The 57,671-nt window shown below is 58.4% G+C and carries 42 protein-coding genes and 2 tRNA genes (1 of these 44 running past the window's edge); 30 read left to right on the top strand and 14 right to left on the bottom strand.

All coding sequences use genetic code 11. From position 1 onward, the window contains the following. The 8 genes from miaA to K5E40_RS24900 form a co-directional block, all read left to right on the top strand. On the top strand, positions 1-336 hold the final stretch of the coding sequence (gene miaA / locus K5E40_RS24935) for a tRNA (adenosine(37)-N6)-dimethylallyltransferase MiaA (RefSeq protein WP_221733094.1). The gene continues 636 nt to the left of window position 1, outside the view; the window shows 336 of its 972 coding nt (coding positions 637-972); its start codon lies beyond the left edge, outside the window; it ends in the stop codon at positions 334-336. 95 nt (positions 337-431) lie between these two features. Continuing rightward, positions 432-692, top strand: a complete 261-nt coding sequence (hfq, locus tag K5E40_RS24930) for an RNA chaperone Hfq (protein ID WP_007902656.1) — start codon at positions 432-434, stop codon at positions 690-692. Positions 693-704: 12 nt separating this feature from the next. Then, positions 705-2,006 carry a ribosome rescue GTPase HflX gene (hflX, locus tag K5E40_RS24925; protein ID WP_095187332.1) on the top strand — a complete coding sequence of 434 codons (1,302 nt, stop codon included), beginning with the start codon at positions 705-707 and terminating at the stop codon, positions 2,004-2,006. Positions 2,007-2,102: 96 nt separating this feature from the next. Next, positions 2,103-3,275 (top strand): FtsH protease activity modulator HflK, encoded by a 1,173-nt coding sequence (gene hflK, locus K5E40_RS24920; protein WP_221733093.1) that lies wholly within the window; start codon positions 2,103-2,105, stop codon positions 3,273-3,275. Then, positions 3,275-4,144: a protease modulator HflC gene (gene hflC, locus K5E40_RS24915; RefSeq protein WP_221733092.1), complete on the top strand. Its 870-nt coding sequence runs from the start codon at positions 3,275-3,277 to the stop codon at positions 4,142-4,144. The genes hflK and hflC overlap by 1 nt, the downstream gene beginning before the upstream one ends. A gap of 312 nt (positions 4,145-4,456) precedes the next feature. Further along, on the top strand, positions 4,457-5,644 hold the full coding sequence (locus tag K5E40_RS24910; protein WP_221733091.1) for an ATP phosphoribosyltransferase regulatory subunit: 1,188 nt from the start codon (positions 4,457-4,459) through the stop codon (positions 5,642-5,644). Between the two features lie 54 nt (positions 5,645-5,698). Further along, the gene (locus tag K5E40_RS24905; RefSeq protein ID WP_221733090.1) at positions 5,699-6,991 is read left to right on the top strand and encodes an adenylosuccinate synthase; all 1,293 of its coding nucleotides are present in this window, start codon (positions 5,699-5,701) and stop codon (positions 6,989-6,991) included. Between the two features lie 139 nt (positions 6,992-7,130). Further along, positions 7,131-9,065 (top strand): methyl-accepting chemotaxis protein, encoded by a 1,935-nt coding sequence (locus K5E40_RS24900; protein WP_221733089.1) that lies wholly within the window; start codon positions 7,131-7,133, stop codon positions 9,063-9,065. A gap of 81 nt (positions 9,066-9,146) precedes the next feature. Here K5E40_RS24900 and K5E40_RS24895 read toward each other — a convergent pair whose 3' ends face one another. From K5E40_RS24895 to K5E40_RS24880, 4 genes are all read right to left on the bottom strand, one after another. Further along, positions 9,147-10,712: an iron ABC transporter permease gene (locus K5E40_RS24895; RefSeq protein ID WP_221733088.1), complete on the bottom strand. Its 1,566-nt coding sequence runs from the start codon at positions 10,710-10,712 to the stop codon at positions 9,147-9,149. Next, complete coding sequence (locus K5E40_RS24890; protein ID WP_221733087.1) at positions 10,712-11,722, bottom strand: extracellular solute-binding protein; 1,011 nt, start codon at positions 11,720-11,722, stop codon at positions 10,712-10,714. The genes K5E40_RS24895 and K5E40_RS24890 overlap by 1 nt, the downstream gene beginning before the upstream one ends. A gap of 190 nt (positions 11,723-11,912) precedes the next feature. Further along, positions 11,913-11,999 (bottom strand) — tRNA-Leu (locus K5E40_RS24885). A gap of 180 nt (positions 12,000-12,179) precedes the next feature. Continuing rightward, positions 12,180-12,266: transfer RNA gene (locus tag K5E40_RS24880), tRNA-Leu, on the bottom strand. 225 nt (positions 12,267-12,491) lie between these two features. Between K5E40_RS24880 and rnr the strand changes: the two genes are divergently transcribed. The 7 genes from rnr (at position 12,492) to dnaB (ending at position 19,787) form a co-directional block, all read left to right on the top strand. Next, the gene (gene rnr / locus K5E40_RS24875; protein ID WP_221733086.1) at positions 12,492-15,122 is read left to right on the top strand and encodes a ribonuclease R; all 2,631 of its coding nucleotides are present in this window, start codon (positions 12,492-12,494) and stop codon (positions 15,120-15,122) included. Beyond that, on the top strand, positions 15,119-15,883 hold the full coding sequence (rlmB, locus tag K5E40_RS24870) for a 23S rRNA (guanosine(2251)-2'-O)-methyltransferase RlmB (RefSeq protein WP_221733085.1): 765 nt from the start codon (positions 15,119-15,121) through the stop codon (positions 15,881-15,883). Before rnr ends, rlmB begins: the two co-directional genes overlap by 4 nt. Before the next feature lie 307 nt (positions 15,884-16,190). After that, positions 16,191-16,613: a 30S ribosomal protein S6 gene (gene rpsF / locus K5E40_RS24865; protein ID WP_003236224.1), complete on the top strand. Its 423-nt coding sequence runs from the start codon at positions 16,191-16,193 to the stop codon at positions 16,611-16,613. 28 nt (positions 16,614-16,641) lie between these two features. After that, complete coding sequence (gene rpsR / locus K5E40_RS24860) at positions 16,642-16,872, top strand: 30S ribosomal protein S18 (RefSeq protein WP_221733084.1); 231 nt, start codon at positions 16,642-16,644, stop codon at positions 16,870-16,872. A gap of 36 nt (positions 16,873-16,908) precedes the next feature. Beyond that, positions 16,909-17,802 carry a hypothetical protein gene (locus K5E40_RS24855; protein WP_221733083.1) on the top strand — a complete coding sequence of 298 codons (894 nt, stop codon included), beginning with the start codon at positions 16,909-16,911 and terminating at the stop codon, positions 17,800-17,802. A gap of 19 nt (positions 17,803-17,821) precedes the next feature. Beyond that, positions 17,822-18,268 (top strand): 50S ribosomal protein L9, encoded by a 447-nt coding sequence (gene rplI / locus K5E40_RS24850; protein ID WP_003186385.1) that lies wholly within the window; start codon positions 17,822-17,824, stop codon positions 18,266-18,268. A 121-nt stretch (positions 18,269-18,389) separates the two neighbouring features. After that, positions 18,390-19,787, top strand: a complete 1,398-nt coding sequence (dnaB, locus tag K5E40_RS24845) for a replicative DNA helicase (RefSeq protein ID WP_034149637.1) — start codon at positions 18,390-18,392, stop codon at positions 19,785-19,787. A 43-nt stretch (positions 19,788-19,830) separates the two neighbouring features. On the opposite strand, the gene K5E40_RS24840 is transcribed toward dnaB, so the two are convergent. Next, the gene (locus K5E40_RS24840) at positions 19,831-24,552 is read right to left on the bottom strand and encodes an NEL-type E3 ubiquitin ligase domain-containing protein (RefSeq protein ID WP_260456014.1); all 4,722 of its coding nucleotides are present in this window, start codon (positions 24,550-24,552) and stop codon (positions 19,831-19,833) included. 52 nt (positions 24,553-24,604) lie between these two features. Further along, entirely contained in the window at positions 24,605-27,214 is a 2,610-nt protein-coding gene (locus K5E40_RS24835) for a hypothetical protein (protein WP_221733082.1), read from the bottom strand. A 303-nt stretch (positions 27,215-27,517) separates the two neighbouring features. On the opposite strand from K5E40_RS24835, the gene K5E40_RS24830 reads away from it, so the two are divergent. The 4 genes from K5E40_RS24830 to K5E40_RS24815 all read left to right on the top strand — a co-directional run bounded on the left by K5E40_RS24830 (position 27,518) and on the right by K5E40_RS24815 (position 36,939). Then, on the top strand, positions 27,518-29,830 hold the full coding sequence (locus K5E40_RS24830) for a YgiQ family radical SAM protein (protein ID WP_221733081.1): 2,313 nt from the start codon (positions 27,518-27,520) through the stop codon (positions 29,828-29,830). A 365-nt stretch (positions 29,831-30,195) separates the two neighbouring features. Then, complete coding sequence (locus K5E40_RS24825) at positions 30,196-33,471, top strand: DUF2126 domain-containing protein (RefSeq protein WP_221733080.1); 3,276 nt, start codon at positions 30,196-30,198, stop codon at positions 33,469-33,471. Between the two features lie 88 nt (positions 33,472-33,559). Beyond that, complete coding sequence (locus K5E40_RS24820) at positions 33,560-36,046, top strand: circularly permuted type 2 ATP-grasp protein (protein ID WP_221733079.1); 2,487 nt, start codon at positions 33,560-33,562, stop codon at positions 36,044-36,046. Beyond that, entirely contained in the window at positions 36,046-36,939 is an 894-nt protein-coding gene (locus K5E40_RS24815; protein WP_221733078.1) for a transglutaminase family protein, read from the top strand. The genes K5E40_RS24820 and K5E40_RS24815 overlap by 1 nt, the downstream gene beginning before the upstream one ends. Positions 36,940-37,067: 128 nt before the next feature. Here the strand turns inward: K5E40_RS24815 and K5E40_RS24810 are convergent, their stop codons facing one another. Further along, entirely contained in the window at positions 37,068-37,247 is a 180-nt protein-coding gene (locus tag K5E40_RS24810) for a hypothetical protein (protein WP_221733077.1), read from the bottom strand. Positions 37,248-37,315: 68 nt separating this feature from the next. Further along, positions 37,316-37,903, bottom strand: coding sequence for a TIGR00730 family Rossman fold protein (locus K5E40_RS24805; RefSeq protein ID WP_221733076.1), 588 nt, complete (start codon positions 37,901-37,903; stop codon positions 37,316-37,318). Between the two features lie 343 nt (positions 37,904-38,246). Between K5E40_RS24805 and azu the strand changes: the two genes are divergently transcribed. Further along, positions 38,247-38,693, top strand: coding sequence for an azurin (gene azu, locus K5E40_RS24800; protein WP_221733075.1), 447 nt, complete (start codon positions 38,247-38,249; stop codon positions 38,691-38,693). Positions 38,694-38,892: 199 nt separating this feature from the next. Here azu and nadE read toward each other — a convergent pair whose 3' ends face one another. The 4 genes from nadE to K5E40_RS24780 all read right to left on the bottom strand — a co-directional run bounded on the left by nadE (position 38,893) and on the right by K5E40_RS24780 (position 43,115). Continuing rightward, positions 38,893-39,720 (bottom strand): ammonia-dependent NAD(+) synthetase, encoded by an 828-nt coding sequence (gene nadE / locus K5E40_RS24795; RefSeq protein ID WP_221733074.1) that lies wholly within the window; start codon positions 39,718-39,720, stop codon positions 38,893-38,895. Positions 39,721-39,724: 4 nt separating this feature from the next. Next, on the bottom strand, positions 39,725-40,948 hold the full coding sequence (gene pncB / locus K5E40_RS24790; RefSeq protein ID WP_221733073.1) for a nicotinate phosphoribosyltransferase: 1,224 nt from the start codon (positions 40,946-40,948) through the stop codon (positions 39,725-39,727). 49 nt (positions 40,949-40,997) lie between these two features. Next, a complete protein-coding gene (locus K5E40_RS24785) occupies positions 40,998-41,252 on the bottom strand; it encodes a hypothetical protein (protein ID WP_221733072.1) in 255 nt (84 codons plus the stop codon). A 396-nt stretch (positions 41,253-41,648) separates the two neighbouring features. Continuing rightward, positions 41,649-43,115, bottom strand: a complete 1,467-nt coding sequence (locus K5E40_RS24780) for a sodium:alanine symporter family protein (protein ID WP_221733071.1) — start codon at positions 43,113-43,115, stop codon at positions 41,649-41,651. Positions 43,116-43,289: 174 nt separating this feature from the next. Here K5E40_RS24780 and K5E40_RS24775 point away from each other — a divergent pair, with 174 nt between their 5' ends. After that, positions 43,290-44,099: a helix-turn-helix transcriptional regulator gene (locus K5E40_RS24775; RefSeq protein ID WP_221733070.1), complete on the top strand. Its 810-nt coding sequence runs from the start codon at positions 43,290-43,292 to the stop codon at positions 44,097-44,099. A gap of 14 nt (positions 44,100-44,113) precedes the next feature. Here K5E40_RS24775 and K5E40_RS24770 read toward each other — a convergent pair whose 3' ends face one another. After that, positions 44,114-45,019: a LysR family transcriptional regulator gene (locus K5E40_RS24770; RefSeq protein ID WP_221733069.1), complete on the bottom strand. Its 906-nt coding sequence runs from the start codon at positions 45,017-45,019 to the stop codon at positions 44,114-44,116. A 165-nt stretch (positions 45,020-45,184) separates the two neighbouring features. Between K5E40_RS24770 and K5E40_RS24765 the strand changes: the two genes are divergently transcribed. The 9 genes from K5E40_RS24765 to K5E40_RS24725 all read left to right on the top strand — a co-directional run bounded on the left by K5E40_RS24765 (position 45,185) and on the right by K5E40_RS24725 (position 56,284). After that, the gene (locus K5E40_RS24765; RefSeq protein ID WP_221733068.1) at positions 45,185-46,675 is read left to right on the top strand and encodes an aldehyde dehydrogenase family protein; all 1,491 of its coding nucleotides are present in this window, start codon (positions 45,185-45,187) and stop codon (positions 46,673-46,675) included. Between the two features lie 159 nt (positions 46,676-46,834). Further along, a complete protein-coding gene (locus K5E40_RS24760) occupies positions 46,835-48,118 on the top strand; it encodes an FAD-binding oxidoreductase (protein ID WP_221733067.1) in 1,284 nt (427 codons plus the stop codon). A gap of 368 nt (positions 48,119-48,486) precedes the next feature. Continuing rightward, positions 48,487-49,620 carry an ABC transporter substrate-binding protein gene (locus K5E40_RS24755; RefSeq protein ID WP_221733066.1) on the top strand — a complete coding sequence of 378 codons (1,134 nt, stop codon included), beginning with the start codon at positions 48,487-48,489 and terminating at the stop codon, positions 49,618-49,620. 179 nt (positions 49,621-49,799) lie between these two features. Beyond that, positions 49,800-50,714, top strand: coding sequence for an ABC transporter permease subunit (locus tag K5E40_RS24750; protein ID WP_221733065.1), 915 nt, complete (start codon positions 49,800-49,802; stop codon positions 50,712-50,714). A 3-nt stretch (positions 50,715-50,717) separates the two neighbouring features. Then, positions 50,718-52,019: a high-affinity branched-chain amino acid ABC transporter permease LivM gene (gene livM, locus K5E40_RS24745; protein WP_221733064.1), complete on the top strand. Its 1,302-nt coding sequence runs from the start codon at positions 50,718-50,720 to the stop codon at positions 52,017-52,019. After that, the gene (locus K5E40_RS24740; protein ID WP_221733063.1) at positions 52,016-52,888 is read left to right on the top strand and encodes an ABC transporter ATP-binding protein; all 873 of its coding nucleotides are present in this window, start codon (positions 52,016-52,018) and stop codon (positions 52,886-52,888) included. The genes livM and K5E40_RS24740 overlap by 4 nt, the downstream gene beginning before the upstream one ends. Next, positions 52,885-53,601, top strand: a complete 717-nt coding sequence (locus K5E40_RS24735; protein WP_221733062.1) for an ABC transporter ATP-binding protein — start codon at positions 52,885-52,887, stop codon at positions 53,599-53,601. The genes K5E40_RS24740 and K5E40_RS24735 overlap by 4 nt, the downstream gene beginning before the upstream one ends. Positions 53,602-54,439: 838 nt before the next feature. After that, a complete protein-coding gene (locus K5E40_RS24730) occupies positions 54,440-55,204 on the top strand; it encodes an SDR family oxidoreductase (RefSeq protein ID WP_007915905.1) in 765 nt (254 codons plus the stop codon). A gap of 174 nt (positions 55,205-55,378) precedes the next feature. Then, entirely contained in the window at positions 55,379-56,284 is a 906-nt protein-coding gene (locus tag K5E40_RS24725; RefSeq protein WP_221733061.1) for a cation diffusion facilitator family transporter, read from the top strand. A gap of 95 nt (positions 56,285-56,379) precedes the next feature. On the opposite strand, the gene K5E40_RS24720 is transcribed toward K5E40_RS24725, so the two are convergent. Beyond that, positions 56,380-57,513 (bottom strand): AGE family epimerase/isomerase, encoded by a 1,134-nt coding sequence (locus tag K5E40_RS24720; RefSeq protein ID WP_221733060.1) that lies wholly within the window; start codon positions 57,511-57,513, stop codon positions 56,380-56,382. Positions 57,514-57,671: the final 158 nt, after the last annotated feature.

Here is a 57,671-nt window from a genome sequence, read left to right as displayed (position 1 = left end):
CGCCAGGTATTGCATGAGCGTATTAAACAAAGATTCACAAATATGTTGGAACAGGGGTTCATTGACGAGGTCGTAGCCCTGCGTAAAAGAAGTGACCTGCATTCAGGGTTGCCGTCTATACGTGCGGTAGGCTACCGCCAAGTCTGGGATTATCTGGATGGCAAGCTGACGTTGGCCGAAATGCAGGAGCGCGGTGTCATCGCCACGCGCCAGTTGGCCAAGCGCCAGTTCACCTGGCTGCGCAGCTGGGAAGATTTACACTGGCTGGACAGTCTTGATTGCGACAATCTGCCACGCGCCTTGAAATACCTTGGGACCATCTCCATATTGAGCTGAGTCCTTGCAATTGCCGTCTATCCTTGGGGGTGTGACGGCCAAAGCCATCTGAATTACCTATTTTTTATTATTGAATCCTTAAAGGAGTGCGGCACATGTCAAAAGGGCATTCGCTACAAGACCCTTACTTGAATACTTTACGTAAAGAGAAAGTTGGGGTTTCCATCTACCTGGTCAACGGTATCAAACTGCAAGGCACGATCGAGTCGTTCGACCAGTTCGTGATCCTGCTGAAAAACACCGTCAGCCAGATGGTTTACAAACACGCTATCTCGACAGTAGTGCCGGTTCGTCCAATTCGTCTGCCTAGCGCAACCGAATCCGAAGCAGGTGATGCTGAGCCAGGTAACGCCTGATAGGAGTCTCCTTTGTTCTTTGAGCGCCACGGTGGTGGTGAGCGAGTGATCCTCGTTCACTTGGATGGACAGGACCCTGAGGCGCGCGAAGATCCGCAGGAGTTTCAGGAACTGGCTAATTCGGCGGGCGCCGAGACCGTTGCGTTTTTTAACGTGCCGCGTCATCGGCCAACCGCCAAATTCCTGATTGGCAGCGGCAAGGTTGAGGAACTACGCGACCTGGTTCATGCCGAAAAGGCCGATCTGGTGATTTTCAATCACATCCTCACGCCCAGTCAGGAACGTAACCTCGAACGTGTTTTCGAGTGTCGCGTGATCGACCGTACCGGTCTGATTCTCGATATTTTCGCCCAGCGCGCCCGTACCCATGAAGGCAAGCTCCAGGTCGAACTGGCCCAGCTTGACCACATGAGCACCCGCCTGGTCCGTGGCTGGACTCACCTTGAACGTCAAGGTGGTGGTATCGGCATGCGTGGTCCGGGTGAAACCCAATTGGAAACCGACCGCCGTCTGCTGCGGGTTCGCCTGCGACAGATCAAGGGCCGGCTGGAAAAAGTACGCAGCCAGCGCGAGCAATCGCGACGCGGCCGATCGCGTGCGGATATTCCTACCGTCTCATTGGTGGGGTATACCAACGCCGGTAAATCGACGCTCTTCAATAACGTGACGAAATCCGACGTGTACGCGGCTGACCAGTTGTTTGCCACGCTGGATCCGACCTTGCGCCGTCTGGAACTGGACGACCTGGGGCCGATCGTTCTGGCCGACACTGTGGGTTTCATACGTCACTTGCCCCACAAGCTGGTCGAAGCATTTCGGTCTACGCTCGAAGAGTCGAGCAACTCTGATTTGCTGTTGCATGTGATCGATGCGGCCGAGCCGGATCGCATGTTGCAGATAGAGCAGGTGATGGTGGTGCTGGGTGAGATCGGGGCGCAAGACTTGCCGATCCTTGAGGTATACAACAAACTCGATTTGCTTGAGGGTGTTGAGCCGCAGATCCAGCGCGATGCCGATGGCAAACCGCAACGGGTCTGGTTGTCGGCACGGGACGGTAGTGGTCTGGAGTTGCTTGAGCAAGCCATTGCCGAGTTGCTCGGCAGTGATTTGTTTGTGGGGACCTTGCGCTTGCCGCAGCGATTCGCTCGACTGCGTGCGCAGTTCTTTGAGCTCGGTGCGGTGCAGAAAGAAGAACACGACGAAGAAGGCATCAGTCTGCTGGCCGTTCGTTTGCCCCGGGTCGAGTTGAATCGACTGGTAAGCCGCGAAGGATTGCAGCCGATGGAGTTCATCGAGCAACACACTTTGCAATAAAAGCCTGAAAAAGCGGTTGTGCCGTGAAGGCAGGCATTCTGTAGCATTGGTCGGCGCGCCGTGGGTGCGTCTTTGCTTTATCAGATGGAGAGCGCTATGGCTTGGAATGAGCCGGGTGGCAACTCGAACAATCAGGATCCTTGGGGTGGCAAGCGCCGCAATAATGGCGACCGCAAGGGGCCACCGGATCTCGACGAGGCCTTCCGAAAGCTGCAGGAAAGCCTGAACGGGTTGTTCGGTGGTGGTAAGAAACGTGGTGATGACGGCGGTGGTTCGGGCAAGAGTGGAGGCGGCTTCGGCGGTCTGCTCGGCATCGGCCTGGTCGTACTGGCGGCTGTCTGGCTGTACAGCGCGGTCTACGTGGTGGACGAGCAGGAGCAAGCCGTCGTGCTGCGCTTCGGCAAATACTACGAAACCGTTGGCCCGGGTCTGAACATCTACTTCCCGCCGATCGATAAAAAGTACATGGAAAACGTCACGCGTGAGCGTGCCTACACCAAGCAGGGCCAGATGCTCACCGAAGACGAGAACATCGTCGAAGTGCCGCTGACCGTGCAGTACAAGATCAGCAACCTTCAGGACTTCGTGCTGAACGTCGATCAACCTGAAATCAGCTTGCAGCATGCGACCGACAGCGCCCTGCGCCATGTGGTGGGTTCGACCGCCATGGACCAGGTGCTGACCGAAGGTCGTGAGTTGATGGCCAGCGAAATCAAGGAGCGTCTGCAGCGCTTCCTCGATACCTATCGCACCGGTATCACCGTTACTCAGGTGAACGTGCAGAACGCGGCAGCCCCGCGTGAAGTGCAGGAAGCCTTCGATGACGTGATCCGCGCGCGTGAAGACGAGCAGCGTTCGCGTAACCAGGCAGAAACCTACGCCAACGGCGTCGTGCCGGAAGCGCGTGGTCAGGCCCAGCGTATCCTTGAGGATGCCAACGGTTACCGCGACGAAACGGTCTCTCGCGCCAAGGGTGAGGCAGATCGCTTCACTAAACTGGTCGCCGAATACCGCAAGGCACCTGAAGTTACCCGTGAGCGTCTGTACCTGGACACCATGCAGGAAATCTTCAGCAATACCAGCAAAGTGCTCGTGACTGGTAACAAGAACGGCCAGAGCAACCTGCTGTATTTGCCGCTGGACAAGATGATTCAGAGCGGTTCGGGTAGCAATGCACCGGTCACCGGTTCGGCTGCTGCCAGTAAAAACTCGGATGTCACGCCGCATGTCACTGACCTGCCGCAGTCGCGTACAAGGGAGACCCGCTGATGAGCAATAAATCGCTGATCGCCCTGATCGTTGGCGTCGTTGTGGTATTGGTTGGCTGGAACTGCTTCTACATCGTGTCTCAGACCGAGCGCGCGGTTATGCTGCAATTCGGTCGCGTGGTAGAGGCTGATGTTCAGCCGGGCCTTCATGTGAAAGTGCCTTACGTTAACCAGGTGCGTAAATTCGACGCACGTCTGATGACGCTGGATGCACCGACGCAGCGTTTCCTGACCCTGGAAAAGAAAGCCGTGATGGTCGATGCCTACGCCAAGTGGCGCGTGAAAGATGCCGAGCGCTTCTACACCGCGACTTCCGGCCTCAAGCAGATCGCCGACGAGCGTCTGTCCCGTCGCCTGGAATCCGGCCTGCGTGACCAGTTCGGTAAACGCACCCTGCATGAAGTGGTATCCGGTGAGCGCGATGCGCTGATGGCTGATATCACTGCTTCGTTGAACACGATGGCGGAGAAAGAGCTGGGTATTGAAGTGGTCGATGTCCGGGTCAAGGGTATTGATCTGCCGAAAGAAGTTAACCGCAGCGTGTTCGAGCGTATGAGCACCGAGCGTGAGCGTGAAGCTCGCGAGCACCGCGCCAAGGGTAACGAGCTGGCTGAAGGCATCCGTGCCGACGCCGATCGTCAACGCCGCGTTTTGCTGGCTGAAGCCTATCGTGAATCCGAAGAGGTTCGCGGTGACGGTGATGCCCAGGCTGCTGCGATCTACTCCAAGGCCTACGGTCAGGATCAGGAGTTCTACGCTTTCTATCGTAGCCTGCGCGCCTACCGTGAAAGCTTCGCAAACAAATCCGACGTCATGGTTCTCGACCCAAGCAGCGACTTTTTCCGTTACCTGGAAAAGTCCAAGCCTTGATACGACGTTGACCTGAATCACTCCGCCCGGCGGCTAAAATCTCGGGCGGGGTGATCCTTGGGGAAAACGTGTGTATGATGCGGCAGCCGGGAAATTCCCGGCTTTTTTGCGTCTGCACGTTTGATTGCTGTTTTTGCTGCAGAACATCGGGCTGAATAGCTCGACAGTTTTTCGAGGAAAGTGATGGGCGAGGCCGGTATCAGGCCTTTCGCTGCGTCGTTCATGCGCGTGCGTTTTGAATGGCCCGATCATTTTCTGCTTCACTCAAGGCTCGCCCTAGTGCTGGCCGCCCGGATCAAAGGGGAAGGCGTAATGGCAACGGTAGACCGCTGGCTGCTGCCAGATGGCATCGAAGAAGTACTGCCACCGGAAGCTGCGCGCATTGAAGTGGCGCGTCGTCAGGTGTTGGATCTGTTCCAGAGCTGGGGTTACGAGTTTGTCGTGACCCCCCATATCGAGTACCTGGAATCCCTGCTGACCGGCGCGGGCCAGGATCTGGATCTGCGTACCTTCAAGGTCATCGACCCGCAATCGGGCCGGCAGATGGGGTTCCGTGCCGACATCACGCCACAAGTGGCGCGCATCGACGCACACACCCTGCGTCGCGAAGGCCCGAGTCGTCTGTGCTATGCCGGCAGCGTGCTGCATGCCCAGCCGCGTGCACTGTCGTCTTCGCGCAGCCCGATCCAGTTGGGGGCCGAGTTGTACGGCGATGCCAGTCCGAGCAGCGACGTTGAAGTGATCAGCCTGATGCTGGCCATGCTGCACCTGGCCGATGTGCCTGATGTGCACATGGACCTTGGTCATGTCGGCATTTACCGAGGTCTGGCGCGCGCCGCCGGCCTGTCCGGTGAAGTTGAGCAGCAGTTGTTCGATGCGCTGCAACGCAAGGCGATCGACGAGGTCATTACTTTGACCGAAGGCTTGCCGGCCGATCTGTCCGGCATGCTGCGTGCGCTGGTCGACCTGTGTGGTGGCCGCGAAGTGCTGGTCGCCGCCCGTGAGCGTCTGGCCAATGCGCCGGCGCCGGTGCTGGCGGCACTGGAAGATTTGTTGGCAATCGCCGAGCGTCTGTCGGCGCGCTTCCCGCAGTTGCCGCTGTACTTTGATCTGGGCGAGCTGCGCGGCTACCACTACCACACCGGTGTAGTGTTCGCGGTGTTCGTGCCGGGCGTTGGCCAGTCCATCGCTCAGGGCGGTCGTTACGACGACATCGGTGCTGACTTCGGTCGCGCCCGTCCGGCGACCGGCTTCTCTACCGATTTGAAAACCCTGGTGACCCTGGGGCGTGCTGAAATCGAGCTACCGTCTGGCGGTATCTGGATGCCTGACAGTACGGATGCGGCACTCTGGCAGCAGGTTTGCCAGTTGCGCAGTGAGGGTCAGCGTGTTGTTCAGGCGTTGCCTGGACAACCTTTGGCCGCCGCCCGTGATGCGGACTGCGACCGGCAATTGATTCAGCAGAACGGGCTTTGGCAAGTATCGCCACTGGCTTCTTGAGTTTTCCTGCCGGCCATCGCCGGCACCAAGTTTGCGCGAATGAGGACAAGTGTTATGGGTAAGAATGTCGTAGTCCTGGGCACCCAGTGGGGTGATGAGGGCAAAGGCAAGATCGTTGATCTGCTGACCGAACATGCTGCCGCCGTAGTGCGCTACCAAGGTGGCCACAACGCTGGTCACACCCTGGTGATCGACGGCGAAAAAACCGTCTTGCACCTGATCCCGTCGGGCGTATTGCGCGAAGGCGTGCAGTGCCTGATCGGTAACGGCGTGGTGGTTGCACCTGACGCGCTGATGCGGGAAATCAACAAGCTGGAGGAGAAAGGCGTGCCGGTGCGCGAGCGCCTGCGTATCAGCCCGTCTTGCCCGCTGATCCTGTCCTACCACGTTGCGCTGGACCAGGCCCGTGAAAAGGCCCGTGGCGAGCTGAAGATCGGTACGACCGGTCGCGGCATCGGCCCGGCTTACGAAGACAAGGTTGCACGTCGCGGTCTGCGCATCGGTGACCTGTTCCACCGCGAGCGTTTCGCCGCCAAGCTGGGCGAGTTGCTGGATTACCACAACTTCGTACTGGTCAATTACTACAAAGAGCCGGCCATCGACTTCCAGAAGACTCTCGACGAGTGCATGGAATACGCTGAGCTGCTCAAGCCGATGATGCTCGACGTCACTGCCGAACTGCACGACCTGCGTCGCGCCGGCAAAGACATCATGTTCGAAGGCGCCCAAGGCTCGCTGCTGGACATCGACCACGGTACCTACCCGTACGTCACCAGCTCCAACACCACGGCTGGTGGCATCGCCACTGGTTCCGGTGTTGGTCCGATGTTCCTGGACTACATCCTCGGCATCACCAAGGCTTACACCACTCGTGTGGGTTCGGGACCTTTCCCGACTGAACTGTTCGACGATGTTGGCGCATTCCTGGCCAAACGTGGCCACGAGTTCGGTGCAACCACCGGTCGTGCCCGTCGTTGCGGCTGGTTTGACGCCGTCATCCTGCGTCGCGCTATCGATGTGAACAGCATCTCGGGCCTGTGCCTGACCAAGCTGGACGTACTGGACGGTCTGGAAACCATCAACATCTGCGTTGGCTACAAGAACGCTGATGGTGCAGTGATCGATGCACCAACTGACGCTGATAGCTACATTGGCCTTGAGCCGGTGTACGAGCAGATGCCGGGCTGGAGCGAATCCACCCTGGGTGCCAAGACCCTGGAAGAGCTGCCACAGGCTGCGCGTAACTACATCAAGCGCATCGAAGAGCTGGTCGGCGCGCCGATCGACATTATTTCGACGGGCCCGGATCGCAACGAAACCATCGTTCTGCGCCATCCGTTTGCTTGATAAGTCGTTGATGTAAAAAACAAAGGCCCCTTAATTGGGGCCTTTGTCGTTTATGCCTGTTGGACGGCATGACCTTTGCTGTGATTCTGTCTACAAGAGTGCCATCAAATTAATGGCGTCAGAAGTAGAGGTATTCACAGTGTCGGCCGTTCTCTCACTGTTACAAAGCCGTTTATTGCGGCCTGTATTCGTTACCCTTGGTATCGCCCTTTTGGTGCAGGTGTTGGTGGCTGTCGCCCTGACACGGAGCACGGTCACCGCGCTGGAAGCTGATCTGGCGGTGCGGCTCGGTGCTGACAGCCAGAAACTTTCCGGCGAACTGGAGCAGGCTGGGCGTGAAGTCACGTCGAGTCTTGACGCCTTGTCCGCCAACACTCGTCAGCGGCTGACCGCTGGTCTGTCGTCGCGTTTGAAGGAAGAGCAGGCACAACTTCGCGCGACACTGGAAAAGGATCTGCAGGATTCGGCCAATGACATGGCCCAATTGCTGGCTTCCGTTGCACCTCGCGCGATGTGGGATAGCGATGTACCGACTTTGTCCGAATTCGCCCGTCGCGCCCAGCGCAACCCCAACGTGCTGTTCGTTGTGTACGACGATGCGACCGGTCAGCACCTGACCCGTTATCTCAACCGCGAAAACCCGATCAACAAGGCCTTGCTGGAAAAGGGTCAAGGTGAGCGTGCGCTGGATAAAGTGCTGAATGCGGCGAAGAACGACCCTTCGGTCTATTACCTCGAAGCGTCGATCAATCCCAATGGCGTGGAAATCGGCAAGGTGTTGATGGGGGTCTCCACGGCGTCCGTAGAGACCGATCTGGCGGCGCTGGATAAACGCTTCTCGGCGTTGATCGCCAGCAGTGATCAGTTGGTTGGTGACAGCCTCAAAGGCGCGGCAGCCGACAGTGCGACCGCCATGCGCGCGCGCCTGCAATCGGCGCAGTCGACTGCGGCAGAAATGAAAGCCAATACCGCCAGTACCGTGCAGGACGCCGCTGCAACTCTGCGCTGGCGGATCGGCATGGGCCTGGCGTTGGTCGGTGCTGGTGTGCTGCTGTTGTTGGCCGTGGTGCTGGGTCATCGTGTGGTCAATCGCCTGAAGATGCTCAATGCTGCGATGGATGATCTCGCTGCGGGTGAGGGCGATCTGACCAAGCGTGTGCAAATCAACAGCAAGGATGAGATCGGCGACATGGCCTCGGCGGTCAATCGCTTTGTGGATAAGTTGCAGCCGATCGTGCGCGAGGCGGGCGACGTGGCTCAGCGCACTGGTGTGGAAATCGGTGCGATGACCCTGCGCAATGCCGGCGCGGATGCAGCGGCCGGGATGCAGCGCGACGAAGTGGCGGAAAGTCTGCGCGCACTGTCGCAAATGGCTGATGAGGCGCAATCGGAAAGCCATGCCATGCAGGCGGCGTTGAAGCAGGTGGTCGACATTCGACAGGCCACCGATGAAAACACCCGTACGTCGGCCAAGGTCGGCAGCCTGATCGAGGCGCTCGCCGGACAGGTCGATACCGGGGCAAAAGTCATCGAGCGACTGGCGCAGCAGAGCGAGCAGATTGAAGTAGTGCTGACAGTGATTCACGGGATTGCCGAGCAAACCAATTTGCTGGCGCTGAACGCTGCTATCGAAGCGGCGCGGGCGGGCGAGACCGGGCGCGGTTTCGCCGTGGTGGCAGACGAGGTTCGTGCGCTGGCGAGTAAAACCCAGAGTTCTACCGGCGACATTCAAGCGCACATTGTGGCTTTGCAGCAGGGCGCGCGTGAGGCGGTGGAGGCGATTGGTCAGGCTGGGCGTCAGGCCAGCGAAGGTTTGCTGGTGCTGCGTGATAGCGCGCGCTTACAGCAATCTGTGCAGGTGTCGGTCGAACAGGTGCACGCGGCAATTGGTTTGGCCACGCAGGCGGCGGCGCATCAGGCGCAAGGGGCTCAGGCAGTGCGTGGGCGGGTCGAGACGATTCATGCTCAAGCCGAGAAAGCCGCTCAAGCGGTGGTGGAGACCACGGCCAGTGGCAAGGTGCTGGATGGTTTGGCGGCCCAGCTCAAGGCGAGCCTGGGGCAATTCAGGGCGTGATTCAGGCCCGATTGCCAGTCGGCTCACTCCCACAGGGGAATGCATTCCACTCTGGGAGTGAGTCGGCTCGCGATGGCCGTTTCAGCGGCTCAGGTACATCCGGGTTGTCAGCAGATAAACCGGCAATCCAGAAACCACAATCAACAGCGCCGCATAAGGCGCTGCGGCTGCAAACTCGACATTCGCCGTATGCGCCCACACCTCGGTTGCCAACGTATTGAGACCGGTCGGACTCAGCAGCAAAGTCGCGGTCAATTCCTTCATAGCATCCAGAAACACCAACGCAAACGCTGCGCCCAATGCCGGGAAGATGATCGGCAGGGTCACCCGGCAAAACGCCGTAAACGACGATGCGCCCATTGTGCGTGCAGCCTCTTCCAGCTGCGGTGCTGCCTTGTTCAGTGCTGTGCGGATCGGAGCCTGAGCCAGCGGCAGGAACAACAGCGCATAAGCGATCAGCAACAGGCCGGACGTCTGATAGAGCACTGGTACGTAATGCAGGGCGAAATACACCAGCGTCAGCGCAATCACCAACCCCGGCAACGCATGCAGCAGATACGGCAAGCGTTCGGCCCAGATCGCCAGTTGGCCTTTATAGCGCACCACCAGCAGCCCGACCGGCACTGCCAGCAACAGGCACAGTGCCGCGCCACCCAGCGATAACGCCAGCGATGACAGCAGCGCCTCGGTAATGGCCGCAACCGGGAATGCAGCCGAAGAGCCCACAGCCAGCCAGTACGCCAGCATGCCCAGTGGAATCCCGCTGCCAATGATCGCCAGGATCAGGCAATACAACTGGCCGACCGCCGCCCAAGGTCCTAGCAGAACCTGTTCAGCCTGACGCGCCGCACCTTGCCCGGTGCGCACGTGCCGGCCCTTGCCGCGCACTCGCAGTTCCAACCACAGCAGCACCAGGCACAGCGCGAGCAGCACGGCGGACAGCATTGCCGCATTGGCGTTGCTGAATTCCAGTTCGAATTGTTGGTAGATCGCCGTGGTAAAGGTTTGCAGGCCAATGATCGACAGCGCGCCGAACTCCACCAGCATGTGTAAGGCGATCAGCAGCGAGCCGGCCAGCAGTGACGGCCAGAGCAGGGGCAGGGTGACCCGGAAAAAAACGCCCCAGCGATTCTGCCCCAGGGTGCGGGCTGACTCTTCGAGAGAAGGATCGAGATTGCGCAGAGTTGCCGCCACTGGCAGAAAGATCAGCGGGTATTTCGACAGGCTCATCACCAGAATCGCCCCGCCGAGGCCTTCGAACTGTGCGCTCAGCGAAACCCAGGTGAAGCTGCTGACAAACGCCGGAACCGCGAACGGCAAGCACAGGATCACACCCCACAAACGCCGCCCCGGCAGATTGCTGCGCTCCAGCAGCCAGGCCAGCGACAGACCGATCACGCCGCAGGTGATCGTCACGCCGACCATCAAGGCCAGCGTATTGCGCAGTAGACCGAAGACATAGGGGCGCCACAACAAATGCAGCGCCTCGGCCCAGCCGGCCTGCCAAGTCTTTATCCCAACGTAGGCCAGCGGCAACAGGCTCATGACCACCAATAACAATACCGGCAGCACCAGCCAGATCGATGGTCGCTTGCGCCGTGGCACGTAGCCCCCGCGCGCGGCGGGGGCGGATAACGATGCGGCCATCAGTTCAAGCCAACTTCACGTTCCAACTCCAGTGCCTCTTCGGCGTTGCCCAAATCGGCCGGCGTGACGTTCGGCCCTTCCAGTTCGCTGAACGGCTTGAGGCCGCGATCCGATTCCATGCCTTTGTGCAGCGGGTATTCGGCGGTGGTTTGGGTGATCACGCGCTGGCCTTCTTCGCTGGCCATGTAGGCGAGCAATTGCTGCGCTTCTTTTGGGTGTTCGCTGGATTTCAGCACGGCAGCACTGGAAACGGTAATCAAGCCGCCGACATCGCCACCGGTGAAGTAGTGCAGTTTGGAATCCAGTTGGCCTTTCTCGCGTTGCAGGGCAAACCAGTAGTAGTTGTTCACCAGTACAGCGGCAACTTCACCGTTCTCGACGGCTTTGAGCGCGACCATGTTGTTGCTGTAGGTCTTGCCGAAAGCGCGCAGGCCGGTCAGCCATTCTTCGGCGGCATCACGACCGTGCATCTTGATGATTGCTACGGCCTGTTCCTGGAAGGCGCCGCTGGTTGGCACAAAGCCGATCTTGCCCTGCCATTTCGGCTCGGAGAATTCCATCACCGACGTTGGCAGGTCTTTTTCGTCGATCAGTGTCGGGTTGAACGCGGCCACTCGAACGCGAGCGGTGACGCCGATCCAGGTACCGTTGCCAGCGACGTATTTTTTCGGCAGTACGGCCAGGGTGGCGTCATCGGTCTTGGCCAGCAGGCCCTGTTCGCCGAGGTTGTTCAGTGGAGGGGATTCTTCGGTGTAGATCACGTCGGCGGGGGAGCGGTCGCCTTCTTCGATGATCTGGCTGGCGAGCTGATTGCTGCTGCCTTTGCGGACATTGACGTGAATACCGGTCTTGGCTTCAAAGGCTTTGGCGATCGCGTCGCCGACTTCCTTGTGTTGGCCGTTATAGAGAGTCAGGGAAACCGCATCGGCAGCCTGGGCGAGGGGGGTGGCGAGTGCCAGGCCGAGGAGGGTGAAGGTAAAGCCTCGGCGCAGGGTATTTCGAAACGTCATTCGCAGGGTTCCTCACTGTCGCATTGCAAAAACTTGCAACAATGATAAACGATATTGTTTCTCAAATGCGCCTTGTGGCGTGGGCACAGGTTTGCTATCGCGAGGGGAATGGATTTTCAAATGCCAGAAACGCAAAAACCCGCTTTCGCGGGTTTCTGTGAAATCCAAGGCCTTAACCTTGAATTTGAATTGGTGCCCAGAAGAAGACTCGAACTTCCACGACCGTAAGGTCACCAGCACCTGAAGCTGGCGTGTCTACCAATTTCACCATCTGGGCAATCATCGCTAGCGTTGCCGCTGTTGATGTGGCGCACTATACGGAGCGCGTTTTAATCTGTAAACCCCTGATTTAATTTTAATAAATCAGTTTTAAGAAAACCGTTCCTTAGAATGCAAAAAACCCGCTTTCGCGGGTTTTGTGTGAGCCTTGAAACTGATCTAGTCTCAAGCTCTAAATTGGTGCCCAGAAGAAGACTCGAACTTCCACGACCGTAAGGTCACCAGCACCTGAAGCTGGCGTGTCTACCAATTTCACCATCTGGGCAGTATCGGCAGCGCATCTGCGTCATCGATGGCGCGCACTATACGGAGCGTCTTTTTAACTGTAAACCCCTGCCAGCAAAAAAAATGGTTTTTTTACCGGCGGTGTTCAAAACGGCTTTCCAGCTTCGATACAGGGCTTCAGAAGGGCCTTATAGAGTCGGAAATTTCCCGTTTGATGGCGCCTATGCCAAACTAACCCGTATATAGACAAGGTGAAAACTATCTAATGGCCGATTGGCAGTCCCTCGATCCCGAGGCCGCTCGTGAAGCGGAAAAATATGAAAACCCTATTCCTAGCCGCGAACTGATCCTGGCGCATCTCGCCGATCGGGGTTCGCCTGCTGCCCGCGAGCAACTGGTCGAAGAGTTTGGTCTGACCACAGAAGACCAGGTCGAAGCCCTGCGCCGCCGCCTGCGCGCCATGGAGCGCGACGCTCAACTGATCTACACCCGTCGTGGTACTTACGCACCGGTGGATAAGCTCGACCTGATCCTCGGTCGCATCAGCGGTCACCGTGACGGCTTTGGCTTCCTGGTGCCGGACGACGGTAGCGATGACCTGTTCATGAGCCCGGCGCAAATGCGCCTGGTGTTCGACGGTGATCGCGCGCTGGCCCGTGTTTCCGGCCTCGATCGTCGCGGTCGCCGCGAAGGTGTGATCGTTGAAGTGGTGACCCGTGCTCACGAAAGCATTGTCGGTCGCTACTTTGAAGAGGGCGGCATCGGCTTCGTCGTTGCGGACAATCCGAAGATCCAGCAAGAAGTGCTGGTGACCCCGGGTCGCAATGCCAACGCCCAGGTCGGCCAGTTCGTTGAGGTGAAGATCACTCACTGGCCGACGCCACGCTTTCAGCCGCAAGGCGATGTGGTTGAGGTGGTCGGCAACTACATGGCGCCGGGCATGGAAATCGATGTCGCCCTGCGTACCTACGACATTCCGCACGTCTGGCCTGAAGCGGTTCTCAAAGAAGCCGCCAAGCTCAAGCCGGAAGTGGAAGATAAAGACAAAGAGAAGCGCGTCGATCTGCGCCATCTGCCGTTCGTCACCATCGACGGCGAAGATGCCCGCGACTTCGACGATGCGGTCTATTGCGAAGCCAAGCCTGGCAAGCTGCGTCTGTTTTCCGGTGGCTGGAAGTTGTACGTGGCGATTGCCGATGTTTCCAGTTACGTGAAAATCGGCTCGGCGCTGGACAACGAAGCCCAGGTGCGCGGCAACTCGGTGTACTTCCCTGAGCGCGTAGTGCCGATGCTGCCAGAGCAGTTGTCCAACGGCCTCTGCTCGCTGAACCCGCATGTCGATCGTCTGGCCATGGTTTGCGAGATGACCATCTCCAAGTCTGGCGAAATGACTGACTACTGCTTCTATGAAGCGGTGATTCATTCCCACGCTCGTCTGACCTACAACAAGGTCAGCGCGATGCTGGAAACGCCGAAGGTTGTCGAAGCGCGTAAATTGCGTGGCGAATACACCGACGTCGTGCCGCACCTCAAGCAGCTTTATTCGCTCTACAAAGTGTTGCTGGCCGCCCGTCATGTGCGTGGCGCGATCGATTTCGAGACTCAGGAAACCCGGATCATCTTCGGTTCCGAACGCAAAATTGCCGAAATCCGTCCGACCATCCGTAACGATGCTCACAAGCTGATCGAGGAATGCATGCTGGCGGCCAACGTGGCCACCGCCGAATTCCTGAAGAAGCACGAAATCCCTGCACTGTACCGCGTTCACGCTGGCCCGCCGCCGGAGCGTCTGGAAAAGCTGCGCGCCTTCCTTGGCGAACTTGGCCTGTCCCTGCACAAAGGCAAGGACGGTCCGTCGCCGAAGGACTATCAGGCACTGCTGGCGAGCATCAAGGATCGTCCGGATTTCCACCTGATCCAGACCGTAATGCTGCGTTCGTTGAGTCAGGCAGTGTACAGCGCTGAAAACGATGGCCATTTCGGCCTGAATTACGAAGCCTATACCCACTTCACCTCGCCGATCCGTCGTTACCCGGACCTGCTTACGCACCGCGCGATCCGCAGCGTGATCCATTCCAAGCAAGACACCCCGCACGTTCGCCGTGCCGGTGCCATGACCATTCCGAAGGCACGCATCTATCCGTACGACGAAGCGGCGCTGGAGCAACTCGGCGAGCAATGCTCGATGAGCGAGCGCCGTGCCGATGAAGCGACCCGCGACGTAGTGAACTGGCTCAAGTGCGAGTTCATGAAGGATCGCGTGGGCGAATCGTTCCCGGGCGTGATCACCGCAGTGACCGGTTTCGGCCTGTTCGTCGAACTGACCGATATCTACGTCGAAGGCCTGGTGCATGTCACCGCGCTGCCGGGCGATTACTACCACTTCGACCCTGTGCATCACCGCCTGGCGGGCGAGCGCACCGGTCGTAGCTTCCGTCTCGGCGACACCGTTGAAGTGCGCGTGATGCGCGTCGATCTTGACGAGCGCAAGATCGACTTCGAGATGGCTGAAAAAACCATCAGCGCACCGATTGGTCGCAAAAAACGCGGTCACGAAACTGCAGCTCCAGCGTCCAGGGCTTCGGAAGAAAAGGCGCCGGCAAAAACCGCCAGTCGTCGTCCGGCCAAGGAAAAAGCTGCCGAAGCCTATCGCCCGAGCGATGCCGTGGCGAAAAACGCCGAGCTGCGTAAAAGCCGTGAAATGAAGAAAGCGCTGCTTTCCGACGCCAAAAACGGTGGTAAAGCGGCGTCCGGGGGAAAGACCGGGCGGTCGGCGCCTGAAAAGGCGACCGGCGGCAAACCAGCCAAACCGAGCAAGCACCGTAAAGGCCCGCCGAAGGCGGGTTCTGCTCCAGCCAAAAGTGGCGGAGCACGTAAACCGAAGGCGAAGTCATGAGTCAGTTGGAAAAAATCTACGGCGTTCACGCGGTAGAAGCGTTGCTGCGTCACCACCCTAAGCGCGTCAAGCAGATCTGGCTGGCTGAAAGCCGCAACGATCCGCGTGTGCAGACCCTGATCGAACTGGCCAATGAGAATCGTGTCCAGGTCGGTCAGGCTGAGCGACGTGAAATGGACGCTTGGGTTGAAGGCGTGCATCAGGGCGTGGTCGCGGACGTGAGTCCTAGCCAGGTCTGGGGCGAGGCGATGCTCGACGAGTTGCTTGATCGCACCGAAGGCGCGCCGCTGTTGCTGGTGCTCGACGGCGTGACCGATCCGCACAACCTCGGCGCCTGTCTGCGTTCGGCGGATGCTGCTGGTGCGCTCGCCGTGATCGTGCCCAAAGACAAGTCGGCGACCCTGACGCCCGTCGTGCGTAAAGTGGCCTGCGGTGCGGCGGAAGTGATTCCGCTGGTGGCAGTGACCAACCTTGCGCGCACACTGGAAAAGTTGCAGCAGCGTGGGCTCTGGGTTGTCGGTACGGCGGGCGAGGCCGAGGTCAGCATTTATGACCAGGACCTGACCGGCCCGACCATCCTGATCATGGGCGCCGAAGGCAAAGGCATGCGTCGCCTGACTCGCGAACATTGCGACTATCTGGTCAACCTGCCGATGGCCGGTAGCGTCAGCAGTCTCAACGTGTCCGTGGCGACGGGTGTATGCCTGTTCGAAGCGCAGCGCCAGCGTGGCGTCAAAGCCAAGGCCTCCGCCAAGAAATAAAGTTGTATGCAATCAATTGTGGGAGCGGGCTTGCTCGCGAAAGCGCAGTGTCAGTCGACAACAATGTTGCCTGATGTATCGCATTCGCGAGCAAGCCCGCTCCCACATTGGTTTGTGGTGAAGGCAGGATTGGTGGTTGTTCAAATAATCACCAATTGCCTTGCACCTCTGCAGTCCCTTCTCTACAATTGCGCCCCTTGCTGTCACGGCAGGCACGCATGTGCCCCGCACCGGCAAGTCCATAAGTGTCATTCACTCCTTGTCTGACCGTTTTTGAGCGGCAGGCTACAACCCGTAAGGAGCATTCATGCGTCATTACGAAATCATCTTTTTGGTCCACCCGGATCAAAGCGAGCAAGTCGGCGGCATGGTTGAGCGTTACACCAAGCTGATCGAAGAAGACGGCGGCAAAATCCACCGTCTGGAAGATTGGGGCCGTCGTCAACTGGCCTACGCAATCAACAATGTTCACAAGGCTCACTACGTGATGCTGAACGTTGAGTGCACTGGCAAGGCCCTGGCCGAGCTGGAAGACAACTTCCGCTACAACGATGCAGTGATCCGTAACCTGGTCATCCGTCGCGAAGAAGCCGTTACCGGCCAATCCGAGATGCTCAAGGCTGAAGAAAACCGCAGTGAGCGCCGTGAGCGTCGCGACCGTCCTGAGCACGAAGGCGCTGATAGCGCTGATAGTGATGACAGCGACAACAGCGATAACGCTGACGAGTAATCCACGGACCTTTTAAGGAGCCTATCAAATGGCACGTTTCTTCCGTCGTCGTAAATTCTGCCGCTTCACCGCTGAAGACGTGAAAGAGATCGATTACAAAGATCTCAACACTCTGAAAGCCTACGTATCCGAGACCGGCAAAATCGTTCCAAGCCGCATCACCGGTACCAACGCTCGTTATCAGCGTCAGCTGGCCACCGCTATCAAGCGCGCCCGCTTCCTGGCCCTGCTGGCCTACACCGACAGCCACGGCCGCTGAGACCGGGCAGTCGACAAGTAGCAAAGGATTGAATGCATGCGTGCCTTAGCTGAGTTCATCATGCGAGGCCGTATGCAGGCCACTCTCGTGGTGGCCGGATGTGCAACATTGCCGTTGTTGTATTGGTTGGGTGCTGCCGCCGGGAGCCTTGTGCTTCTGCGGCGCGGATTGACGGACGCCCTTGGCGTTCTGTCCCTGGGGCTGCTGCCGGCATTGGTCTGGTGGTTGTATGCCGACGATCCACGCGCACTTTTAGTGCTGCTGGGGTCTTCGGGGCTTGCGTTGGTTTTGCGCGCAAGTGAATCCTGGGTTCGCACGTTGCTGGTCAGCGTAGCAATTGGAGTGGTGTTTTCAGTGGTGCTCGGGGCGGCGTTTGCAGCCCAGATCGAGATGCTCGCGCAGGCCCTTATAAAGGTCATGCCAGCGCTTCTCGGTGAGACCTACAAGCAATTGTCGGTCGAAGAGCAAGCGCGTTTCGCGTCCCTGATTGCACCGGTCCTGACCGGGCTGATTGCGGCTTTGTTGCAGATCGTCAGCGTGCTGAGCCTGATTGTCGGGCGTCATTGGCAGGCGTTGTTGTACAACCCGGGTGGTTTTGGTCGCGAGTTTCGCGCCATCCGAATCCCGCTGGGGCCGGCGATGTTACTGCTGGCGTTGATGCTTCTGGGCCCGAATCTCGGTGCACAGATGGCCATGTTGACGCCGTTGTGCAGTGTACCGCTGGTGTTCGCCGGACTTGCCCTGATTCACGGGCTGGTCGGGCAGAAGCGACTGGCCGGTTTCTGGCTGGTGGGGTTGTACGTCACGCTGTTGCTGTTCATGCAGCTGATCTATCCGTTGCTCGTGGTTCTGGCCATTGTCGACAGCCTGATTGATTTTCGCGGTCGTCACGTGTCGAAAGACACCGACAGCGCGAACGGTGAAGGTTAAAAGTTAAGAGGATTTCCACATGCAACTGATCCTTCTGGAAAAAATCGCCAACCTGGGCAACCTGGGCGACAAAGTAAACGTTAAGGCCGGTTACGGCCGTAACTACCTGCTGCCTTTCGGCAAAGCTACCGCTGCGACCGCTGCCAACCTGGCTGCATTCGAAGAGCGTCGTGCTGAGCTGGAAAAAGCTGCCGCAGACCGTAAAGCATCGGCTGAAAGCCGTGCTGCCCAACTGGCCGAGCTGGAAGTGACCATCACTGCCACCGCTGGCGACGAAGGCAAGCTGTTCGGTTCGATCGGTACTCACGACATCGCTGACGCACTGACCGCCTCCGGCGTTGAAGTTGCGAAAAGCGAAGTTCGTCTGCCGAACGGCACCATCCGCAACGTAGGCGAATTCGACGTAGCCGTGCACCTGCACGCCGAAGTTGAAGCCACCGTACGCGTTGTCGTGGTAGCAGCTTAAGCAACACCTGATCGGCTGGCGGCTTGCCCGTCAGACGGTTAACATCGGGCACGATCCTGTTTACAGGTCGTGCCCTTTGTCTTTCTGGTACTCCCGTTTTCAACCCTGACTCCAAGTGGCCATGAACGAAATCTCCGCTCCTGAGCAATACGATCTGCAAACCGCTGCCCTGAAGGTGCCGCCGCATTCCATCGAAGCCGAACAGGCTGTACTCGGTGGCCTGATGCTGGACAACAACGCCTGGGAACGCGTGCTCGATCAAGTCTCCGATGGCGATTTTTATCGACATGACCACCGTCTGATCTTCCGTGCGATCGCCAAACTGGCCGATCAGAACTCCCCGATTGACGTCGTGACCCTTGCCGAGCAATTGGACAAGGAAGGTCAGACTTCGCAAGTCGGTGGCCTCGGTTATCTCGGCGAACTGGCGAAAAACACGCCGTCCGTCGCCAACATCAAGGCCTATGCGCAGATCGTTCGCCAGCGAGCGACGTTGCGCCAACTGATCGGCATCAGTACCGAGATCGCCGACAGCGCTTTCAACCCGGAGGGCCGCACCGCCGAGGAAATCCTCGACGAAGCCGAGCGCCAGATCTTCGCGATTGCCGAGGCTCGCCCGAAAACCGGTGGCCCGGTGGGCGTGAATGACTTGTTGACCAAGGCCATTGATCGCATCGACACCTTGTTCAACACCGACAACGCCATCACCGGCCTGTCCACCGGTTACACCGACCTCGACGAGAAAACCAGCGGGCTGCAACCGGCCGACCTGATCATCGTCGCGGGCCGTCCATCGATGGGTAAAACCACCTTCGCCATGAATCTGGTGGAAAACGCCGTACTGCGCAGCGACAAAGCGGTGCTGGTGTATTCCCTCGAGATGCCAGGTGAATCGCTGGTCATGCGTATGCTCTCCTCGTTGGGGCGGATTGATCAGACCAAGGTGCGTTCTGGCCAATTGGAAGATGATGACTGGCCGCGCCTGACCTCGGCGGTAAACCTGCTTAACGATCGCAAACTGTTCATCGACGATACCGCCGGCATCAGCCCGTCTGAAATGCGTGCGCGTACCCGACGTCTGGCGCGGGAACACGGTGACATCGGCCTGATCATGATCGACTACCTGCAACTGATGCAGATTCCAGGATCGGGCGGTGACAACCGAACCAACGAGATTTCCGAGATCTCGCGTTCCTTGAAAGCCCTGGCCAAGGAGTTCAACTGCCCGGTGGTTGCGCTGTCGCAGCTCAACCGCTCCCTGGAGCAACGACCGAACAAGCGACCCATCAACTCCGACCTCCGGGAGTCCGGAGCGATCGAGCAGGACGCCGACGTCATCATGTTCGTGTACCGGGACGAGGTGTATCACCCGGAAACCGAGCACAAAGGCATCGCCGAAATCATCATCGGCAAACAGCGGAACGGGCCTATCGGCTTTATCCGCCTGGCGTTCATCGGCAAATACACGCGTTTCGAAAACCTCGCGCCGGGCAGTTACAACTTCGACGACGACGAATAATGGCTGGCCGAAATCATTCGGCCAGCGCTCCTCCTTTCGTGCGTTATTCCGTTGTGCCGCCTGCCTCCTCGTCAGTGTTGGCGGCTGGATGCTCACTCAGTTCCTGTCGAGACAACGACTCGATCAGCGCCTCTTCCTCGGTCGCCAGTGATTTTTGCAGCGCCTTGGATTGCGCGTCGTAATCGTTAAACCCAAGCGTGTTGGCTGCGTGCGCGTCGTCGAGGGTCGCTTGTCGATCCTGGAACGTCTGGCGGTGTGCTTCGAACTGCGACCGGTACTTGTGAGTGACGAATTCCTGCCAGAACTCCCTCGACACCAGTGCCTCGAACTCTTCAGGGGAGTTATCCATAGCGATGACTTTTTTGTACGCAGCATTCAATTGCGCTTTTGACACATTGGCCAGCCGGGCAAATCCCATTTGCTCGGGTTGTCCCGGCAGTTGCAGCCGGTCTTTCAGGAAGTATCGATAGGCGAGTCTGATTTCGACTTCCTCTGGTACGTGTGGCGCTGGAAGGGCCGCGTCTCTCTGAGGTTCCATCGCTTCGATGATTCTTGCCTCCCGCTGCGCAATGTCCGCCGATGCGATTTTGTCGACCTCATGCAAGCGGAACAATGCTTTGGACAGCGCAGACAGTTGCGGGCCCTGTGCTTCGTCCTGAGCCTGGGCACGAGCATCGTGCGCCATTGCCCGGGTTTCCAGATTAGCGAACGTGAAGGCCGCCCGATCACAGCAGGCCGCTTCGCCTGCCCGATCAAACACCTCCTTGCGCAGGCGTTCGGACGCCGGACTGTTTTCGGTAATGCTGTCGATCAGCTTCCAGACTCGGCGCTGAAGCTCGTTGTGGCCGGCGGGAACCTCGATCAAGCGTTCAAGCGTATTGAACAGACCATCCGAGCGTTGTTCATCACGCAGTGTTTGCCATTGGATTCTTCTGGCTGATACCTGATCTGCCGATAGCCCGATTGTCCAGCGCGTCATTGGATCATTTGCTGGAGCCCGGATGACTGCCCGGACATGGCCGCGCGCCGTAGCGACCAGATCGCGCTGGCTAGTCATCGGTATTTCGGCTTCGATAAGACGGTTGTTGTATTGTTCCAGCCGCGTGCGGGTGGCCGCTGACAATGGATTGTTAGTGATGCTGGTCACGTTATTGACCCGCGCGCTGTTTGCGAGTCGTTCGGCCGGTGGGGTTATGACCGCATCGGGGATTTCCTCGATCCGATTGTTGTTCAGATTCACGATGCCCAGCAGTGGCTGATCGGCAAGGCCGGCAGGGAAGGTGTTGATGCCTGTGTTTGCCAGATCAAGCTCGCGCATGTCGGTTATCCGGGTGAAATCCGGGGTGATACCGAGTTGCGGATTTTCATGCAGCCACAAGGCTCGCAATGTTGTGCGCTGTGACAGAACGCGGGCAGTGTCGGCGGTCAGGATAATCCGGTTTTTTTGCAGAAACAGACGAGTCAGCCCGTTCATTTCTCCACGCGCTGGAGGCAATTCACGCAGTTGGTTGTGCGACAGATTCAGCCAGCGCACATGGCGGAAATGGGTCAGAAAACCTTCTGGTGAGGTGCTCAGATTCATGTTGTTCAGTTTGAGCGAACCGACGTGACTGAAGTCCGCGTCGATGTCTGGCAGGCTCGGCAGGCGCAAGCCGCCGAGATCCAGTTCCAGGCCGATGGGGGTACCGTCATTGGCATGTTTCTGCGGTGTTTCCCGCCTCCAGCAACTGAGAATCCTCTCACTTGCGGTGACACGGTCAGGACGGGTTTGCGCATTGACCGCTAACTGATTCGCCCGAATGTAGCCTGCGCGGTTGCCTCCTCCAGAAAAAACCCAATCGTCGAGCTGACTTTTCAATACGCCGTGTTCCCGTTCAAGGCTGTTGAGTTTCGTTGCTGCCGCGGTATCACTCTCAAAACTCCAGAGGTATTCCCTGCACTCCTTGATGTCCTTGCCTGGAAATAGTCGCCGATACCGCTGCGCGGGGGAGTTATCGGTATCAAATATCACTCCATGGTAAGAGGTCAGAAGATCGGGATGTTCCTCGTTCACTCGACGCCAGTAGTCGTCGAATTTTCTCCAGTAATCGGCAGGGAAATTGTTGCCACCGAGTGACGCGGTTCTATTGATCTGGGCGATCGTCAGCAACTGTTCGGGCGCAGGATTGAGAAATGCCTGCGGCACTTCACTCAAGCGGTTATCGCGCAGATCAAAAATGAGCAGGCCGGTCTTGTCCTGCAATCCAGTCGGCCATTGATTGATTCCCGTGTTATTCAGCACCAGGTATTTCAGCTTGGACATCTTGCTGAAGTCAGGGGTTAGCGTGAGCGTTGGATTGTCAGAAAGATTGATGATCTCCAGATGACTCATGGCGCTGAGCGTTGCAGCGCTTTGCTCGTCCAGTGCAAGGTAGTTGTTGCTCAGGTCCAGGTTGTTCAATTTGTCCATCGCGCCAATTTGCCCCGGTAACGTTTCAATCCTGGATTGGGTGATGGACAAGCGCTCCAGATTGGGAAAGCTGGACAGAAATGTATCGGCATCGCCCGACCAGATAACAGAGCTGAGACTGAGGTGCTTTACATGACTGAAGTCCACGCTCAGCGCCGGGAGTGGCGCGTTGATGGAAGACAGCCTGAGCATTTCCCCCGAGTCCTGAAGCCAGCAGTCCTTGAGGGTTTGGGCGACACGTTGCGCTTGTCTTTTCGCGGGTGTGTCGACGGCGGACGGCTCGAGTTGACTGTCGGCGACATAGGCATCGAGCTGGCTTTCCAGTAAATCCAGTTCTTGAAGGCGTCGACCCAGTGTTGCTTCTGCCTCAGGACCCAATCCGATAAAAAACTCTCTGGCCTCTTGTGCATTCTTCTCCGGATGCAGCCGCTGCACGTTGGCGACCTCCGGGATATCACCGTCAAGCCTGAACGCGCCGGGCAGGCTGTTGTTGCCCAGTTCAGGATGATCGGCAGTGACGCGTTGCCAATACACTTCAAGCGTTTTCCAGTAGCCGGCAGGAAATGGATTGCCTTCAAACTGCGTGACGCCGTTGATCCGGGCGATAGCTTCGAATTGATCGGGTGAGGGGGAAAGGATGGCCGATGGCACTTCGGTCAGCCGGTTGTTGCGCAGGTCGACCTGTTTGAGTCCGGACTGGTGCTGCAAGCCGATAGGCCACTGATCCAATTGTGTATTGCTCAGGTTCAGCGTTTTGAGTTCGCTCATGCCGGTGAAATCAGGTGGCTTGCCCAGCGGATTGCCCGATAGATCAAGGTTTTGAAGTTGGTCGAGTGCGCTCAGCTTTGCCGAGGTTTGTGCATTGAGCACAATACGGTTCGAACTCAGATCCAATGTGCTCAGGTGGGGCATGTGCGCTACGGCGGCAGGCAGTGTATCGAGCGAGGAGTGGGTCACTGTCAGACGTTCCAGTCCGGAGAACCCACTGAGGAATGTTTCGGCGGTGTCTGACCAAGTGACGGCGTCCAGATCCAGGCGCCGGATATGGCTGAAATCCGCTGTTAATGCTGGCAGCGTTCCACCACCCGGCTCAAGCCTGAATGAATCCCCGGTCTGCTGGCGCCAGCAGCGCTTGATGTCATTGGCGACCTGTTGTGCCCAGCCTTTTGCTGTTGCCTGAGGCGAAGCGTTGGAGGTGTTTCTGATCCAGACCTTCAGTTCGGCCTTGAGTGTCTTGTAGTCGGTTTCGCGACGGGTCAAACCGTCGCGTACATCACTGCCCAGCGAACGAATAAAGTCGCTGATCTGATCCTCGGTGTGGTCCGGGAACAGTTTTTGGGCGCGGGACTCTGGGCTGCGCAGTCGGTTGAGCATCAGCGAGAGTCTGTCCGGCAGGCTCAAGGATGCTGTGGGGTTGCCGTCACTGCGCACCATCCCGCCGGCACCGGCTACCGTTATCCCGACCCAGCCTTGTACGGCATCGAAAACGATGGGTTCCGACCTTCCCGGACGTGTCGCGACATACAGATTGCCGTTGTCTCTGGACACAGGGTCTTCGCTTCGCACGATGCGCATTACGGTGGCCAGCGGGGTTGATGCTTCTGGGTCGTGCAGCACCTGGTACGTGTGATTCTCGATCACCACGTAGAGTTTGCCGTCGAACTGATGCAGGCCATTGCTATCGGGGGTTGCGTCGCTCAAGTCCAGTCCGGTGCGCAAAGCCTCCAAGCGTGTGGAGGATAACGCGAAGGTCATGGGCTCGAAGTCTTCCAGCGGGTGCCACAAGCCGCTGGCGGTGTCACGCAGCATCACCGGACCTGTCGGTTTCGTCTCTTTCGGCAGTGCGGCCCGGTACAGTCCCGTGTCCGGATCTCGCTTGACCGGCACGATTGCGCCCCCTGGTTCGTCGACGTATCGGCGTCCCTTGTATGTCCTGAAACCCTCGGCATCGGCGACCGCCAACGTGGGCGGCGCGCTGATCCGGTAATGCTCCAGCGACTGAACGGTTGGTGTGGGGGTGGCGCCGAGAGTCATTGTTTCAGTTGTTTCGTGAACCGTGACCGGCGGTGCCGGCCTGATTGCATCGAGATCGACACCGCCGGTGTTTCTGTTCGATACCAACGGATTTTCACCCAGGCGCAGGGGGGGCGCGCCAGTGTTGATGCGCGGCGGATTTGCTTGCGGCGATGGGCCTGGGCGCTGGTGTACATCGACAGAGGCGTTGCCTCTGACAGGTGGTTTTGGCGACATTGTTTCTTCCTTGATGGGGCGCTTATCAGTCCCCGCGAGGGCGCGCTGATAAGCGTTCGGCGTCATTGCCTGTTTGTCCTGGGGCTACATCAAAGCCCGCTGCTCGGGCTTTGCGCATTTACTCGGGGGCGGCTGCGTGACTGTCTGCCAAGGCAAATATTTTGCTCGCTGTTCTGCCATCAAACCGTTGCCGCCAGATGCCGACGTGCGGCAAACCGGCCCGATCATCTCGGCGTTGAGACTCGATACCCCGTCTGCTTTGTTCAAGCGTCTTGAGATGAGCGCCATCGATCTTGAAGCTCAGGGGCAGACTCTTCTCGGCATCGTAGTGAAAATGCGCGTGCCACAACGGCGTGTTATCGGTGCTGTCGCTGATCGAATAAACGTCCAGAAATGACCTTTTCTGGCCTTTGCCCGATAGCTTGCGATCAACGATCTTGCTGACCTTGAGCTCGTTACGATCCAGCAGATAATTCAGGCGCATGATGTCCAGCACGTCTTTGTTCTTGTACATCCGCACCAGCGTTTTCTGGCCTTGGTCGGTCAACGAATCGGCTGCGGCGCGCAACTGTCCGGCCAGGTTGATGATCACTCGATCTTCAACATCTGTTTCGTGGTTTTCCAGTTGTCTTGCCTGTTGGTTGAGCAAATCGGTTTCCTTGCCCAGGTCTTCGACGATCTTTGTCGGGTTAGTGTTTTGGGCTTCTTGTGTTCTCGCGTTGGCAGCGTGATCTTCGACCCTGGCCAGTAACCGGTTTGCCTCGCCAATGAGTTGTGGCCGCGGCGTTCGGATAAGCGGAGGAAGCACTGGCAGCCATTCGTCTTCTATTTTTTTGTAGCGCCTGGGAGGTGAATCGGGTCGCAGCAGGTCGGGAACATTGATCGTGATGGTGCCGTCCGATGCGGTTTCCGTTTCCCCGACCATCACTCTGTAAGTGCCGTGCTGGCGGGTGCGGAATATTTTCCTGGCACGCGCGGGTGGGGCTAGCGCTTCGTTGATGGGTTGCGGCGGGATAAAGTCGTAATCAATGTCTTGGTCGAGGCTCGGCAGATCGTTCGTTCGCTCGGACGCGTCAAGAATTTCGGTCAACTTGTTTTCGATTTTTTTCTCGATGGGATCGATCAGGGTAACGATCTCCCTGATGTATTCGGCGTTGGGATGCTCCGAGGCGAGCAGCGTTTCAAAGCGGGTTTTATCTCCCTTGATTTGATCAAGGGCCAACAGTAGCGCCATTGGATGCTCTCGTTGCGGAGCGTTTTGCAAATCTCCGGTGATCAGGTCGATGGCCGAGAGCGAGGGCATGGTCGTGTTTGGCGCATAGTCGGGAGCGTCCGCAAACAGGTGAACGTAAAGGGTCAGTTTGTTGAAGTTGATGCGCTCGGTATCGGGCACCTGGAGGCGTAGCTCGGCGAGTCGCGGGGCTGCTCCGGGCGAGGCTTTTCTGATCTGCTCCATCACTGCCTGGCGCTCTTCGAGAAACTTCAGTTTCTTGTTCAGATGCTTGATGGTTTTCTTGCAGTTCTCGGCACTCAGATCTGTCACCGCAGGCCGGACCCTGAGATCCATGACGGCCATCAGTCTGTTGAGATATTCCACTCGTTCTATCCGGAAGGTATGCAGTTCTTCCTTGAAAACCCCGCTTGCTTTGATGAGAGGTAGCCAATCCTTGTTATCAACGAGCGACTGAACAAAGTCCGTCTGCTTTTTGATGTGCTTGAGCAGGTGTACCTCAAGCGCAATCAGGCCTGCCGTCTTGGCCGCGCCATCAGGCAGATTGCGGGCCCGGCCCCAAAGAGTGTCGTAGTGTTCAGATGATTCGGTCAGAGCCCGGTGAGCATCCGCGAAAGGTTGGTAACGTTGCATCAGGAACGCCAGGTTGGCTTGCCGGCCCTCATTGCGGTGCATGCCGCCCCTCAAACCCGTGAGGATGGAAACCCAGGTGTTCTCCTCGTTCCGAGTGATCGCCCGGGTTTCGCCACTGCGACTGGCGCGGTAGATGTTCGCGCTATCGGAGGCAACGGGATCCTTGGGGTTCACAATACGCCACACCTTTTGAGCCGGCGTGGACGCGTCAAGGTCCTGCATGACCTGATACGCGTGGCTGTCGATGACTACATAGAGCTTGCCCTCGTGGCGAAACAGGCCGTCACTGCCAGGCTCGACACCGCTGAAATCCAGGTCCGAGCGAAAAGTGTTCAGCCTTGCCTCCGTCAGTGGGAGCGTGCTTGAGTCAACGTCATTGAGCGGATGCCAGAGGCCGCTGTTGGTGTCGCGCAGCAATACCGGGCCGGAGGGAAGCAATTCGCTCGAAAGTCGCGCCCGATACAGTCCGGTGTCCGGATCCACTGCGACAAGAACGGTACCGCCATCGGGCACGTCGACATACCGGCGTTTGTTGTAAACCCTGAAACCTTCGCTGTTGGCCGCCGGTAACTCTGTCGCGGCTTTGAGCCAGTAGTAATTCAGCGGCTGAGGGATGACGGAAGGCGCCGCAATGGGAGCCGGCGTCAGGTGAATCGTGACGGGAGGGGCCGGTAGTATTGCGTCAAGGTCTGTATCGCCCGGTAGTCTGGCCGGCGGCTTCGCAGGGTCGACAGAGATCCACGGATCGAAGAATTTGCGGCCCGTAGCGTCAGGATGCGGTACGTCGATGTCCGTTCGTCGATTCGGTCTGATGTGGGCATCCACATTCAAGTGGGGGGCATTGCGAGGTGGTTTTCCTGCCATGTTTTTTCATCCTTGAAAAATGACCCCCGGCTTTCGCGCAAGGGCTTGTTTTATTTGGCATCGTGCCGGTTTGCATGATTGCGCAGGTGGCGCTGGAGCTGCCGGCAGAACCCATCCATGGGCGCCTGACTGGCGTTTGGCATCATTGCCAGTGTCTGGCGGGTCGAAAGCCGCCGTAGCATTTTCTGCTTGAAGCACAGAAGAGGGAGCTGAGATTAACAACCGACCATTGCCGTCGGAATTGGTCAAATTTTGTGCTATATTCCGCGCCCGCGATTTTTCATCTCAACACCGGTCGTCGACATGCAAGCAGCCAAGCCGTTATTTGACTATCCAAAATATTGGGCCGAATGTTTCGGACCAGCGCCATTCCTGCCGATGAGCAGGGAGGAGATGGATCAGCTCGGCTGGGATTCGTGCGACATCATCATTGTTACGGGAGATGCCTACGTCGATCACCCGTCGTTTGGCATGGCAATCATCGGCCGGCTGCTGGAGTCTCAGGGCTTTCGCGTCGGGATCATTGCGCAGCCGAACTGGCAGTCCAAAGACGACTTCATGAAGCTCGGCGAGCCAAACCTGTTCTTCGGGGTCGCGGCCGGCAACATGGACTCGATGATCAACCGCTACACCGCGGACAAAAAGATCCGTTCCGACGACGCCTACACCCCGGGCGGCATGGCCGGCAAACGTCCGGATCGCGCCAGCCTGGTTTACAGCCAGCGCTGCAAAGAGGCGTACAAACATGTGCCGATCGTGCTCGGCGGCATTGAAGCCTCCCTGCGCCGCATCGCTCACTACGACTACTGGCAGGATCGCGTGCGCAACTCGATCCTGATCGACGCCAGCGCCGACATTCTCCTGTACGGCAACGCCGAGCGGGCCATCGTCGAAGTCGCCCAGCGTCTGTCCTACGGTCACAAGATCGAAGACATCACCGACGTGCGCGGCACCGCGTTCATTCGCCGTGACACGCCGGCGGGCTGGTACGAAGTCGATTCCACCCGTATCGACCGTCCGGGCAAGGTCGACAAGATCATCAACCCGTACGTGAATACCCAGGACACCCAGGCCTGCGCCATCGAGCAGGAAAAGGGCCCAGTGGATGATCCGGAAGAAGCCAAGGTCGTGCAGATCCTGGCCAGCCCGCGCATGACTCGCGACAAGACTGTGATCCGTCTGCCGTCGGTAGAAAAGGTTCGTGGCGATGCCGTTCTTTATGCCCACGCCAACCGCGTGCTGCACTTGGAAACCAATCCGGGCAACGCCCGTGCGCTGGTGCAGAAGCATGGCGAAGTCGACGTCTGGTTCAACCCGCCGCCGATTCCGATGACCACTGAAGAAATGGACTACGTGTTCGGCATGCCTTACGCGCGCGTTCCGCACCCGGCGTACGGCAAGGAGAAAATTCCGGCCTACGACATGATCCGTTTCTCGGTGAACATCATGCGTGGCTGCTTCGGCGGCTGCACCTTCTGCTCGATCACCGAGCACGAAGGCCGGATCATCCAGAACCGCTCCGAAGAGTCGATCATTCGCGAAATCGAAGAGATCCGCGACAAGGTACCGGGTTTCACCGGTGTCATTTCCGACCTCGGCGGCCCGACCGCGAACATGTACCGCATCGCCTGCAAAACGCCGGAAATCGAATCCGCGTGCCGCAAGCCGTCCTGTGTGTTCCCGGGTATCTGCCCGAACCTGAACACCGACCACTCGTCGTTGATTCAGCTGTACCGCAGTGCGCGTGCGTTGCCGGGTGTGAAGAAGATTCTGATTGCTTCCGGCCTGCGTTATGACCTCGCGGTCGAGTCGCCGGAATACGTCAAAGAGCTGGTGACTCACCACGTCGGTGGTTACCTGAAGATCGCCCCGGAACACACCGAGGAAGGTCCGCTCAATCAGATGATGAAACCGGGCATCGGCAGCTATGACAAGTTCAAGCGCATGTTCGAGAAGTACACCAAGGAAGCAGGCAAAGAGCAGTACCTGATTCCGTACTTCATCGCCGCGCACCCGGGCACCACCGACGAAGACATGATGAACCTGGCCCTCTGGCTCAAGGGCAACGGCTTCCGTGCCGACCAGGTGCAGGCGTTCTACCCGTCGCCGATGGCCACCGCCACCGCGATGTACCACTCGGGCAAAAACCCGCTGCGCAAGGTCACTTACAAGAGTGACGGCGTGACCATCGTCAAGAGCGAAGAGCAGCGTCGTCTGCACAAGGCGTTCTTGCGTTATCACGACCCGAAAGGCTGGCCGATGTTGCGTGAAGCGCTGACCCGCATGGGCCGTGGCGATCTTATCGGGCCGGGCAAGGATCAACTGATCCCGCTGCATCAGCCGTCCACCGACAGCTATCAGAGCGCCCGTCGCAAGAACTCGACGCCGGCAGGCAGCCATAAAGTGGCAAAAGAGGGCAAAGAGAAAACCACCAAGATTCTCACCCAGCACACCGGTCTGCCACCGCGTGCCAGTGATGGTGGTAATCCGTGGGACAAGCGTGAACAGGCCAAGGCGGCGGCGTTCGCCCGCAACCAGCAGGCCGCCAAGGAGCGCAAGGACGCGGCCAAGGGCAAAGGGCCGAAGCCGGCGCGCAAACCGGTGGTGCCACGCTAAGTCGCTTTTTAGCTCAACAGAACGCCAACCTTCGGGTTGGCGTTTTGCATTTCAGGGTTTAGGAAATGTGTTGTAACCACTGGTGCCATCGCTGGCAAGCCAGCTCCCACAGGGATATTCAGTGGCCACCGTTTTATGAACGACAGATAAAACCTGTGGGAGCTGGCTTGCCAGCGATGGCGTCAGGTCAGACACCCAATCAACACCTGCCCGCCACATTTAGGCGCAACTTCGCTCAACCATTTCCCCGCATCGCCCGATTTTGGTGCTGTACTGCCCAAAGCATTCCGGGAAAGCGCCCAAGCCTCTGTATGGCATAAGTCTTGCGCGCTTTCGAATACGCTTAGGCTCGCAGGAGGCACGCCGTGTCGATTCATGTCGCATTGCATCACGTCACGCATTATCGCTACGACCGCGCTGTCGAACTCGGCCCGCAGATCGTTCGCCTGCGCCCGGCCGCCCACAGCCGCACGCGAATTCTCTCGTATGCGTTGAAAGTCTCGCCCGAGCAGCATTTCATCAACTGGCAACAGGACCCGCAGGGTAATTACCTGGCGCGATTGGTGTTCCCAGAGAAAACCGATGAGTTGCGCATCGAAGTCGATCTGCTGGCCGAAATGGCCGTGTTCAACCCGTTCGACTTCTTCCTCGAACCTTACGCCGAGAAAATCCCCTTCGCTTACGCCGCCGATGAGCGCAAGGAGTTGGCGCCGTACCTTGAAACCCTGCCGCTGACGCCGAAGTTCAAAGCCTATCTGGACGCGATCGACCGCACGCCGCTGCCCGCCGTCGACTTTCTGGTGGCACTCAATCAGCGTCTGAGTGAAGACATCGGCTACTTGATTCGCATGGAACCGGGCGTGCAAACCCCGGAACACACCCTTGAACACGCCTCCGGCTCCTGCCGCGACTCGGCGTGGTTGCTGGTGCAACTGCTGCGCAACCTCGGACTGGCGGCGCGTTTCGTCTCCGGTTATCTGATTCAGCTCACTGCCGACGTAAAAAGCCTCGACGGCCCCAGCGGCACCGACGTCGACTTCACAGACCTTCACGCCTGGTGCGAGGTGTATTTGCCGGGCGCCGGTTGGATCGGCCTGGACGCCACGTCCGGGTTGTTCGCCGGTGAAGGGCATATCCCGCTGGCCTGTAGCCCCGATCCCTCCTCAGCGGCACCGATCAGCGGCATGGTCGAACCTTGCGAAACGCAATTCAGCCACGAAATGTCCGTGGAGCGAATCTGGGAGGCGCCACGCGTTACCAAGCCCTATACCGATGAGCAATGGCTGGCGATTCAGGCGTTGGGCCGGCAGATCGATGCCGACCTGCTGGAAGGCGATGTGCGCCTGACCATGGGCGGCGAACCGACCTTCGTGTCCATCGATGACCCGGATGGCGCCGAATGGAACACCGCCGCGTTGGGGGCGGACAAACGTCGGCTCTCCGCCGAACTGTTTCAGCGCATGCGCAAGCATTACGCGCCGAAGGGGCTGGTGCACTTCGGTCAGGGCAAGTGGTACCCCGGCGAGCAACTCCCGCGCTGGTCGCTGAACTGCTATTGGCGCCGCGATGGTGCGCCGATCTGGCACAACGACGCGTTGATCGCCGACGAGCAACAGGATTACGGCGCCGATGGCGAGTTGGCCGGACGCTTTCTGGCGAGTGTCGCCGAACGCCTGAAACTGCCCACACATTTTGTATTCCCTGCCTATGAGGACAATTTCTATTACCTCTGGCGCGAGGGTTCGTTGCCGAGCAACGTCAGTGCCGAAGATTCGCGTCTGGAGGAGCCTTTAGAACGCGCACGCCTGCGCAAAGTCTTCAGTCAGGGCCTGGATAAAGTGATCGGCCAAGTGCTGCCGCTCGCACGCACTGCCAAAGGTGATCAATGGCAGAGCGGGCGCTGGTATCTGCGCGACGATCATTGCCGCTTGGTGCCGGGAGACTCGCCGCTGGGCTACCGCTTGCCGCTCGGCTCGCAGCCCTGGGTGAAGGCGGCGGAGTATCCGTTCATCCATCCCCAGGACCCGAATCAGGACTTTCCCGAACTGCCGGACGCCGCGCAACTGAACAGTCACGGTGAGCCCGCCATGGCTGACGAGCGCGCACCGAAAATCGATGAATCCGCCGATTGGCTGACCCGCACCGCGTTCTGCGCCGAAGCCCGCGAAGGGCGGTTGTACCTGTTCATGCCGCCGCTGGAACGGGTCGAGGACTATCTGGAACTGGTCGCGGCCATCGAGGCCACCGCCGAAGAACTGCATTGTCCGGTGCTGCTGGAAGGCTACGAGCCGCCGAGCGATCAGCGTTTGAGCAACTTGCGCATTACTCCGGATCCGGGCGTGATCGAAGTGAACGTGCAGCCTTCAGCGACCTGGGACGAGTTGGTCGAGCGCACCGAGTTTCTCTATGAAGAAGCGCGGCAAACCCGCCTGACCACCGAGAAGTTCATGATTGATGGCCGCCACACGGGCACCGGTGGCGGTAACCATTTCGTCCTCGGCGGCGCGACACCGGCGGATTCGCCGTTCCTGCGCCGTCCGGATTTGCTGCGCAGCCTGATCAGTTACTGGCACAACCACCCGTCGTTGTCGTATTTGTTTTCCGGGTTGTTCATCGGCCCGACGTCCCAAGCGCCACGGGTCGACGAGGCGCGTAACGACGCGTTGTATGAGCTGGAAATTGCCTTTGCGCAGATGCCTGAACCGGGTGAGGAGTGCGCGCCATGGTTGGTGGATCGGCTGTTGCGCAATCTGCTGATCGACGTCACCGGCAACACCCATCGCGCCGAATTCTGCATCGACAAACTCTATTCACCGGACGGCGCCACCGGTCGCCTCGGGTTGCTGGAGTTGCGCGCCTTTGAAATGCCGCCGCACGCACGCATGAGCCTGGCGCAGCAATTGTTGCTGCGGGCGCTGGTCGCACGCTTTTGGCGCGAGCCTTACGCGCCGCCGAAACTGGCACGGTGGGGCACTGAACTGCACGATCGCTTTCTGTTGCCGCACTTTATCGAACAGGATTTCGCCGACGTCATCGTCGAACTCAACAGCGCCGGTTATTCGTTGCGCGCCGAGTGGTTTGCGGCGCATCTGGAGTTTCGTTTTTCCAAGGTCGGTGACTACGCCGTCAACGGCATCGAGCTGGAACTGCGTCAAGCGCTTGAGCCGTGGCATGTGTTGGGCGAGGAGGGCACGGCGGGTGGCACGGTGCGTTACGTCGATTCATCGCTGGAGCGTTTACAGGTCAAGCTCAAGGGCTTACCGCCGCAGCGGTATCTGCTGACCTGCAACGGCATTGCCGTGCCGTTGCACCCGACCGGACGTGTGGGCGAATTCGTCGCTGGTGTGCGCTATCGGGCCTGGCAACCGGCCAACTGCCTGCAACCGACCATCCCGGTACACGCCCCGCTGGTGTTCGACCTGCTCGACACCTGGATGCAACGCTCGTTGGGTGGCTGCCAGTACCACGTCGCCCACCCCGGCGGGCGTAATTACGAGACGCTGCCGGTCAACGCCAATGAAGCGGAGAGTCGGCGCATGGCGCGTTTCTTCCGCATCGGACACACGCCGGGGAAACTTCCCATACCTGATCTGACAATCTCCGACGAGCTACCGATGACGCTCGATTTACGACGTTTCTAAATCGTGCGCGACGCCCGGATTTTTCGTATATCCGGGCGTCATGTGCCTGCGTTAGTCTGACCGTTCCTTGCTGTCTGCCGAGCTTTCCATGCCTGACCTGCTAGACCGCTATCCGCTGACGGCGGGCACCTATCACGAACTGCTCGATGGCAGTGGTGCGGTGCGCCCGCACTGGCAACGCCTGTTCGACCAATTGCAGCGCAGCAGTCCGGCGCTATTGCTGCAGCGTCAGGCTTTGCTGGCCCGGCAGATTCAGGAAAACGGTGTGACTTACAACGTCTATGCCGACCCCAAAGGGGCTGATCGCCCGTGGGAGCTGGACCTGCTGCCGAACGTGATCGCTGCTGATGAGTGGCAGCAATTGTCGGCGGGGATCGCTCAGCGTGCGCGACTGCTCAATGCAGTGCTGGCGGATCTGTACGGCCCGCAACGGTTGATCAGTGAAGGCCTGCTGCCGGCGGAACTGGTGTTCGGGCACAACAATTTTCTCTGGCCGTGTCAGGGCATCACGCTGCCGGAGCAAGCCTTTATGCATCTGTACGCCGTGGATCTGGCGCGCACCCCGGACGGTCGCTGGTGGGTCACGGCGGATCGCACTCAGGCGCCGTCCGGCGCCGGTTATGCGTTGGAAAACCGCACCATCGTGTCGCGGGCGTTTCCCGAGATGTATCGCGATCTCAAGGTGCGGCATCTGGCCGGTTTCTTCCGCACCCTGCAAGAAACCCTGGCTCGTCAGGCGCCTTGCGATGACGACGCACCGCTGGTGGTTTTGCTCACGCCGGGGCGCTTCAACGAAAGCTATTTCGAACATTTGTATCTGGCCCGCCAGCTTGGCTATCCCTTGGTCGAGGGCGGCGACCTGACGGTGCGCGATGCCACGGTGTACCTGAAAACCCTCAGCGGTTTGCGCCGGGTGCACGCGATCATGCGTCGGCTCGATGATGACTTCTGCGATCCACTGGAGCTGCGCACGGATTCTGCACTCGGTGTTCCGGGGCTGCTTGAGGCGGTGCGTCAGGGCCGGGTGCTGGTCGCCAATGCGCTCGGCAGCGGCGTGCTGGAGTCCCCGGGGTTGCTGGGGTTTTTGCCGAAGATCAACCAATACCTGTTTGGCGAAGAACTGATCCTGCCATCCATCGCGACCTGGTGGTGCGGTGAAGCGCCGGTGTTGGCCCAGGCTTTGGAAAAACTGCCGGAATTGTTGATCAAACCGGCCTTTCCCTCGCAAAGTTTTGCACCGGTATTTGGCCGTGATCTGAGTGAAAAGCAGCGCAAGAGCTTGTCCGAGCGCATGCAGGCACGGCCTTACGCCTATGTAGCGCAAGAATTGGCCCAGTTGTCCCAGGCACCGATCTGGCAAGCCGAAGACGGCCAGTTGCAGCCCCGCGCCATCGGGATGCGCATGTACGCCGTGGCCGGTAGTGACGGGTATCGGGTGCTGCCGGGTGGTCTGACCCGAGTGGCGGCCGACGCCGATGCCGAAGTGGTATCGATGCAGCGCGGCGGGGCGAGCAAGGACACCTGGGTGCTGGGTGATCGAGCGCCAAGCGGCGAGCAATGGAAGACTCAACGCAACGTCGGTGTACACGATCTGGTGCGACGCGACCCTTACCTGCCGTCGCGGGTGGTGGAAAACCTGTTCTGGTTTGGCCGCTACTGCGAGCGTTGCGACGACAGTGCGCGACTGCTGCGGATCATGCTGGCGCGTTACGTCGACGGCGATGACCCGCAAGCCTTGCTGGCAGCGGTCGACCTCGGCGAGCGACTGGCGCTGTTGCCGGACGAAGGTGAGCTGCCAGAGCGCTTGCTGGCTGCGTTGCTCGGCGAGGACTGGTCGTTCAGCCTGCGTTCCAACTTGCAACGCCTACAGTGGGCCGCTTCGCAGGTGCGCGGCAAGCTCTCGCGGGAAAACTGGCAAGCGCTGGTGGAATTGCAGCGTGAAGCCACGGAACTGGATACCGACGAGCCGGACTTCGGCGAGTTGCTGGATTTCCTCAATCGTCTGGTGATGTCGCTCGCGGCGCTGTCCGGGTTTGCGCTGGACGACATGACCCGTGATGAAGGCTGGCGCTTTCTGATGATCGGCCGGCGCATCGAGCGTCTGCAATTTCTGAGCAGCAGCCTGGCAGCGTTTCTGCGTGGCGCAGGGGCGTTCGATCAGGCGGGACTTGAATGGTTGCTGGAGCTGGGTAACAGCAGCATCACTTATCGCTCTCGCTACCTGGCGGTGGCGCAGTTGATTCCTGTGCTCGACCTGTTACTGCTTGATGAGCAGAACCCGCACGCGGTGTTGTTCCAGTTGAAACTGGTGACCCGCACGTTGAAACGCCTGAACGATGATTTCGGTGTGCCAAGGGAGGCCGGGCTGGCACAACTGGTCGAGCGCCTGGGGCGTTTTGATCTGGGCTGTCTGGAGAATCCGTTGTTTGGTGAGTCCAGCGTGCGGTCGGCGCTTGATGGTCTGGCGGATCTGCTGCAAGCGATCGCCGACGCCAGCGGGCAAGTATCGGATCGTCTGGCCCTGCGCCATTTCGCCCATGTCGATGATGTCAGCCAGCGCACGGTGTCCGTCTGATGAACGCGCATTACCAGATCTTCCACGACACCTGTTATCACTACGACAGCCCGGTGTCCCTTGCGCAACAACTGGCGCACCTGTGGCCGCGTGAGTGCGCCTGGCAGCGCTGCACCGAACAGCAATTGTTGATCAGTCCAGAGCCGACCGCGCGTCGTGATGAACAGGATGTGTTCGGCAATCCATTGACCCGACTGGCGTTCGAGCGGCCCCACGATGAATTGCAGGTCAATGCCCGGCTCACGGTTGAAGTGCTGGCGCGACCAGTACTGGATTTCAATCAATCCCCGGCGTGGGAGCTGACGCGCAATGCGCTGACCTACAGCAGCCAGCCGCTGCCTGCCGACCTGCTTGAGGCGTGTCGTTATCGATTCCAGTCACCGTATGTGCATCTCAAGCGCAGCTTCGTCGAGTTCTCCCAAAGCTGTTTCCCGCCAGGCCGGTCTTTGCTGCTGGGCGTGCAGGATCTGATGCAGAAGATTTTCAGCGAATTCACCTTCGATGCCGAGGCGACGCAGGTGGCGACGCCGCTGGTGCAAGTGCTGGAGCGGCGACGTGGGGTTTGTCAGGACTTCGCTCATCTGATGCTGGCGTGCGTGCGTTCACGCGGATTGGCGGCGCGTTACGTCAGCGGGTACCTGTTGACCCAGCCGCCTCCAGGGCAGCCACGGTTGATCGGCGCCGATGCGTCGCATGCCTGGGTTTCGGTGTTCTGTCCGGTACTGGGGTGGGTGGATTTCGATCCGACCAACAACGTGCAGCCTGCGCTGGAGCACATTACGTTGGCGTGGGGGCGGGATTTTTCCGATGTGTCGCCATTGCGGGGGGTGATTCTGGGCGGGGGGAGCCATGATCCGGATGTGCGGGTCACGGTTATGCCACTGGAGTCATAACAATCAAATGTGCGAGCGGGCTTGCTCGCGAAGGCAATTTCTCAGTGACATTCAGGGGTGAATGTCACGACGCTTTCGCGAGCAAGCCTGCTCCCACAGGGACTCTGTTCAAGGATTGCGCAAACGGCTCAGGCGTCAGGCGCCTGATCTTTCGGTGCATCAACAGCATCATCTGTCGCCACTTCACCGTCAGGGTTCAGTGCCGCGTCTTCAGCTGATTGTTTCTTGCGCTGAAGCTTTTCCTCTTTCTTCTTTTCCTTTTCCAGGTCTCGTTGACGTTTGGCGAAGGAGTAATTGGGTTTGGCCATGAGCGATCCTCTGGGGTCGAAGGTGAGGTTGAGCGGCGCGTATTCTGCCCTGTATCGGTGCCTGGCAGTTAGCCGGGTTTTTGGTCGACCCACTTTGGCGTGACGGTCGGCCTCCAGTTATCCAGGGAATCGAGCAGTGTTTGCGGCGATTCGCTCACTTGCAGCATGTCACGGTGTGGCCCGCGAACGAAGCCTTCGCCGACGATGTGGTCGAGAAATGCAGTGAGTTTGCTGTAAAAGCCGTTCACTTCCAGCAGGCCCAGCGGTTTGCCGTGGTAGCCGAGTTGGCCCCAGGTCCAGACTTCAAACAGCTCTTCCAGCGTGCCGAGGCCGCCGGGCAGGGCGATAAACGCGTCGCTCAGCTCAGCCATGCGTGCCTTGCGGGCGTGCATGCCATCGACGACTTCAAGGCGAGTCAGGCTTTTGTGGCCGATCTCCTTGTCCATCAGGCTTTGCGGAATGATCCCAATGACTTCGCCGCCGGCGGCCAGCGCTGCATCGGCGACGATGCCCATCAAACCGACGGCGCCACCGCCGTAGACCAAGGTCAACTTGCGTTCGGCCAGCGCCCGACCAAGGGCGACGGCGGCTTCGGTGTAAGCCGGATCAGTGCCAGCATTGGCACCGCAAAACACACAAACGGATTTCAGGGACATGCCTTTCTCCTGGGGCGATCAGTCGCACAGGGTAATGGCTGGCACGCCTCGCTCCAAGGTCTAAACTTCGCGCTGGGGCGTTTCGCAGGTGCCACTGGCACCACAGGCATACGCGGCAAGCAAGCTGCACAACAGGCTGTTAAAGATCATGACTGGCGCTCCGTATCAATGAGATGGGCCGATCATAGGTTTTGTCGGCTGATCTGGCCGTTAGATTGTCTTGATGAGTGTCATAGCCTGAAAGTTGTATACAATTTTTGACTCAAGTCATAGGAACTTGCGAAGATTTCAGGCAGTCTTCCAACCATTAGTGTTTTTGTTAACCCTGCCTTGGAGATTCACCATGTTTTCCAAAGTTGTTGCGGTATCCCTGCTGGCGCTGGCCAGCAGCCAATTGATGGCTGCCGAGTGCAAAACCACCGTTGACTCCACCGATCAGATGTCCTTCAACACCAAGGAAATCGTGATCGACAAGAGCTGCAAGACGTTCACCGTCGAGCTGACTCACTCCGGTAGCCTGCCGAAGAACGTGATGGGCCATAACCTGGTCATCAGTAAAGCGGCCGACATGCAGCCGATCGCTACCGACGGCTTGGCGGCTGGCATCGACAAAAACTACCTGAAAGACGGTGATGATCGCGTGATCGCGCACACCAAGATCATTGGCGCTGGCGAGAAAGACTCGCTGACCTTCGATGTATCTAAACTGGCTGCCGGCACCGATTACGGCTTCTTCTGCTCGTTCCCGGGCCACATCTCGATGATGAAAGGCACCCTGACCGTCAAGTAAGCAGGATCACCGCGTCATCGTTCTTCGCGAGCAGGCTCGCTCCCACAGGCTTGGTGTCGGTCACATGTTCTGTGAACAACTCAAACACTGTGGTCGCGGGTTTGCTCGCGAAGAGGCCATCAGCGTCGATAAAGTGATTGGCCAAAAAAAAAGCCCGCTGAGGATCGCTCCCCAGCGGGCTTTTTCGTTCACTTACCGATCAAGGCGCAAACGGCATGACCCGTTTGTGATGGGTCTTGTTGTAGGTCGCGACAATGATGTCGAACGCTTCCTGACGCACCGCCTCGCCATGCAGGAAGGCATCGATCTCGGCATACGTCACGCCGTGGGACGCTTCGTCCGGCTTGCCCGGCGACAGGTCCTCCAGATCCGCAGTCGGAACCTTCTCAACCAGCGACTCCGGTGCACCAAAGTGGCGGGCAATCGCGCGCACCTGGTTTTTTACCAAACCGCTGAGCGGTGCCAGGTCGCAGGCACCGTCGCCGAACTTGGTGAAGAAACCCATCACTGCTTCCGCCGCATGGTCAGTGCCGATCACCAGCCCCTGCGCCGCGCCAGCGATGGTGTACTGAGCCACCATCCTCATCCGCGCTTTGGTGTTGCCGAGGACGAAATCCACCGACACCGCGTGTTTGCCTTCAAACGCCGCGACTTCACTGGCCAGCGACTTTACCGCCGGCCCGATATTGACCGTGTGGCGCTCGTCCGGGGCGATGAAATCCACCGAGGCTTGGGCATCGTGTTCGTCGAACTGGGTTTCGTACGGCAGGCGCACGGCGATGAACTTGTAGCGGTTGTCGCCACTGCGCTCACGCAGTTCACGCATGGCGCGCTGGGCCAACAAACCGGCAGTCAACGAGTCGACGCCGCCGCTGATGCCCAGCACCAGGGTCTTGAGTCCGGAATGGGTCAGGCAATCCTGGATAAAGGTGATGCGCCGGGCAACTTCGGCCTCAAGGGCTTGGTGGTTGGCGAACGGCGGCTGGACCTTGAGCTGTTCAGCAATCTCACGCTGTACGGCTTGCATGAATTCACTCCTTGCTAGATGGACTGGAATCGGCAGGAACCTGGAAAACATGTCGCAAATAGGCGACGAAATTCGGGTCTTTGCATTGCGACTTGCCTGGCTCGTCGGAGATCTTCGCCACCGGTTGGCCGTTGCAGGCGGTCATTTTAAGCACGATGCTCATCGGTTCAACACCCGGAATGTCACAGGTCAGGTTGGTACCGATGCCGAAGCTCACGTTGATCCGACCGTGCAGCGCGCGGAATATCTCCAGCGACTTGGGCAGGGTCAGGCTGTCGGAGAACACCAGCGTCTTGCTCATCGGGTCGATACCGAGCTTGTGGTAATGGGCGATGCACTTTTCGCCCCACACCACGGGATCTCCGGAATCGTGGCGCAAACCGTCGAAAAGCTTGGCAAAGAACAGGTCGAAGTCACCGAGGAAGGCATCGGTGGTGATGCAGTCGGTGAGGGCGATCCCCAGCAGGCCACGGTACTCGCGCACCCAGCAGTCGAGGGCGGCAATCTGGCTGTCGATCAGCCGCGGGCCGAGTTGCTGGTGCGCCATGATCCATTCGTGGGCCATGGTGCCTAGCGGCTTCATGTCCAGTTCGCGGGACAGGTGCACGTTGCTGGTGCCGACGAAACGCCCGGGGAAATCGTGCTTGAGCACGTTCACCACTTCTTCCTGCACGCGATACGAGAACCGGCGACGGGTGCCGAAATCCGCCACCTGCAATTGCGCCAGTTCGTCTGCCGAGGCGTTGGCGGTCAGCCAGTCGAACTTGCGGTAGAGCTGCTCACGCGCTTGTTCGAGCACGGTTTCGCGGTAGCGATAGCGGTTGCGCACTTCGCTGACGATGGCCAGCAGGGGCACTTCGTAAAGGATCACATGCAGCCAGGGCCCACGCAGGCGGATGAACAGCTCGCCGTTCTCGATGCCGGTGTGCACATAACGCAGGTTGAAGCGGAACAGCCCGAGAAAACGCAGGAAATCCGGTTTAAGGAAGGAGATGCGCTCAAGGAAACTCAGTTGATCGGCGCTCAGGCTCAGCTCGGCCAAACGCTCGATCTGATAGCGAATTTCCGCCAGATACGGGCGCAGATCCTCACTGTTACGGCAACGGAACTCCCATTCGACTTCGACGTTGGGATAGTTGTGCAGCACCGCCTGCATCATGGTCAGTTTGTAGAAGTCGGTGTCGAGCAGGTTCTGCACGATGCGATCGGCAAACACACTCTCGCTCATAGCGGGTCTCCAGGTACGCCGCGCCGTTGCGCGGGCTCAATCAGTGGCGCTAGTGGCGCATATCAGCGGTGGGGATTGCCAGCGCTTTTTTGCTTTCAGCTGAAAGATCCTCTGATGTCATACATCTCAGCCCGCAAAATTTATATGTTTTCGGTTGAACCTCCAGCGCGGCTTGAATGACTTGCTCAAGTCGTTGGCCGCTGGTTAGGTGATCGGCCAATAGCGAGTGCCTTGGTATGAGGTTGATTTCAACTGCTTTAATAAAAGCTGCTCTGAGCATTTCGTCGGTTACTATTTTATACATGAAAGACGCCTCCCTTGAAGTTGATCTGTTCCAGCGTATCGACACCGTCCTGAAGTAGTACATAAGCAGGAAGTATCAAGCGATAAAAGTCGGAGTCGTTGGTGCCCTTAATAGTGACTGATGTAAAAGTCTCCAAAAGACTCACGGCGGCGCGAATTCTAAAACAGGCGTCCTCAAATAGTTGGTTAGGGGCGGCGTGTGAATCTATAAAAAAGGTCGGAACATGGGTTGCGTTTGCTTTGAGTGGGTAAACCGATTCATGGGATACAGTCCTTCAGGTTGTTTTAGGCGTAACAGATCGAAGAAAGCATTGTTCTTTTAGTTTGGTGGTTATGGAGTGTTGATTTATCTGTTGCAGAACCATTACTTGGCGTAATGGCTCTGCATCTGTGCGACCTATGCTTGGGCGGGCTGCTTGCTGACTCTCGAGCAAAGAGCAGGCTCGCTATGATTCATTGCGCTTGGGCTGTCAGGCTGCGGCGGCCACGCTAAAGGATCGAGATCCAGATCCAGGAATTTACTCGAGTCGAAAACCGGTGCCTTGACTCCGGCGCGGCGTTGTTTGTCATAGTCGTTCAAGACACGCATGCCGACTTTGAAGAGCAGAGCCATGGCTGTCAGGTTGACAAGTGCCAGCAGCGTCATGGTGATGTCGGCAAAAGCCAGGACAGTGGACAGATCCTGGATCGATCCCCAGAACACTAGAACCAACACCAGCGCCCGATAGAAAATCAGTGTTTTTTGAGGCTTCCCCAATATGAACCGTAAGCTGTTTTCTCCCAGGTAATAGTTGTAAAGCATTGCGGTGAATACGAACAACGCCAGTACCACGCTTATAAACATCCGGCCCCATTCCCCGACGACGGCTGCCAGCGAGTTCTGTGCCAGAGCAATCCCATCACCTTCAAATCCAGGTGCGTAGAAACCTGATAGCAAAATCAGTAACGCAGTACAGGTGCAGATCACGAATGTATCGATGAAAACACTCAGTGCTTGTACCGCGCCTTGTGCAATCGGGTGGTCGATCTTCGCTACTGACGCGACATTGGGAGCGCTGCCCAGTCCTGCCTCGTTGGAAAATACGCCCCGTCTGACCCCCATGATGATTGCACTGCCGACCATTCCACCAAAGGCCTGATCCAGACCGAATGCGCTTTTGATAATGGTCATCAGCATTGCTGGAACCTGATCGAACTGCAGAACGATCACGTAGGCTGTCACACCGATGTAGGCGAGAACCTTTATAGGAACCAGAAGGTCGGCTACTGCCGCTATACGTTTTATCCCGCCAACGAAGACCGCTCCCAGCATCAAAGAAATTGCGAGCCCCGACCACATAGGCGGCAGACCAAATGCATCTTTTAGTGAGTGTGATACCGCATGGGACTCGAGGCCATTGATTGCAAAACCAAAGGTCACCAGCAATAACACGGCCGCGACCATCCCGAGCCAGCGCTTGTCCAGGCCGTACTGGATGTACCAGGAGGGTCCCCCTCGATACAGGCCATTTCCATCGCTGCGTTTATAGAGTTGTCCCAACGTACATTCGAAGAAACTGCTCGACATGCCCAGGAGAGCGGTCATCCACATCCAGAACACCGCACCCGGACCACCCATGCTCACTGCAATCCCCACCCCGACGATATTGCCGGTACCGACACGTCCGGCAAGGCTGAGTGTCAGCGCCTGAAATGAACTCAATTGATGGCTGCCGGCGCGCCAACTGTCGTGTAAAACTCCGAACATATGGGGGAAGTACCTGAACTGGACAAATCTCGACCGGAGGGTGAAATAGCTTCCCAATCCAAGAACCAAAGGTATCAGTACCTTACTCGACAGAAACTCGTTGATGACGTCTAGCATTCAAAGCTCCTTGCTATTTAGAGTGCTGGCGAATTAATTGTGTTGTCAGTCCTGAAGCTTTTCAGGGGGAGTAATATCCAGCCATATTTAAATCAACGCAATTTCGCAAGTTGCTTAAATGTGATGCGAGTTGCTGCTATGGTTGCCCTTTCTTGAATTTTGTTGGGTCATTGTATGTGTGGGTTTCTTTCGGCTAACTTAAGGCTGCTGTGTAGTCATTACAGATCTGTCGCGGAAGTTTGTAGGAAACTTCGAATTAATCGTGGGCAATTCAATAAGTATCTGTGTGGGAAAAGCATCCCCACACCTTTTAATCTCAAGCGAATCTGTGATTTTTTTGGCGTGGAAGAGTTCGAAATAGTGCTGCCATCGGAGCAATTTGTCGCCTTGATTGGCGTTAAGGCCAATAAGACTGAGGCGTCGGGGGAGGTGGTGGCATCACGGGTAATGCACGAACACCTGCGCGAACAGTCCTCACCTGAACTGAAATCTCATATCGGTTATTACTACGAGTACTACCATGCAATGACTGAACCTGGCTCCATTTTGTGTTCGCTTGTGCATGTGCGAGAGGACGGTCATGACGTTGTTTATGAACGAAACGAACGCTTACAGATAGCCGGGGCGGGAGGTGAATTCGAACAGTATCGATATCTGGGTATCGCCTATTACCTGCGGGACCGCTTGTTTTTTGTCGATTATGAATCGCTGACTTCAAACGAGATCAGCCAAACCATCCTCATCCCGAGTTTCAAAAGCTGCATCACACGGCTCAATGGTTTGAAGATGGGGGTTTCTGCTGCCGACGACCGTGCTCCTGCTTGTTCAAGGGTTGTCTGGGAGTATCTCGGGCAGCAAATCAATCAGGCCGATGCCTATCGTCGCGTTCGGCTATATAAACCTGATGATTGCGCTATCGACGCCGATCTACGCGCACGTCTCGCTCAAGCTCAGGTTGTGGATGGCCTGTTTGTTATCGCCTGACAAATTCCCGCAGTTCACTCAGCCGTGGGGCTATCGATCTGTTCCAGCATCCACTTCACAAAATCGCGGACCTTGGGCACTTCCGCCGAGTGTTCCGGGTAGGCCAGGTAATAGGCGTCGGTGCTGGGCATTGCATGCTGCCAGGGAATGACCAGTTTGCCGTCGGCCAATTCCTCTTCCACCAGAAACCGTGGCAACAACGCCACACCGCAGCCAACTTGTGCGGCGCGGATGCACATATAAAAGGTTTCGAAACGCGGGCCGTGGTAGCTGTGTTCGGTCTGATGGCCCTGACTGTCGAACCAGTCGTGCCAGGCCTGTGGGCGCGACGCATTTTGCAGCAGCACCAGATCGGTGAGTTGCGTCGGGTCAGTAAACGGTGTTTTCGGCAGGCTGCCGGGCGCGCAGACCGGTACCAACTCTTCGCCGAACAGCTTCAGGCATTCAGTGCCGGGCCGCGAACCCTGACCGAAATAGAACGCCAGATCACTGCGCCCTTGCAGCAAATCATCGGCTTCCTGCTCGTTGCACAGATCCAGATGAATCGACGGATGGCGCAAACGCCAGCCCTTCAGGCGCGGCACCAGCCAGCGAGCGCCGAAGGTCGATGGCGTCGAGACGCGCAGGACTTCGGTCTCACCGCCGTAGGAGCGCAGGTAATGGGTCGACATTTCCACCTGTGTGAGGATTTTTCTGACTTCGACCAAGTACAAATCCCCGGCGGGCGTCATCTGCAAACGGCGACGCACGCGACGAAACAACAAGTGCTGCAACAGTTCCTCAAGCTGCGCGACCTGTTTGCTGACAGCGCTCTGCGTCAGGTTCAGCTCCTCGGCGGCGCGGGTGAAACTCAAGTGCCGGGTCACGGCCTCGAAGCACTGCAACGCGGTGATCGATGGCAAGTGGCGTTTGTTCAGCATGGGTGATCCCTTTTTCTTGTCTTTCTATGCCTGGCATGAATAAACGGAATGATATCTCGCGTAAAGGTCGTTTGTTGCCTTGCCTTTGGGACGCTACAACTAAAGGCCTGCCCGGTCGTGAAAAAGCGGCCGCACACATTCAGCTTTTTGCTTGAGGAGTGACCCATGGTTGCCGCATTGCTTGATCGTCTTGGTGTAAACCCGGCCCTTTATCAGAACGGCAAAGTGCCGGTGCATTCGCCGATCGACGGCAGCCAGATTGCCGCCGTGAACTGGGAAGGTGCGGCCGAAGTCGAGCAGCACATCAGTCGCGCAGATCATGCGTTCGAGGCGTGGCGCAAGGTGCCGGCGCCGCGTCGCGGTGAACTGGTGCGTCAATTCGGCGAAGTGCTGCGTGAATACAAAACCGATCTCGGCGAACTGGTGTCGTGGGAAGCCGGCAAGATTACTCAGGAAGGCCTGGGTGAAGTGCAGGAGATGATCGACATCTGCGACTTCGCCGTCGGTCTGTCGCGCCAGTTATACGGTTTGACCATTGCTTCCGAGCGCCCGGGCCACCACATGCGTGAAACCTGGCATCCGCTGGGCGTGGTCGGGGTGATCAGTGCGTTCAACTTCCCGGTCGCAGTGTGGGCGTGGAACACCACGCTGGCGCTGGTCTGCGGTAACCCGGTGGTGTGGAAACCGTCGGAGAAAACCCCGCTGACGGCACTGGCTTGCCAGGCACTGTTTGATCGCGTCGTGAAGAATTTCACAGATGCTCCGGCCAATCTCTGCCAAGTGATCATTGGTGGCCGTGACGCCGGTGAAGCCCTTGTCGACGACCCGCGTGTGGCGCTGATCAGCGCCACCGGTAGCACGCGCATGGGCCGCGAAGTGGCGCCGAAAGTCGCTGCTCGATTCGCCCGCAGCATCCTTGAACTGGGCGGCAACAACGCGATGATCCTCGGCCCAAGCGCTGATCTGGACATGGCGGTGCGCGCGATTCTGTTCAGCGCGGTGGGCACCGCCGGTCAGCGTTGCACCACGTTGCGTCGCTTGATCGCCCACGAATCGGTCAAAGAAGAAATCGTCACCCGCCTCAAAGCGGCTTACGCCAAAGTGCGCATCGGTCATCCGCTGGAAGGCAATCTGGTGGGCCCGCTGATCGACAAGCACAGTTTCGAGAACATGCAGGATGCGCTGGAGCAGGCATTGAGCGAGGGCGGTCGCGTGTTTGGCGGCAAGCGTCAACTGGAGGATCAATTCCCCAACGCCTACTACGTCTCGCCGGCCATCGTTGAAATGCCGGAGCAGAGTGATGTGGTGTGCAGCGAAACCTTCGCGCCGATCTTGTACGTGGTTGGCTACAGCGATTTCCAGGAAGCGCTGCGTTTGAACAACGCGGTGCCACAAGGTCTGTCGTCGTGCATTTTCACCACTGACGTGCGTGAGGCCGAGCAGTTCATGTCGGCAGTCGGCAGTGACTGCGGCATCGCCAACGTCAACATCGGCCCGAGCGGCGCGGAAATCGGCGGCGCGTTTGGTGGCGAGAAAGAGACCGGCGGTGGTCGTGAGTCGGGCTCGGATGCATGGCGCGCGTACATGCGTCGCCAGACTAATACCGTGAACTACTCGCTGGAATTGCCGTTGGCGCAGGGCATCACCTTCGACTGATACCTTCAGTCAGATGGATAACCCCTTGTGGGAGCGGGCTTGCTCGCGAAGGTGTCGGGTCAGTCGACTTGGACGTTGTCTGATATACCGCTTTCGCGAGCAAGCCCGCTCCCACATTGTTGAACAGTGTGTTTGTTAGGTTTCTGTTGGAGTCTGGCAATGCCGTTACGTGAAGAGTGTCTGTGGGAAAAACTCACGCCGCAAAGGCCCGATAACACGGTGCTCAAGGGTGAGGTCAACGTCGATGTCTGCGTGATCGGTGCCGGGTTTACCGGGTTGTCGGCGGCGCTGCATCTGTTGGAGAAAGGCAAAAGCGTTTGCGTGCTGGAAGCCCATCGCGCCGGTCACGGCGGTTCCGGGCGCAACGTCGGATTGGTCAACGCCGGTATGTGGATCCCGCCGGACGAGATTGAAGCCGGGTTCGGCGAAGCCGTTGGCAGCCAGCTCAACCGCATGCTCGGTGCGGCGCCGGCGCTGGTGTTCAGCCTTGTGGATAAGTACAACATCGATTGCCAGTTGCGCCGCGAAGGCACCCTGCACATGGCCCACAACGCCAAGGGCGAGGCGGATCTGCGCAGTCGTGAGCAACAATGGAAACGCCGTGGTGCCCCCGTCGAATTGCTGACCGGCAAGGCTTGCGAGCAAGCCACCGGCACACAAAAGATTGCTGCTGCGTTGCTCGACCGGCGCGCAGGAACCCTCAACCCGATGGCCTATGTCACCGGGCTGGCGAATGCGGTGATGGGGCTCGGCGGGCAGATGTTCGATCACTCCCCGGTCACTCGTCTCGAGCGTGTGGGCCCCAAATGGTCGGTGCAGACCGAACAGGGGGCGGTGCTGGCTGAGCAGGTTGTCATCGCCTCCAACGCCTACACCGAAGGCGACTGGACCGAGCTCAAACGCAACTTCTTCCCCGGTTACTACTATCAGGTCGCCTCGGTACCTTTGAGCGAAGACGCCGCGCAGGAAATCCTTCCCGGTGGGCAAGGTTCGTGGGATACCCGCCAGGTGCTGAGCAGCATCCGCCGCGACAAAGACGGGCGGTTATTGCTCGGTAGCCTGGGCAACGGCAATCAGAAACCGACCTGGTTCCTCAAGGCCTGGGCCGACCGGGTGCAGCAGCATTACTTCCCCAATCTGAAGCCGGTCGAGTGGGAGTGCACCTGGACCGGGCGCATCGCTTTTACGCCCGATCACTTGATGCGTCTGTTCGAGCCGGCACCGGGGCTGGTGGCCGTCACCGGTTACAACGGCCGGGGTGTGACCACGGGCACGGTGGTCGGGAAAGCCTTCGCCGACTATTTGTGTAACGGTAATCCTCAAGCCCTGCCGATTCCCTTTGCACCGATGCAGCCCCTGTCTGGCTTGGGTTTGCGCAGTTGCCTGTACGAGGCCGGATTCTCGCTGTATCACGCGGGCCAGTGCCTGCGCATTGTCATTTGAATGTTGAAAGATGTTGCGTAACGCGGCGCTTTTGCGCGTAGCGACTAGCCTGTAATGGTGCGGGTTGTAGCAGTCCCGCACCAGCAGTGTGCAGTTCGGTGACGCGAGCGGTTACAGGCTGGTTGCACGTCGTTTGGTGCCGCGGTTGCAATGATGGCGCATGCGGGTTGCGCCTGAAATTTTAAAAGGTTTCACCTTCCGCGGTTTAGACGGTTGCACGCCCAATGAAAATGGGAACGAAACAGTCGAAATAACAAGAAAGCAGCGACTTTTTGAAGAATAAAAAACCGATGGCACGGCCCTTGCTCTGAGCATTCAGTGAAATGAAGTCGCAGTGCCAACTAAAAAAAACCTTGGAGCACCACCTCATGTCCCAGACGTTTTACAAGAAAGGCTTTCTGGCCCTCGCAGTCGCTACTGCGTTGGGTGTTTCTGCGTTTGCTCAGGCTGACATCAAAATCGGCGTAGCGGGTCCAATGACGGGCGCCAACGCGGCATTTGGCGAGCAGTACATGAAGGGGGCCCAGGCGGCGGCCGATGCGGTCAACGCGGCAGGTGGCGTCAACGGGGAGAAAATCGTTCTGGTCAAGGGCGATGACGCCTGCGAACCGAAGCAGGCTGTGACGGTCGCCAAGGACCTCACCAACCAGAAAGTCGCCGGCGTGGTCGGTCACTTCTGCTCCTCTTCGACCATTCCAGCGTCGGAAATCTACGACGAAGCCGGCATTATTGCGATCACCCCGGGCTCCACCAACCCGCAAGTGACCGAGCGCGGCCTGAGCGCCATGTTCCGTATGTGCGGGCGTGACGACCAGCAGGGCATCGTCGCGGGCGACTACATTGTTGACGTGCTCAAGGGTAAAAAAGTTGTTGTTCTGCACGACAAGGACACCTACGGCCAAGGTCTGGCTGACGCCACCAAGGCTCAGTTGATCAAACGCGGTGTGACTCCGGTTCTTTACGAGGGCCTGACCCGGGGCGAAAAAGACTTCAGCACCATCGTGACCAAAATCCGTGGCGCTGGCGCCGACGTCGTCTACTTCGGTGGTCTGCACCCGGAAGCCGGTCCTCTGGTTCGCCAACTGCGTGAACAGGGCTTGAAAGACGTCAAGTTCATGTCCGACGACGGCATTGTGACCGACGAACTGGTGACCACCGCCGGTGGCCCGCAATTCGTCGATGGCGTCCTGATGACCTTCGGCGCCGACCCGCGTCTGCTGCCAGACAGCAAGGCGGTCGTCGATGCGTTCCGCAAGGCCGGCACCGAGCCTGAAGGCTACACCCTCTACGCTTACGCCTCTGTACAAGCCCTGGCTGCCGCCTTCAACGGCGCCAAGTCCAATGACGGCGAAAAAGCGGCCGTATGGCTGAAGAAAAACCCGGTCAAGACCGTCATGGGCGAGAAATCCTGGGACGCCAAGGGCGACTTGAAAGTCTCCGACTACGTGGTTTACGAGTGGGACAAGGACGGCAAATACCACCAGTTGGAAAAACAGAAGTAAGGGCTGACGCGATTAACTGAACGCCATAAACCCCTGTGGGAGCGAGCAAACCCGCTCCCACAGGAGGCGGTGGCGATAGGTAAATCGCGCTCTGACATTGCTCCGACGTAAATCTGTATTTTTCCTAGAAGAGCCGCGCACCTCAGGGTGTGCAGGTTCTCACTGCGTGAGATTGCGTTATGGATGGTATTTTCCTGCAGCAACTGGTCAACGGCCTGACCCTCGGGTCGGTCTATGGCCTGATCGCCATCGGCTACACAATGGTCTACGGCATCATCGGCATGATCAACTTCGCCCACGGCGAGGTTTACATGATTTCCGCTTACCTGGCGGCAATCAGTCTGGCTCTGCTGGCTTACTTCGGTATTGAATCCTTCCCACTGCTGATGCTCGGCACGCTGATCTTCACCATCGTCGTCACGGCGGTCTATGGCTGGGTCATCGAGCGTGTTGCCTACAAACCCCTGCGTAACTCCACCCGACTGGCACCGCTGATCAGCGCCATCGGTATTTCCCTGATCCTGCAAAACTATGCACAGATCGCCCAAGGCGCGAAGCAACAAGGCGTGCCGACCCTGCTGACCGGTGCCTTGCGTGTCGACATCGGCACCGGCTTCGTGCAACTGACCTACACCAAGATCTTCATTCTGGTCGCGGCGTTCGTGGGCATGGGCCTGCTGACCTACGTGATCAAGTACACCAAGCTCGGTCGTATGTGCCGCGCGACCCAACAAGACCGCAAGATGGCTTCGATCCTGGGGATCAACACCGACCGGGTGATTTCCTACGTGTTCATCATTGGTGCGGCCATGGCGGCGCTGGCCGGCGTGCTGATCACCATGAACTACGGCACGTTCGACTTCTATGCCGGTTTCATCATTGGCATCAAGGCGTTTACCGCAGCGGTGCTTGGCGGGATCGGTTCATTGCCCGGTGCGATGCTCGGCGGGATCATCCTCGGGATCTCCGAGTCGCTGTTCTCCGGCCTGGTCAACTCCGACTACAAAGACGTGTTCAGCTTCTCGCTGCTCGTACTTGTTCTGGTCTTCCGGCCGCAGGGCCTGTTGGGCCGTCCTCTTGTGTCGAAGGTGTAAGCGATGTCTTCAACCACTCAAAAAAACATCGATATCAAAAAAAGCCTGGTTGAGTCGATTCTTGCCGGCCTCATTGCCTTGGTCGTGTTTGGCCCGATTGTCGGCGTCGTACTCGACGGCTACAGCTTCAACCTCGAACCGACCCGGGTGGCGTGGATTATCGCCATCGTCATGGTTGGCCGATTTGCCCTCAGCCTGTTCCTGCAAACGCCCAAGGGCCTGAAGATTCTCGACGGATTCGAGAGCACGAGTTCCGGCGTGCATGTGCTGCCAGCCGATCACAAATCAAGCCTGCGCTGGATCATCCCGCTACTGATTCTGCTGGCCGTGGCCGTGCCGTTCTTCTCCAACTCCTACCTGCTTGGCGTGGTCATCCTCGGGTTGATCTACGTGTTGCTGGGCTTGGGCCTGAACATCGTGGTGGGCCTGGCCGGTTTGCTCGATCTGGGTTACGTGGCGTTCTACGCCATCGGTGCCTACGGGCTGGCGCTTGGTTACCAGTATCTCGGTCTGGGCTTCTGGACCGTGCTGCCACTGGCGGCGATCACGGCTGGGCTGGCCGGCTGCATCCTCGGTTTTCCGGTGTTGCGTCTGCATGGCGATTATCTGGCAATCGTGACCCTGGGCTTCGGTGAAATCATCCGTCTGATCCTCAACAACTGGTTGTCCCTGACAGGAGGCCCGAATGGCATGTCGGCACCGCTGCCGACCTTTTTCGGTCTGGAGTTCGGCAAACGGGCGAAGGAGGGTGGGGTGCCGTTTCACGAGTTCTTCGGCATCGCCTACAACTCTGACGTGAAGTATTACTTTATCTACGCGGTGTTGTTCCTGGTGGTGCTGGCCGTGCTGTACATCAAGCATCGTCTGGTGAAGATGCCGGTCGGCCGAGCCTGGGAGGCGTTGCGTGAAGATGAAATCGCTTGCCGTTCGATGGGCCTGAACCACGTACTGGTCAAACTTTCGGCGTTCACCATCGGTGCGTCGACGGCCGGTCTGGCCGGTGTGTTTTTCGCGACCTACCAAGGTTTCGTCAACCCGACCTCGTTTACTTTCTTCGAGTCGGCGCTGATCCTGGCCATTGTTGTGCTCGGCGGCATGGGCTCGACCATCGGTGTGGTGATTGCGGCGTTCGTGCTCACGGTTGCCCCGGAACTGCTGCGCGGCTTCGCCGAATATCGCGTGCTGCTGTTCGGCATCCTGATGGTGTTGATGATGATCTGGCGACCACGAGGGCTGATCCGCATCAGCCGTACCGGGGTCAAACCACGCAAAGGTGCCATTCACTACGAGAGGACTGCGCCATGAGTGAAGTCGTACTCTCTGTTGAAAAACTGATGATGCATTTTGGTGGCATCAAGGCGTTGAGCGATGTCAGCCTGAAGGTCAAACGCAATTCGATCTTCGCGCTGATCGGCCCCAATGGCGCCGGCAAGACCACGGTGTTCAACTGCCTGACCGGGTTCTACAAAGCCTCCGGCGGCAAGATCGAACTCAATGTGCGCGGCCAGAAGACCAACGTCATTCAATTGCTGGGCGAGTCGTTCAAACCGACCGATTTCGTTTCGCCGAAAAGCTTCCTCAGCCGGATGTACTACAAGATGTTCGGCGGCACCCATCTGGTGAACCGCGCAGGCCTGGCCCGCACGTTCCAGAACATTCGCCTGTTCAAGGAAATGTCGGTACTGGAAAACCTCTTGGTGGCTCAGCACATGTGGGTCAACCGCAACATGCTCGCCGGCATCCTCAACACCAAGGGCTATCGCAAAGCCGAAAGCGACGCGCTCGATTGTGCGTTCTATTGGCTGGAAGTGGTCGATCTGGTGGACTGCGCCAACCGTCTGGCCGGTGAGCTCTCCTACGGCCAGCAACGCCGACTGGAGATCGCCCGGGCCATGTGCACGCGGCCGCAAATCATCTGTCTCGACGAACCGGCCGCCGGCCTCAACCCTCAGGAAACCGAAGCGCTGAGCGCGATGATCCGGCTGCTGCGCGACGAGCACGATCTGACCGTGGTGCTGATCGAACACGACATGGGCATGGTCATGAGCATTTCCGACGACATTGTGGTGCTGGACCACGGCATCGTTATCGCCGAGGGCGGCCCTGAAGCCATCCGTAACGATCCAAAAGTGATTGCCGCCTATCTGGGCGCTGACGAAGAGGAGCTGGTATGACTCAACCGATCCTCGAGCTCAAAGACCTCGACGTGTTCTACGGCCCGATCCAGGCACTCAAGGGTGTTTCGCTGCAGATCAACGAAGGGGAAACCGTCAGCCTGATTGGCTCCAACGGCGCGGGCAAGTCGACGTTGCTGATGTCGATCTTCGGCCAGCCGCGAGCGGCGAGCGGGCAGATCCTTTATCAAGGCGTCGACATTACCCACAAGACCTCGCACTACATCGCCTCCAACGGCATTGCGCAGTCGCCAGAAGGGCGGCGGGTATTCCCCGACATGACCGTCGAGGAAAACCTGCTGATGGGCACCATCCCGATTGGCGACAAACACGCGAAAGAGGATATGCAGCGCATGTTCGAGCTGTTTCCACGGCTTGAAGAGCGGCGCAACCAACGGGCGATGACCATGTCTGGCGGTGAACAGCAGATGCTCGCCATCGCCCGCGCCTTGATGAGCCGGCCAAAGTTGTTGCTGCTCGATGAGCCGAGCCTGGGCCTGGCGCCGATTGTGGTGAAGCAGATTTTCGCCACTCTGCGCGAGCTGGCGAAAACCGGTATGACCATTTTCCTCGTCGAGCAGAACGCCAACCATGCGCTGAAGCTGTCGGATCGGGCGTATGTGATGGTCAACGGCGAGATCCGCCTCACGGGTACCGGTAAGGAGTTGCTGGTGAACGAGGAGGTGCGTAACGCCTATCTGGGCGGGCACTGAGTTATCCCCAGATACACAAAGCCCCGGCGACGCAAGTCCCGGGGCTTTTTCATTCCTCAAACCACCACAGCCCCTTGTGGGAGCGAGCTTGCTCGCGAATGCGGTGTATCAGCCACCTCATGATCTGGATGTACCGCCACCTTCGCGAGCAAGCTCGCTCCCACAGTTGATAGGTGCAAGTTCGAGAATTGTGGAAAACAAATTCCCCAACCTGCCAAAGCGCGACATATAGACGCTGCAATTGACTGTTTTTCCACAGCTTTGACTTGTCCCCGTTTGCTGTGGAGCTGGCTGTGAATAACGTGGGAGTAGCTGGCTGCAAGCCTTTGAAACCGTGGCTTTCAGGCGTGTGGCTGTTTTTTGATCAGGCTTTTTTGCGAGAGTAAGAGGCGCCGTTGTCAACCTTTTTATGGGGCCGGTTTTGCAATCGTTTAAAGGCTGGTCGGGCTGTGGATAAGTCTGTGATTAAACTCTGGAAAGACTCCGCTAAGCGGCGTAATGACTGGCCTCGCGCGATCACTGCGATGACTGGGCAGTCGTGCAAAATGCCATGTCCCGCACATCTGCCGCTTCAGGGTCAAGCAAAAAACTTTCTATTTCTCCCGCAAAGCCTTGTGTGGCGCGGCTTTACGCGTTTCCACTTGCCCCCGGAAACTGTGGAAGGGCCTGTGGATAACGTGCGTGCACATGGCTACAAGCCACGTTCGCTATAGCGTTGGCGCTGCTGGTTGTTTTTTGTACAGTTCGCGAGTGTTGCTCGTGATTGCGAGGCCGGGCATGCTGCCACCTGATTTTCTATTTCAAGGGCTGCCTTGGCGGCCGAAGCAAGGAGAACACGATGTCCAACACCCTGTTTATCACTGGCGCGACGTCCGGTTTTGGTGAAGCCTGTGCCCGCCGTTTTGCCGAGGCTGGCTGGAAACTGGTGCTGACCGGCCGTCGTGAAGAACGCCTCAATGCCCTGTGCGCTGAACTGTCCAAGCAAACCGAAGTGCATGGCCTGGTGCTTGATGTGCGTGATCGCAAGGCGATGGAGGAGGCGATTGCCAACCTGCCCCCATCGTTCGCCAAGTTGCGCGGCCTGATCAACAACGCCGGTCTGGCACTGGGCGTCGACCCTGCGCCGAAATGCGATCTGGATGATTGGGACACGATGGTCGACACCAACGTCAAAGGCCTGATGTACGCCACGCGTTTGTTGCTGCCGCGCCTGATCGCTCATGGTCGTGGCGCTGGCATCGTTAACCTTGGTTCTATCGCCGGCAACTACCCGTACCCAGGCAGCCATGTGTACGGCGCGACAAAGGCGTTCGTTAAGCAGTTCTCGCTGAACCTGCGTTGCGACTTGCAGGGCACGGGCGTGCGGGTCAGCAACATTGAGCCGGGGCTGTGTGAAAGCGAGTTTTCGCTGGTGCGTTTTGCCGGAGACCAGGAGCGTTACAACGCGACCTACGCCGGTGCCGAGCCGATCCAGCCGCAGGACATCGCCGAGACGATTTTCTGGGTCATGAATGCGCCGGCGCACATCAATATCAACAGCCTTGAGCTGATGCCGGTGAGCCAGACCTGGGCGGGTTTTGCCATCGAGCGTAACAAGGCCTAAGACCGCGCTGAAGCTAATCGCCAGCAGGCTGGCTCCCACATCGGAATGCAATCTATGTGGGAGCCAGCCTGCTGGCGGAGAGGCCAAAACGGCCAAAATATGGCAGTAATGTAAACTCCTCTCCCAACAACCCCACCGCACCCCGCGGTGTTCAAGGTTTTTCGAGGAGGCTACGTGAGTAACCGAGGTGAGCAGTCGCTGCTCAAACAATCGACCATCCTGATGTTCGCCGTGGCGATCGCCGGGATCGTCACAGGTTTTGTTTCCGGCTCCCAATCCATCCTGTTCGATGGCTTTTTCTCGCTGATCGCCACCTTCATCAAAGTCCTGATGCTGATCACGGCGAAGTTGATCGCCAAGCAAAGCAATCACCGCTTCCAGTTCGGTTTCTGGCATCTGGAGCCGATGGTGCTGCTGATCGAAGGCAGTTTCCTGCTGTTGATCGCCATCTACGCATTTCTCAACGGTGTGTTCGGCATCATCAACGGCGGCCGCGAGATCGAACTGGGTCTGGTGATCATCTACGCTGCGGTGTTCACCGTGGTTGAGTTCGCCTACTTCTTCTATGTGCGCCGGCGCAATCGCAAGCTCAAATCCACGCTGATCCAGTTCGACAACATCAGTTGGCTGGTGGACGCGATGCTCTCGGTCGGCCTGTTGATCAGTTTTCTCGCGGCGCTGCTGCTCAAGGCGCAGGGCTATGGCGAGTGGGCGAAGTTTGTCGACCCGCTGATCCTGATCGTATTGGCCCTGACCATGCTGCCACCGGCGTTCAAGATTCTTGGCCCGGCGCTGCGCGATGTGCTCGGTATAGCGCCGGACACGCTGGACGATCAGGTGCGACAGGTGATGGACGCGGCGAAGGTCGAGCATGGTTTCGACGATTACGTGTCCTACGTGCAGAAGCACGGGCGGGCCCGATTTATCGAGATTCATGTGGTCTTGCCGGCGGACTATGCGCTGAGCAGCGTCGGTCAGTTGGATGTTTTGCGCGAGGAAATTTCGGCGAAATTGGGTGAGCCGGAGGCGGCGCGGTGGTTGACCATCAGCTTTACCGGAGACAAGAAGTGGATTGCCTAGAGGCCGTGTAACGGTTACCCGCTAGCAGGCTGGCTCCCACAGGGGAATGCATTCCCAATGTGGGAGCTAGCCTGCTAGCGATAGCGGTAAATCAATCAGCGAAGATATTCAGCCAAGCCGTGATAGCAAGTCGCAAGGTGGTACGGCGTGGTCGAAGGCATGTCCTTGCGGCTGACGTCACCCTGTTCATCGCGGCACTCATGCCAGCCACCGGCATGCAGGAAGCGCTGTTGCAATGCCTGCAATTGATGCAGCACCACAGCGTCGCTGTCGGGGCGTAAGGTCAGCGCCCGCAGATATTCCGCCTGCGCCCAGATCCGTTGAGTCGAATCTTTCGGGCGTCCGTCCAGTTCCAGATCAAGCATCGCCCGCACGGCGCCGCACGGCTGCTGCACACCGAATTGCTCGGTAAACGCGAAAGCCTTGTCCAGCGCCGAATGCAGTTTCGAGCCGCGCAACAACGCCGAGGATTGCAGCAGGAAGTACCACTCGAACTGGTGCCCCGGCTCATACCAGTTATCCACAGCCCCGAGCGGTTTCTCCATCAACACGCCATGTTGTGGATCGATGAACCGCTTGTGCATGGCTGTGCATAACTCAACGAGCGCTTGTTGCGTTGCCGCGTCCTCACGCACTGACAATGTCGCGAGAAAGGCTTCAGCCAAGTGCATCAGCGGGTTCTGCAGCGGGCCGGTTTGCAGGGTGATCCAGTCGCGCTCAAGGCACGCTTCGTACAAGCCGTCACCGGTCGCAAAACGGCGGCCGACGATTTCCAGCGCGGCATTGAGCGTCGATTCCACCAGCGGCTCACGGGACTTGTCCCAGTAATGTGCGCAGGCGAACAGGATGAAAGCGTGGGTGTAGAGATCCTTGCGCTGATCCAGCGGTTTGCCCTGCGGATCAATGCTATAGAACCAGCCGCCATGTTCGGCATCGTGGAAGTGTCGTTGCAGCGAGCGAAACAGCGCCGCCGCGCGATCTTCGGCGTTATCCACAACCCCGATCAGGCTGGAAAACAGATACAACTGCCGCGCGCAGGCCATCGCCCGATAGCGTTGCGGTGGCAGCGGCTGATGTGCGGCGTCCAGCGCCTCGTAAGGCAGCGCCATGTCGGCGTTCCAGCCCGGGCCTTGCCAGAGGGGCACGATCACGTTGACGAAATGCTGTTGCACGTCGCTGAACAGGGCGGTCAATTCAGGCAGGGACTTGGAGCGGGAAGCGAGGGGCATGGGCGGACGTCGTCACGGCTGGGGCGATTGCGCGACATGGTAGCAGACAGCATGGGGGGAGCGATGCGGTGTCTGATCGGCCGTCATCGCGAGCAAGCCCGCTCCCCACAGGTTTTGTGTGCACCATCAATCCATTGTGGGAGCGGGCTTGCTCGCGA

This window comes from Pseudomonas baetica (genome assembly GCF_019733355.1).
GTDB lineage: Bacteria > Pseudomonadota > Gammaproteobacteria > Pseudomonadales > Pseudomonadaceae > Aquipseudomonas > Aquipseudomonas baetica_A.
Note: the sequence above shows the minus strand (reverse complement) of the source record. Positions and strands in the feature narration are given on the sequence as shown.

Coding starts and splice junctions, on each gene's coding strand:
- hfq (WP_007902656.1), top strand. CDS start 432: ATGTCAAAAGGGCATTCGCTACAAGACCCTTACTTGAATACTTTACGT.
- hflK (WP_221733093.1), top strand. CDS start 2,103: ATGGCTTGGAATGAGCCGGGTGGCAACTCGAACAATCAGGATCCTTGG.
- hflC (WP_221733092.1), top strand. CDS start 3,275: ATGAGCAATAAATCGCTGATCGCCCTGATCGTTGGCGTCGTTGTGGTA.
- K5E40_RS24910 (WP_221733091.1), top strand. CDS start 4,457: ATGGCAACGGTAGACCGCTGGCTGCTGCCAGATGGCATCGAAGAAGTA.
- K5E40_RS24905 (WP_221733090.1), top strand. CDS start 5,699: ATGGGTAAGAATGTCGTAGTCCTGGGCACCCAGTGGGGTGATGAGGGC.
- K5E40_RS24895 (WP_221733088.1), bottom strand. CDS start 10,712: ATGGCCGCATCGTTATCCGCCCCCGCCGCGCGCGGGGGCTACGTGCCA.
- K5E40_RS24890 (WP_221733087.1), bottom strand. CDS start 11,722: ATGACGTTTCGAAATACCCTGCGCCGAGGCTTTACCTTCACCCTCCTC.
- rnr (WP_221733086.1), top strand. CDS start 12,492: ATGGCCGATTGGCAGTCCCTCGATCCCGAGGCCGCTCGTGAAGCGGAA.
- rlmB (WP_221733085.1), top strand. CDS start 15,119: ATGAGTCAGTTGGAAAAAATCTACGGCGTTCACGCGGTAGAAGCGTTG.
- rpsF (WP_003236224.1), top strand. CDS start 16,191: ATGCGTCATTACGAAATCATCTTTTTGGTCCACCCGGATCAAAGCGAG.
- rpsR (WP_221733084.1), top strand. CDS start 16,642: ATGGCACGTTTCTTCCGTCGTCGTAAATTCTGCCGCTTCACCGCTGAA.
- K5E40_RS24855 (WP_221733083.1), top strand. CDS start 16,909: ATGCGTGCCTTAGCTGAGTTCATCATGCGAGGCCGTATGCAGGCCACT.
- rplI (WP_003186385.1), top strand. CDS start 17,822: ATGCAACTGATCCTTCTGGAAAAAATCGCCAACCTGGGCAACCTGGGC.
- dnaB (WP_034149637.1), top strand. CDS start 18,390: ATGAACGAAATCTCCGCTCCTGAGCAATACGATCTGCAAACCGCTGCC.
- K5E40_RS24840 (WP_260456014.1), bottom strand. CDS start 24,552: ATGACGCCGAACGCTTATCAGCGCGCCCTCGCGGGGACTGATAAGCGC.
- K5E40_RS24835 (WP_221733082.1), bottom strand. CDS start 27,214: ATGGCAGGAAAACCACCTCGCAATGCCCCCCACTTGAATGTGGATGCC.
- K5E40_RS24830 (WP_221733081.1), top strand. CDS start 27,518: ATGCAAGCAGCCAAGCCGTTATTTGACTATCCAAAATATTGGGCCGAA.
- K5E40_RS24820 (WP_221733079.1), top strand. CDS start 33,560: ATGCCTGACCTGCTAGACCGCTATCCGCTGACGGCGGGCACCTATCAC.
- K5E40_RS24815 (WP_221733078.1), top strand. CDS start 36,046: ATGAACGCGCATTACCAGATCTTCCACGACACCTGTTATCACTACGAC.
- K5E40_RS24810 (WP_221733077.1), bottom strand. CDS start 37,247: ATGGCCAAACCCAATTACTCCTTCGCCAAACGTCAACGAGACCTGGAA.
- K5E40_RS24805 (WP_221733076.1), bottom strand. CDS start 37,903: ATGTCCCTGAAATCCGTTTGTGTGTTTTGCGGTGCCAATGCTGGCACT.
- azu (WP_221733075.1), top strand. CDS start 38,247: ATGTTTTCCAAAGTTGTTGCGGTATCCCTGCTGGCGCTGGCCAGCAGC.
- nadE (WP_221733074.1), bottom strand. CDS start 39,720: ATGCAAGCCGTACAGCGTGAGATTGCTGAACAGCTCAAGGTCCAGCCG.
- pncB (WP_221733073.1), bottom strand. CDS start 40,948: ATGAGCGAGAGTGTGTTTGCCGATCGCATCGTGCAGAACCTGCTCGAC.
- K5E40_RS24785 (WP_221733072.1), bottom strand. CDS start 41,252: ATGTATAAAATAGTAACCGACGAAATGCTCAGAGCAGCTTTTATTAAA.
- K5E40_RS24780 (WP_221733071.1), bottom strand. CDS start 43,115: ATGCTAGACGTCATCAACGAGTTTCTGTCGAGTAAGGTACTGATACCT.
- K5E40_RS24775 (WP_221733070.1), top strand. CDS start 43,290: ATGTGTGGGTTTCTTTCGGCTAACTTAAGGCTGCTGTGTAGTCATTAC.
- K5E40_RS24770 (WP_221733069.1), bottom strand. CDS start 45,019: ATGCTGAACAAACGCCACTTGCCATCGATCACCGCGTTGCAGTGCTTC.
- K5E40_RS24765 (WP_221733068.1), top strand. CDS start 45,185: ATGGTTGCCGCATTGCTTGATCGTCTTGGTGTAAACCCGGCCCTTTAT.
- K5E40_RS24760 (WP_221733067.1), top strand. CDS start 46,835: ATGCCGTTACGTGAAGAGTGTCTGTGGGAAAAACTCACGCCGCAAAGG.
- K5E40_RS24755 (WP_221733066.1), top strand. CDS start 48,487: ATGTCCCAGACGTTTTACAAGAAAGGCTTTCTGGCCCTCGCAGTCGCT.
- K5E40_RS24750 (WP_221733065.1), top strand. CDS start 49,800: ATGGATGGTATTTTCCTGCAGCAACTGGTCAACGGCCTGACCCTCGGG.
- livM (WP_221733064.1), top strand. CDS start 50,718: ATGTCTTCAACCACTCAAAAAAACATCGATATCAAAAAAAGCCTGGTT.
- K5E40_RS24740 (WP_221733063.1), top strand. CDS start 52,016: ATGAGTGAAGTCGTACTCTCTGTTGAAAAACTGATGATGCATTTTGGT.
- K5E40_RS24735 (WP_221733062.1), top strand. CDS start 52,885: ATGACTCAACCGATCCTCGAGCTCAAAGACCTCGACGTGTTCTACGGC.
- K5E40_RS24730 (WP_007915905.1), top strand. CDS start 54,440: ATGTCCAACACCCTGTTTATCACTGGCGCGACGTCCGGTTTTGGTGAA.
- K5E40_RS24720 (WP_221733060.1), bottom strand. CDS start 57,513: ATGCCCCTCGCTTCCCGCTCCAAGTCCCTGCCTGAATTGACCGCCCTG.